General features: G+C 60.7%; 65 protein-coding genes and 2 tRNA genes (2 of these 67 running past the window's edge). 24 read left to right on the top strand and 43 right to left on the bottom strand.

The window, feature by feature from the left end; translation table 11 throughout:
- Positions 1-561: the beginning of an IMP dehydrogenase gene (guaB, locus tag B1781_RS08765; RefSeq protein ID WP_078119298.1), read on the bottom strand. 909 nt of this gene lie to the left of the window's left edge; the window shows 561 of its 1,470 coding nt (coding positions 1-561); its start codon is at positions 559-561; its stop codon lies beyond the left edge, outside the window.
- Positions 562-798: 237 nt separating this feature from the next.
- Between guaB and B1781_RS08760 the strand changes: the two genes are divergently transcribed.
- Together B1781_RS08760 and xseA are read left to right on the top strand one after the other, a co-directional pair.
- The gene (locus B1781_RS08760) at positions 799-1,128 is read left to right on the top strand and encodes a hypothetical protein (RefSeq protein ID WP_078119297.1); all 330 of its coding nucleotides are present in this window, start codon (positions 799-801) and stop codon (positions 1,126-1,128) included.
- 65 nt (positions 1,129-1,193) lie between these two features.
- Complete coding sequence (gene xseA, locus B1781_RS08755; RefSeq protein WP_078119296.1) at positions 1,194-2,585, top strand: exodeoxyribonuclease VII large subunit; 1,392 nt, start codon at positions 1,194-1,196, stop codon at positions 2,583-2,585.
- Positions 2,586-2,603: 18 nt separating this feature from the next.
- Here xseA and der read toward each other — a convergent pair whose 3' ends face one another.
- From der to B1781_RS08650, 21 genes are all read right to left on the bottom strand, one after another.
- Complete coding sequence (gene der, locus B1781_RS08750) at positions 2,604-3,998, bottom strand: ribosome biogenesis GTPase Der (protein ID WP_078119295.1); 1,395 nt, start codon at positions 3,996-3,998, stop codon at positions 2,604-2,606.
- Between the two features lie 9 nt (positions 3,999-4,007).
- Positions 4,008-5,174 (bottom strand): outer membrane protein assembly factor BamB, encoded by a 1,167-nt coding sequence (gene bamB / locus B1781_RS08745; RefSeq protein WP_164513314.1) that lies wholly within the window; start codon positions 5,172-5,174, stop codon positions 4,008-4,010.
- A 10-nt stretch (positions 5,175-5,184) separates the two neighbouring features.
- Positions 5,185-5,820 (bottom strand): YfgM family protein, encoded by a 636-nt coding sequence (locus tag B1781_RS08740; protein ID WP_078119293.1) that lies wholly within the window; start codon positions 5,818-5,820, stop codon positions 5,185-5,187.
- Positions 5,821-5,856: 36 nt separating this feature from the next.
- The gene (hisS, locus tag B1781_RS08735; RefSeq protein WP_078119292.1) at positions 5,857-7,128 is read right to left on the bottom strand and encodes a histidine--tRNA ligase; all 1,272 of its coding nucleotides are present in this window, start codon (positions 7,126-7,128) and stop codon (positions 5,857-5,859) included.
- Between the two features lie 77 nt (positions 7,129-7,205).
- On the bottom strand, positions 7,206-8,204 hold the full coding sequence (locus B1781_RS08730) for a RodZ domain-containing protein (protein WP_078119291.1): 999 nt from the start codon (positions 8,202-8,204) through the stop codon (positions 7,206-7,208).
- Positions 8,205-8,207: 3 nt separating this feature from the next.
- A complete protein-coding gene (pilW, locus tag B1781_RS08725; protein ID WP_164513313.1) occupies positions 8,208-8,996 on the bottom strand; it encodes a type IV pilus biogenesis/stability protein PilW in 789 nt (262 codons plus the stop codon).
- Positions 8,993-10,081, bottom strand: a complete 1,089-nt coding sequence (rlmN, locus tag B1781_RS08720) for a 23S rRNA (adenine(2503)-C(2))-methyltransferase RlmN (RefSeq protein ID WP_078121988.1) — start codon at positions 10,079-10,081, stop codon at positions 8,993-8,995. Before rlmN ends, pilW begins: the two co-directional genes overlap by 4 nt.
- A gap of 10 nt (positions 10,082-10,091) precedes the next feature.
- A complete protein-coding gene (gene ndk / locus B1781_RS08715) occupies positions 10,092-10,520 on the bottom strand; it encodes a nucleoside-diphosphate kinase (RefSeq protein WP_078121987.1) in 429 nt (142 codons plus the stop codon).
- 215 nt (positions 10,521-10,735) lie between these two features.
- The gene (locus B1781_RS08710; RefSeq protein WP_078119289.1) at positions 10,736-12,955 is read right to left on the bottom strand and encodes a RelA/SpoT family protein; all 2,220 of its coding nucleotides are present in this window, start codon (positions 12,953-12,955) and stop codon (positions 10,736-10,738) included.
- Between the two features lie 58 nt (positions 12,956-13,013).
- Complete coding sequence (locus B1781_RS08705) at positions 13,014-14,258, bottom strand: DUF1015 domain-containing protein (protein ID WP_078119288.1); 1,245 nt, start codon at positions 14,256-14,258, stop codon at positions 13,014-13,016.
- 149 nt (positions 14,259-14,407) lie between these two features.
- Positions 14,408-14,602 carry a Fe-S cluster assembly protein IscX gene (iscX, locus tag B1781_RS08700; RefSeq protein WP_408646371.1) on the bottom strand — a complete coding sequence of 65 codons (195 nt, stop codon included), beginning with the start codon at positions 14,600-14,602 and terminating at the stop codon, positions 14,408-14,410.
- Between the two features lie 34 nt (positions 14,603-14,636).
- Positions 14,637-14,975, bottom strand: coding sequence for an ISC system 2Fe-2S type ferredoxin (gene fdx / locus B1781_RS08695; protein WP_078119286.1), 339 nt, complete (start codon positions 14,973-14,975; stop codon positions 14,637-14,639).
- A 4-nt stretch (positions 14,976-14,979) separates the two neighbouring features.
- A complete protein-coding gene (hscA, locus tag B1781_RS08690; RefSeq protein WP_078119285.1) occupies positions 14,980-16,878 on the bottom strand; it encodes a Fe-S protein assembly chaperone HscA in 1,899 nt (632 codons plus the stop codon).
- Positions 16,878-17,420, bottom strand: a complete 543-nt coding sequence (hscB, locus tag B1781_RS08685) for a Fe-S protein assembly co-chaperone HscB (RefSeq protein WP_078119284.1) — start codon at positions 17,418-17,420, stop codon at positions 16,878-16,880. The genes hscA and hscB overlap by 1 nt, the downstream gene beginning before the upstream one ends.
- A 64-nt stretch (positions 17,421-17,484) precedes the next feature.
- A complete protein-coding gene (gene iscA / locus B1781_RS08680; RefSeq protein WP_078119283.1) occupies positions 17,485-17,808 on the bottom strand; it encodes an iron-sulfur cluster assembly protein IscA in 324 nt (107 codons plus the stop codon).
- A gap of 19 nt (positions 17,809-17,827) precedes the next feature.
- Positions 17,828-18,211, bottom strand: coding sequence for a Fe-S cluster assembly scaffold IscU (gene iscU, locus B1781_RS08675; RefSeq protein ID WP_078119282.1), 384 nt, complete (start codon positions 18,209-18,211; stop codon positions 17,828-17,830).
- Positions 18,212-18,277: 66 nt separating this feature from the next.
- Complete coding sequence (locus B1781_RS08670) at positions 18,278-18,547, bottom strand: RNA recognition motif domain-containing protein (RefSeq protein ID WP_078119281.1); 270 nt, start codon at positions 18,545-18,547, stop codon at positions 18,278-18,280.
- A 237-nt stretch (positions 18,548-18,784) separates the two neighbouring features.
- Complete coding sequence (locus tag B1781_RS08665; RefSeq protein WP_078119280.1) at positions 18,785-19,999, bottom strand: IscS subfamily cysteine desulfurase; 1,215 nt, start codon at positions 19,997-19,999, stop codon at positions 18,785-18,787.
- A gap of 45 nt (positions 20,000-20,044) precedes the next feature.
- Positions 20,045-20,536 (bottom strand): Fe-S cluster assembly transcriptional regulator IscR, encoded by a 492-nt coding sequence (iscR, locus tag B1781_RS08660; RefSeq protein ID WP_078119279.1) that lies wholly within the window; start codon positions 20,534-20,536, stop codon positions 20,045-20,047.
- Positions 20,537-20,622: 86 nt separating this feature from the next.
- Positions 20,623-21,426: a serine O-acetyltransferase gene (cysE, locus tag B1781_RS08655; RefSeq protein WP_078119278.1), complete on the bottom strand. Its 804-nt coding sequence runs from the start codon at positions 21,424-21,426 to the stop codon at positions 20,623-20,625.
- Between the two features lie 124 nt (positions 21,427-21,550).
- Positions 21,551-22,285 carry an RNA methyltransferase gene (locus B1781_RS08650; protein WP_078119277.1) on the bottom strand — a complete coding sequence of 245 codons (735 nt, stop codon included), beginning with the start codon at positions 22,283-22,285 and terminating at the stop codon, positions 21,551-21,553.
- Positions 22,286-22,364: 79 nt separating this feature from the next.
- On the opposite strand from B1781_RS08650, the gene B1781_RS08645 reads away from it, so the two are divergent.
- A complete protein-coding gene (locus B1781_RS08645; RefSeq protein ID WP_078119276.1) occupies positions 22,365-23,162 on the top strand; it encodes an inositol monophosphatase family protein in 798 nt (265 codons plus the stop codon).
- Between the two features lie 145 nt (positions 23,163-23,307).
- On the top strand, positions 23,308-23,634 hold the full coding sequence (locus B1781_RS08640; protein WP_125931976.1) for a hypothetical protein: 327 nt from the start codon (positions 23,308-23,310) through the stop codon (positions 23,632-23,634).
- 57 nt (positions 23,635-23,691) lie between these two features.
- On the opposite strand, the gene B1781_RS08635 is transcribed toward B1781_RS08640, so the two are convergent.
- The 7 genes from B1781_RS08635 to B1781_RS08605 form a co-directional block, all read right to left on the bottom strand.
- The gene (locus tag B1781_RS08635; RefSeq protein ID WP_078119274.1) at positions 23,692-25,416 is read right to left on the bottom strand and encodes a bifunctional sulfate adenylyltransferase/adenylylsulfate kinase; all 1,725 of its coding nucleotides are present in this window, start codon (positions 25,414-25,416) and stop codon (positions 23,692-23,694) included.
- Positions 25,417-25,667: 251 nt separating this feature from the next.
- On the bottom strand, positions 25,668-26,060 hold the full coding sequence (locus tag B1781_RS08630) for a DUF302 domain-containing protein (protein WP_078119273.1): 393 nt from the start codon (positions 26,058-26,060) through the stop codon (positions 25,668-25,670).
- A gap of 252 nt (positions 26,061-26,312) precedes the next feature.
- Positions 26,313-27,017 (bottom strand): Ni/Fe-hydrogenase, b-type cytochrome subunit, encoded by a 705-nt coding sequence (gene cybH, locus B1781_RS08625; RefSeq protein WP_078121986.1) that lies wholly within the window; start codon positions 27,015-27,017, stop codon positions 26,313-26,315.
- Positions 27,018-27,029: 12 nt separating this feature from the next.
- On the bottom strand, positions 27,030-27,248 hold the full coding sequence (locus B1781_RS08620) for a HupE/UreJ family protein (protein ID WP_078119272.1): 219 nt from the start codon (positions 27,246-27,248) through the stop codon (positions 27,030-27,032).
- Between the two features lie 16 nt (positions 27,249-27,264).
- Positions 27,265-29,079 (bottom strand): nickel-dependent hydrogenase large subunit, encoded by a 1,815-nt coding sequence (locus B1781_RS08615; protein ID WP_078119271.1) that lies wholly within the window; start codon positions 29,077-29,079, stop codon positions 27,265-27,267.
- Positions 29,076-30,152, bottom strand: a complete 1,077-nt coding sequence (locus B1781_RS08610) for a hydrogenase small subunit (RefSeq protein WP_078121985.1) — start codon at positions 30,150-30,152, stop codon at positions 29,076-29,078. The genes B1781_RS08615 and B1781_RS08610 overlap by 4 nt, the downstream gene beginning before the upstream one ends.
- A 158-nt stretch (positions 30,153-30,310) precedes the next feature.
- Positions 30,311-30,595, bottom strand: coding sequence for a hypothetical protein (locus B1781_RS08605; protein WP_078119270.1), 285 nt, complete (start codon positions 30,593-30,595; stop codon positions 30,311-30,313).
- 53 nt (positions 30,596-30,648) lie between these two features.
- Between B1781_RS08605 and B1781_RS08600 the strand changes: the two genes are divergently transcribed.
- From B1781_RS08600 to hypE, 17 genes are read left to right on the top strand one after another with little or no spacing between them, the layout of a single operon-like run.
- Positions 30,649-31,344 carry a HyaD/HybD family hydrogenase maturation endopeptidase gene (locus tag B1781_RS08600; protein WP_078119269.1) on the top strand — a complete coding sequence of 232 codons (696 nt, stop codon included), beginning with the start codon at positions 30,649-30,651 and terminating at the stop codon, positions 31,342-31,344.
- Positions 31,344-31,655: a HypC/HybG/HupF family hydrogenase formation chaperone gene (locus B1781_RS08595; protein WP_078119268.1), complete on the top strand. Its 312-nt coding sequence runs from the start codon at positions 31,344-31,346 to the stop codon at positions 31,653-31,655. The genes B1781_RS08600 and B1781_RS08595 overlap by 1 nt, the downstream gene beginning before the upstream one ends.
- A 3-nt stretch (positions 31,656-31,658) precedes the next feature.
- Positions 31,659-32,090 (top strand): thioredoxin domain-containing protein, encoded by a 432-nt coding sequence (locus B1781_RS08590; RefSeq protein WP_078119267.1) that lies wholly within the window; start codon positions 31,659-31,661, stop codon positions 32,088-32,090.
- A complete protein-coding gene (locus B1781_RS08585; RefSeq protein ID WP_078119266.1) occupies positions 32,083-32,949 on the top strand; it encodes a hydrogenase expression/formation protein in 867 nt (288 codons plus the stop codon). The genes B1781_RS08590 and B1781_RS08585 overlap by 8 nt, the downstream gene beginning before the upstream one ends.
- Complete coding sequence (locus B1781_RS08580; RefSeq protein WP_334223924.1) at positions 32,946-33,164, top strand: rubredoxin; 219 nt, start codon at positions 32,946-32,948, stop codon at positions 33,162-33,164. Before B1781_RS08585 ends, B1781_RS08580 begins: the two co-directional genes overlap by 4 nt.
- A gap of 1 nt (position 33,165) precedes the next feature.
- The gene (hybE, locus tag B1781_RS08575) at positions 33,166-33,747 is read left to right on the top strand and encodes a [NiFe]-hydrogenase assembly chaperone HybE (protein ID WP_078119265.1); all 582 of its coding nucleotides are present in this window, start codon (positions 33,166-33,168) and stop codon (positions 33,745-33,747) included.
- Positions 33,744-34,898, top strand: coding sequence for a nickel-dependent hydrogenase large subunit (locus tag B1781_RS08570; protein WP_078119264.1), 1,155 nt, complete (start codon positions 33,744-33,746; stop codon positions 34,896-34,898). Before hybE ends, B1781_RS08570 begins: the two co-directional genes overlap by 4 nt.
- Positions 34,898-35,239, top strand: a complete 342-nt coding sequence (gene hypA, locus B1781_RS08565; RefSeq protein ID WP_078119263.1) for a hydrogenase maturation nickel metallochaperone HypA — start codon at positions 34,898-34,900, stop codon at positions 35,237-35,239. Before B1781_RS08570 ends, hypA begins: the two co-directional genes overlap by 1 nt.
- Positions 35,239-36,153, top strand: a complete 915-nt coding sequence (gene hypB / locus B1781_RS08560) for a hydrogenase nickel incorporation protein HypB (RefSeq protein WP_078119262.1) — start codon at positions 35,239-35,241, stop codon at positions 36,151-36,153. The genes hypA and hypB overlap by 1 nt, the downstream gene beginning before the upstream one ends.
- The gene (locus tag B1781_RS08555; protein ID WP_078119261.1) at positions 36,150-37,637 is read left to right on the top strand and encodes a sigma-54-dependent transcriptional regulator; all 1,488 of its coding nucleotides are present in this window, start codon (positions 36,150-36,152) and stop codon (positions 37,635-37,637) included. Before hypB ends, B1781_RS08555 begins: the two co-directional genes overlap by 4 nt.
- The gene (locus B1781_RS08550) at positions 37,634-39,004 is read left to right on the top strand and encodes a sensor histidine kinase (protein ID WP_334223923.1); all 1,371 of its coding nucleotides are present in this window, start codon (positions 37,634-37,636) and stop codon (positions 39,002-39,004) included. Before B1781_RS08555 ends, B1781_RS08550 begins: the two co-directional genes overlap by 4 nt.
- Positions 39,001-40,011, top strand: coding sequence for an NADH-quinone oxidoreductase subunit B family protein (locus B1781_RS08545; RefSeq protein WP_078119260.1), 1,011 nt, complete (start codon positions 39,001-39,003; stop codon positions 40,009-40,011). Before B1781_RS08550 ends, B1781_RS08545 begins: the two co-directional genes overlap by 4 nt.
- Positions 40,011-41,477: a nickel-dependent hydrogenase large subunit gene (locus B1781_RS08540; RefSeq protein WP_078119259.1), complete on the top strand. Its 1,467-nt coding sequence runs from the start codon at positions 40,011-40,013 to the stop codon at positions 41,475-41,477. Before B1781_RS08545 ends, B1781_RS08540 begins: the two co-directional genes overlap by 1 nt.
- 21 nt (positions 41,478-41,498) lie before the next feature.
- Complete coding sequence (locus B1781_RS08535; RefSeq protein ID WP_078119258.1) at positions 41,499-41,786, top strand: HypC/HybG/HupF family hydrogenase formation chaperone; 288 nt, start codon at positions 41,499-41,501, stop codon at positions 41,784-41,786.
- Complete coding sequence (locus B1781_RS08530; RefSeq protein ID WP_078119257.1) at positions 41,783-42,469, top strand: D-sedoheptulose-7-phosphate isomerase; 687 nt, start codon at positions 41,783-41,785, stop codon at positions 42,467-42,469. The genes B1781_RS08535 and B1781_RS08530 overlap by 4 nt, the downstream gene beginning before the upstream one ends.
- Positions 42,466-43,626, top strand: a complete 1,161-nt coding sequence (hypD, locus tag B1781_RS08525) for a hydrogenase formation protein HypD (protein WP_078119256.1) — start codon at positions 42,466-42,468, stop codon at positions 43,624-43,626. The genes B1781_RS08530 and hypD overlap by 4 nt, the downstream gene beginning before the upstream one ends.
- The gene (hypE, locus tag B1781_RS08520; protein WP_078119255.1) at positions 43,623-44,681 is read left to right on the top strand and encodes a hydrogenase expression/formation protein HypE; all 1,059 of its coding nucleotides are present in this window, start codon (positions 43,623-43,625) and stop codon (positions 44,679-44,681) included. The genes hypD and hypE overlap by 4 nt, the downstream gene beginning before the upstream one ends.
- Positions 44,682-44,705: 24 nt before the next feature.
- Here the strand turns inward: hypE and B1781_RS08515 are convergent, their stop codons facing one another.
- Positions 44,706-46,010: a cytochrome-c peroxidase gene (locus tag B1781_RS08515; protein ID WP_078119254.1), complete on the bottom strand. Its 1,305-nt coding sequence runs from the start codon at positions 46,008-46,010 to the stop codon at positions 44,706-44,708.
- Between the two features lie 54 nt (positions 46,011-46,064).
- Positions 46,065-46,244 (bottom strand): hypothetical protein, encoded by a 180-nt coding sequence (locus B1781_RS08510; RefSeq protein WP_164513312.1) that lies wholly within the window; start codon positions 46,242-46,244, stop codon positions 46,065-46,067.
- A gap of 107 nt (positions 46,245-46,351) precedes the next feature.
- Here B1781_RS08510 and B1781_RS08505 point away from each other — a divergent pair, with 107 nt between their 5' ends.
- Entirely contained in the window at positions 46,352-47,338 is a 987-nt protein-coding gene (locus B1781_RS08505; protein ID WP_078119252.1) for a LysR family transcriptional regulator, read from the top strand.
- Positions 47,339-47,486: 148 nt separating this feature from the next.
- Here the strand turns inward: B1781_RS08505 and B1781_RS08500 are convergent, their stop codons facing one another.
- From B1781_RS08500 to B1781_RS23140, 9 genes are all read right to left on the bottom strand, one after another.
- On the bottom strand, positions 47,487-47,843 hold the full coding sequence (locus B1781_RS08500) for a hypothetical protein (RefSeq protein ID WP_078119251.1): 357 nt from the start codon (positions 47,841-47,843) through the stop codon (positions 47,487-47,489).
- The gene (locus B1781_RS23600) at positions 47,840-48,205 is read right to left on the bottom strand and encodes a tlde1 domain-containing protein (protein ID WP_078119250.1); all 366 of its coding nucleotides are present in this window, start codon (positions 48,203-48,205) and stop codon (positions 47,840-47,842) included. The genes B1781_RS08500 and B1781_RS23600 overlap by 4 nt, the downstream gene beginning before the upstream one ends.
- A 113-nt stretch (positions 48,206-48,318) precedes the next feature.
- Positions 48,319-48,534: a hypothetical protein gene (locus tag B1781_RS08490; protein ID WP_078119249.1), complete on the bottom strand. Its 216-nt coding sequence runs from the start codon at positions 48,532-48,534 to the stop codon at positions 48,319-48,321.
- A gap of 41 nt (positions 48,535-48,575) precedes the next feature.
- Complete coding sequence (locus tag B1781_RS08485) at positions 48,576-49,775, bottom strand: RtcB family protein (RefSeq protein WP_078119248.1); 1,200 nt, start codon at positions 49,773-49,775, stop codon at positions 48,576-48,578.
- An 81-nt stretch (positions 49,776-49,856) separates the two neighbouring features.
- Positions 49,857-50,999, bottom strand: a complete 1,143-nt coding sequence (locus B1781_RS08480) for a slipin family protein (protein ID WP_334223922.1) — start codon at positions 50,997-50,999, stop codon at positions 49,857-49,859.
- Between the two features lie 340 nt (positions 51,000-51,339).
- Positions 51,340-51,413: transfer RNA gene (locus B1781_RS08475), tRNA-Val, on the bottom strand.
- A 190-nt stretch (positions 51,414-51,603) separates the two neighbouring features.
- Complete coding sequence (locus tag B1781_RS23595) at positions 51,604-51,798, bottom strand: SEC-C metal-binding domain-containing protein (protein ID WP_078119247.1); 195 nt, start codon at positions 51,796-51,798, stop codon at positions 51,604-51,606.
- Positions 51,799-51,915: 117 nt separating this feature from the next.
- Positions 51,916-51,992: transfer RNA gene (locus B1781_RS08465), tRNA-Arg, on the bottom strand.
- Positions 51,993-52,349: 357 nt separating this feature from the next.
- Entirely contained in the window at positions 52,350-52,502 is a 153-nt protein-coding gene (locus B1781_RS23140; protein WP_164513311.1) for a hypothetical protein, read from the bottom strand.
- Positions 52,503-52,599: 97 nt separating this feature from the next.
- Between B1781_RS23140 and B1781_RS08460 the strand changes: the two genes are divergently transcribed.
- A complete protein-coding gene (locus tag B1781_RS08460; RefSeq protein ID WP_078119246.1) occupies positions 52,600-53,220 on the top strand; it encodes a helix-turn-helix domain-containing protein in 621 nt (206 codons plus the stop codon).
- An 82-nt stretch (positions 53,221-53,302) separates the two neighbouring features.
- Complete coding sequence (locus B1781_RS08455) at positions 53,303-53,764, top strand: hypothetical protein (protein ID WP_078119245.1); 462 nt, start codon at positions 53,303-53,305, stop codon at positions 53,762-53,764.
- Positions 53,765-53,782: 18 nt separating this feature from the next.
- Here the strand turns inward: B1781_RS08455 and B1781_RS08450 are convergent, their stop codons facing one another.
- The 3 genes in view from B1781_RS08450 to B1781_RS08440 are tightly spaced (each overlapping or abutting the next) and all read right to left on the bottom strand, a layout consistent with a single transcriptional unit that may run on beyond the window.
- Positions 53,783-54,694 carry a tetratricopeptide repeat protein gene (locus tag B1781_RS08450; protein ID WP_078119244.1) on the bottom strand — a complete coding sequence of 304 codons (912 nt, stop codon included), beginning with the start codon at positions 54,692-54,694 and terminating at the stop codon, positions 53,783-53,785.
- Positions 54,691-55,746 carry an MlaD family protein gene (locus tag B1781_RS08445; protein ID WP_078119243.1) on the bottom strand — a complete coding sequence of 352 codons (1,056 nt, stop codon included), beginning with the start codon at positions 55,744-55,746 and terminating at the stop codon, positions 54,691-54,693. The genes B1781_RS08450 and B1781_RS08445 overlap by 4 nt, the downstream gene beginning before the upstream one ends.
- On the bottom strand, positions 55,743-55,843 hold the end of the coding sequence (locus B1781_RS08440; protein WP_164513310.1) for a P-loop NTPase family protein. The gene runs 613 nt beyond the window's last position; the window shows 101 of its 714 coding nt (coding positions 614-714); its start codon lies off the right edge, out of view — the gene reads right to left on this strand; its stop codon occupies positions 55,743-55,745. The genes B1781_RS08445 and B1781_RS08440 overlap by 4 nt, the downstream gene beginning before the upstream one ends.

Here is a 55,843-nt window from a genome sequence, read left to right as displayed (position 1 = left end):
GTTGACCACCAAGACCTTTTCGATCCGGTGCTGGTGCAACTTGGCGACCACCTCTTCGCGGCTGGCGCCCTCCGGCACCGTCACCAGGCGATCTTTGGGGGTCATGATCGAACTGACTTTCTCGTCCAGGCGCGTCTCGAAGCGCAGATCGCGACCGGTTACGATGCCGACCAGTTCGCTGCCGTCCACCACCGGCACGCCGGAGATATGGTTGGAACGGGTCAGTTCGAGGACCTCGCCGATACTGGTGTTGGGTGATACGGTGATCGGATCGTGGATCACGCCGCTTTCATAGCGTTTCACCGTCCGCACCTGGGCCGCCTGCTCGGTCGCCGTCATGTTCTTGTGCACCATGCCGATGCCGCCGGCAAGCGCCATCGCAATCGCCAGACGGGCCTCGGTTACGGTGTCCATCGCCGCCGAAACCAGCGGGATGTTCAGTGCGATCTCGCGCGTCAAACGGGTCGCCAGATTGACATCCTTGGGCATCACCTCCGAGCGCGCCGGTACCAGTAGCACATCATCGAATGTCAGGGCTTCTTGGTCTTGGGCGAGGCGCATGCGTGTTTCCAACCTGGGGACTGAAGATAAGCTGAGCATTATAGGATTTGACGCATACTCGGTAAACTGGGTAGTCTCGAAAATGAGCCGCGGACCAGAGGTCCCAACTAGTCGCTTGGTGCCCTCACGCACCCGGTACGGAAACTGCGCGGCCAAAAGTCCGCAAAGGCACATGCCACGGTGTCTCACCGTAGGCGATTCGAACATAACAACAGCGTATTCAGGAGATGGAGTCACATGAAAAAAGTATTACTGGCGGCGGTTGTCGTCACCGTCGCGCTGGGTTTCGCCGGCTGTAAGAAACAAGAAACAAAATCTGCCAGCGGCGACAAAGGAACCTACGAAGCCGCATTGGCATCGGCCAAAGAAGAACAGAAGAAAGCGGCCGCTGCCGGTGGCGAATGGCGCGATACCGGTAAGATCATCCAGTCGGCCGAGAAAGCGGCAGCCGACGGCGACTACGGCAAAGCGACTTCGCTGGCCAGCAAGGCGGCAGATCAGGGCCGCTTGGGTCAGGAGCAGGCCGCCAGCCAGGTCAACTCGGGCAACCCGTCGTATCTTTACTGATCGGCTGCCGGAGCGCGTACACCAAGCCGGGCATTGCCCGGCTTTTTTGTGCATGATTGACGGCCATGAGCGCCGCCGATCCAACGCAACGCGATATCTTCACCATCAGCCGCCTCAACAGCGAGGTGCGCGCCGTCCTCGAAGGCAGCTTCCCGCTGCTATGGGTCGAAGGCGAGATATCCAACCTCGCCACGCCACGATCCGGCCACCTCTACTTCAGTCTCAAGGACGCACACGCGCAGGTGCGCTGCGCACTGTTCAAAGGCAAACGCCAGTTGTTGCGCTTCGAACCGGGCAACGGCGAGCAGGTACTGGCCCGAGCGCGCATCAGCTTCTATGAACCGCGCGGCGATTTTCAGCTGATCATCGAACACCTCGAACCCGCCGGTGCCGGTACGGCGCAACGCGAGTTCGAGGCACTGAAGGCAAAGTTGCAGGCCGAAGGCCTGTTCGACAGCGCACGTAAACGCGAGCTGCCCCTGTTTCCCCGGCGGGTCGGCATTGTCACCTCGCCCTCGGGCGCGGCCATCCGCGATGTGCTGAACGTATTCCGGCGGCGCGCACCGCACCTTCAGATCACCATCTATCCCGCCCAGGTGCAGGGCCAGAGTGCACCCGGCGAGCTGCACGATGCATTGCAACTCGCGCTGAGCCGCGCCGAATGCGATGTGCTGCTCCTCACCCGAGGCGGCGGCTCGATCGAAGACCTGGCCGCCTTCAATGACGAGCGGCTGGCACGCGCGATCGCCGCCGCGCATATTCCGGTCGTCAGTGCTGTCGGACACGAAATCGATTTCACCATCAGCGATTTCGTCGCCGATCGCCGGGCGCCCACACCTTCGGCAGCAGCCGAACTGATCAGCCCCGACACCGATGCGCTGCTGCGGTCGATCGACAAGCAACGCCAACGGATCATCGGGGCATTGCGGCGTTCACTGCAGGCCGAACGCCGGCAATTGGGCACGCTGGTGGGCCGTCTGCAGCGCGCCGCCCCAGCCAGCCGCCTGCGCCAGCAACAACAACGACTCGACAGCCTGGACCTGCGCCTGGCTCGCGGCATGCGTGCGGCACTGGCGCGCAAGCACAAGGACATCGACATGCTGTCGCAGCGCTTGCTCAGCCACTCCCCTGCGCGCCGCCTGCTGCTGCTCCAACAACGCTTCACGCCGTTGGCCGACCGCTTGAACCAGGCATGGCGAAGGGCTCACGAGAGACGCCATGCGCGGCTTTCCGCCAACGCCCGCCAGCTCAATGCGGTGAGCCCGTTGGCCACCATGCAGCGCGGCTTCGCCGTGCTACGGCGCGCCGACAAGAGCGTGGTGACGCACACCAGTCAGGTGGATGTAGGAGAATCCGTCGAAGCTCTGCTGGCCGATGGCCGGCTCGATCTGGAAGTCACACGGGTCAGCGAGCAATCGATTTTCAAGCCATTGGACGATGTGCAGGAGCAGGACTGACCCGCACGGCGAGCGGTATCACTTTTTGCGGCGCACGAACTTCATCATGCGCCCACGTTTCTTCTGTTGCCGATCGGTCAACTTGTTCTTGCGCCCGGCATAGGGGTTGTCGCCGGATTTGAACTCGATACGCAGCGGCGTGCCACGCAGCTTGAACACCGAGCGAAACCGGTTCATCAGGTAACGCTGGTAGGTCGCCGGCACCTCGGCGGTCTGGTTGCCGTGAATCACCACGATCGGCGGGTTCTTGCCGCCCTGGTGCGCATAGCGCAACTTGATACGGCGCCCGTGCACCAACGGCGGCTGGTGTTCGCTGACCGCATCTTCGAGGATGCGGGTCAGCTCCGGTGTCTTCAGATCACAGGTCGCCGCGGCATAGGCGGCGTCGACAGCCTCCAGCAGGTGGCCTACGCCGCTGCCGTGCAGCGCCGAGATGAATCGCCACTCGGCGAAATCCAGGAACGGCAGGCGGCGCTGCATCTCGCTTTTGATTCGCTCACGCTCATCGCCGCTCAGGCCATCCCATTTGTTGATGACGACGACCAGGGCACGGCCGCTGTCGACGATGTGCCCGGCGAGACCGGCGTCCTGGTCGGCGATACCCTGCTGCGCATCCAACACGAACAGTACGACGTTGGCCTGCTCCATCGACTGCAGCGTTTTGATGACGCTGAATTTTTCGATCGTTTCGCTGATGCGCGCGCGGCGCCTGACGCCAGCCGTGTCGATCAGCGTGTAGTGCCGACCGTTGGCTTCGAACGGAATGTGGATGCTGTCGCGCGTCGTGCCGGGCTGATCAAACGCCACCACCCGCTCTTCACCGAGCAGGCGGTTTACCAGGGTAGATTTGCCCACGTTGGGCCGACCCACCACCGCGATCTGGACGCCGGCGTCATGTGGTGCGTCGCCATCATCGCCGGGTTCGGGGAATGTTTCGAGGGCATCATCGATCAGCGAGCGCACGCCACGCCCATGGGCAGCAGCGATCGGCACCGGATCACCCAGGCCCAAGGCGTGAAAATCGCCGCTGATGCTGTCGTAGTCGAGGCTTTCGGTTTTATTGACGACCGCCACGATCGGCTTACCGGTACGCCGCAGACCTTCGGCGATGATCTCGTCGCCGCCGGTGACACCGTCGCGCGCGTCGAGCATAAAGAACACCAGGTCGGCCTCGCCGATGGCCAGTTGCACCTGCTTTTCCATCAGCATGTCGACGCCCTCGCGGTCGCCGCTGATGCCACCCGTGTCGACCACCAGATAAGGTCGGCCGCCCAGCTTGCCGACCCCGTATTTGCGATCCCGCGTCAAGCCCGGCTGATCCGCCACCAGCGCGTCGCGCGTACGGGTGAGCCGGTTGAACAGCGTTGACTTGCCGACGTTCGGCCGACCGACCAAGGCAATCACCGGCAACATGGCGACGTCCTACTGCGCCTCAGGTAAGCGGATCGCAGCCAGCTCGCCGCCGTCACCCTGAACGTACAGCACGTCGTCGACCACCAGCATGCCGCTGGTGATCGCATCGCTGCCGACGCGGGTGCGTGCGACCATCTTGCCGTCTTCGGCGTCGAGCCAGTGCAGATAGCCTTCGAAGTCGCCGACGACGACGTAGTCTTCGAGTACTGCGACATTCGACAGCTTGCGATATTTCAAGGCATCCTGACTCCAGCGGGCGTTGCCCGAGCGCAGGTCGAGTCCCCACACCACGCCGTCGTCGTCGCCGACAAACAGACCGGCGCGACTGGCCGCCATGCGGTTGTGTGACGACAGCTTGCGACGCCAGGCGGTGCGACCACTGGCCTGCTCGATCGCAGCGACTTCGCCTTGGTAGGTACCAACGAACACGCCGCCACCGAGAATGATCGGGTCACCGTCGATATCCGCCAGGCGTTCGAGCTCCGAGCGCCCGCCCGGCACCGTGACATTGATATCCCACACCAGGTTGCCGTTATCGACGCGCAGCGCAATCAGCTTACCGCCGGCCATACCGACGAAGGCTGCGCCACGTGACAGAATCGGCGAACCGGTGCCATGCAGCGTCAGGGTCGGCACCTCGCGCTCGTAGCGCCAGCGCTCGTTACCATTGGTCGCTTCCAGGCCGAACAGCTTGCCGTCGATCGTGTGAACGACCACGACACCTTCTTCGGCCGCGGGCATCGACAAGACCTCGCTGCTGACACGCGCGCGCCACCGCTCTTCGCCGGAGGCCGCATCGAGGGCGATCAACTCGCCGTCGCTGGTGCCGATCAGGACCAGGCCTTCGCCCACACCCGGCCCACCGGATGCCGGTACCTCGAGGTCTACGTCCCAGATCGCCTTGCCCGACGCTCTGTCGAGCGCCTGCACGCGACCTTCGCCATCGGCGACATAGACGCGGTCGCCCAGCACGCGGGGCTCGAGATTCAGGCGCTGTTCGTCAGTGCCGGCACCGACATCACGCGACCAGATCTCCCGCGGCTGAATCTTGTTGCTGAGGTCGACCAACGGCGTCGGCTCGACCACGCTGGAACTGCTGAACCATTCGGTAGGATCGGCGAACGTACCACAGCCGCCGAGCACCAATACCATCGGTATCCAAAACAAACGTCGCATACCGATCTCCTCAGCTCGTGGGCACTTGGCCGCCGACATCGACGAGCTTCATGCGCAACAGGGTCTCGTCGGCGACGCCTTTTTCGAGCGCCTCTTGGTAGGCGCCGCGCGCCGCATCCCGATCACCACGCGCCGCATCGAGATCGCCGCGCAGCACGGCGAACTCACCGGCGAAGGCCGGCAACGGCGTGGCATTCAACACCGACTGCAGGGCGTCGTGGTCGCCCATATCGAGCAACAGCCGGCCCAGGCGCAGACGCGCAACCTCTTTGATCGCCGGATCGCTGCCATGGTCTGCGACCCACTGCAGGTGCTCGCGCGCTGCCGCTTTTTCGCCCTTCTGGTACGACAGCTTGGCCATCTCCATGCCGGCGAAGCTGGCATAAGCGGTACCGGCGTAGTCGCCGACCAATCGCTTGCCGTGTTCCAGCGCAGCATCGACATTGCCGGCGTTGCCGGCCTGCATCATGACATCGAAATAGGCAGACGCGGTTTCGCCCTGATTGCGTTCGTAGAACTTCCATCCCTGCCAGCCACCGATGATCGCGAAGCCCAACACCACGCCGCCGATCACCGATTTACCGTTCTCCTTCCACCATTTCTTTATGGCTTCGACCTGTTCCTCTTCGGTCTGGTAGGCACTCATTTCAACCTTCCCCGTCTGTCTTTCGTTCTCTATTCGTTAAGCAAAGCGCTGCTTGAGCGCCGTGACCACATCGTCGCGTGAAATCTCGATCTGCGCGTCATCGCTGCGCAGCGGCTTGACCACAACGGTACCGTTCTCCAGTTCGCTGTCGCCCAGAACCAGGGCAAAGCGCGCACCACTGCGATCGGCACGTTTGAATTGCGCCTTCATGCCGCCGCCCCCGCAGTTGGCGACGATTTCGAGTTGCGGCAAGGCATCACGCAGTTGCTCAGCCATCACCAGGCCAGAGCGCGTTGCCTCTTCTCCCAGCAGCACCAGGTAGATGTCCGCGTTCACGGTCGCCGCGTCCGGCTGCAGCATCTCGAGTATCGCGATGAGGCGCTCGATGCCCATCGCAAATCCAACTGCCGGCACCGGCTTGCCGCCGAGCTGTTCGACCAGTCCATCGTAGCGGCCACCGGCACACACCGTGCCCTGCGCACCCAGCTGATCGGTAACCCACTCGAACACGGTGCGCGAATAATAATCGAGACCGCGCACCAAGCGGGGATTAATCGTGTACGACACGCCGGCACTGTCGAGGGTTTCGCGAATGAACGCGAAATGCGACTGCGATTCCTCGCCGAGATGACTCATCAGGGTCGGCGCCTTGTCGAGCATATCGCGCATGTCAGGATTTTTGCTGTCCAGAATACGCAGCGGGTTGGTGGTCAGGCGCCGCTGGCTGTCTTCGTCGAGCAGCGCGGCGTTGTCCGAAAAATACGCAACAAGCTCTTCGCGATAGGCCTGGCGCTCGTCCGGCGTGCCGAGCGTATTGAGCTGCAGTTCGAGCTCGGGAATGCCCAGGGCGGCCCAGATACGCGCCGTGATCAGGATGACTTCGGCGTCGATATCCGGTCCGGCCATGCCGTACGTTTCGACGCCGATCTGGTGAAACTGGCGATAGCGCCCTTTCTGCGGTTTTTCGTAGCGGAACATCGGCCCCTGGTACCACAGGCGCTGCGTCTGGTTGTGCAGCAGGCCGTTTTCCATCGCCGCACGCACGCAGCCGGCGGTGCCCTCAGGCCGCATGGTGACGCTCAGGCCATTGCGATCATCGAAGGTGTACATCTCTTTCTCGACGATGTCGGTCACTTCACCGATCGAGCGTTTGAACAGCTCGGTCACCTCGAGGATCGGCATGCGGATCTCGCGGTAGCCGTAGGCCTTGAGCACAGTCGCCACGCGCTGCTCGAGGAACTGCCACAGGGGCGACTGTTGCGGCAGCACGTCGTGCATGCCACGGATTGCCTGAATGCTTTTAGCCATGAAAACGTCTTGTAGAAAAAACCGAAGCCCCGCATAGGCGGGGCATTGAGATCGTTACCGTGAAAGGCGAACGCCGGTCAGGGTTCCAGCGTGAACCTCGCCACATTGCCCTTGGCGTAGGGTGCCAGATCGACCGGCACGCCATTCACGCTGATCGTTACCGCGCGCGCGTTACCGATCACTATTTTATAGGGTGGCTCTCCGCCAAGCACCTTGCGCGTGCCTTTCGGCATCTCGCCGAACAATTTGAACTGCCGATCGCTGTCACGCACATCGACCCAGCACGGCGCATTGAAGGTCATGACCACCTCCGGCGCGGCCGGAGCTACTGGTGCCTGGCTGTCGGCCAACGCGGTGCCCGTCGCCGATTCCGCTGCATCCGTCGCGCTGCTCGGCGGTGCTGCGGGCAGGCTCAATTCGCCGGCGGCTTCATTCGCACTATCGACCGGCTCGGCTGCCGAACTGTCCAGCGGCACCTCGGGCGACGGCGCCGGCAGACGCAGGCTGCCATCGGCCATCGACGGGTCGTCCTGCTGCATCAGGCCGCCTTCCACCGTCCCATCATTCAGCGGCAGTATGCCGTCGGCCGCCGCTTCTTCGGTCGCGGTATCGCCGGTCGATGCCGAGCCGGGCACGATGTCGTCGAGATAGCCGCGCCACCACACCAGGAAAAGTGCGATCAGGGTGATCAGCAACAACCAGGTGACGGCCCCGGCCAGACCGCGACTCGGTCCGCCATCTGCCGGCAGGCGCGGCGAGGCATGCTTGACCATAGCCTGTTTGGCGCTGTCATCCGGCCACTTCTCGTCGAACTGTCGCATGACCGATTCAACCGGCACATCGACGAACCGCGCGTAGTTGCGCAGGTAGCCGCGGACGAAAACGCGCGCACCGACCTCGTCGAATTTGTCGGCCTCGAGGGCTTCGACAACACTGCTCGTGAGGTGCAACTCGCTGGCGATCTTCGCCAGGTCGATTCCTTTCGATAATCGTGCGGCACGCAAGCGCTCACCAGGTCCCGGTGAGTAGAATTCTGTAACGTTGTTATTGGTTTGCTCGGGGATTACAGCGCTCATAGTTCACTCAATCGATTGCAGGAATTTGGCTTCTTCTGAATCCGGATATCTGGCTTTCAGTTTCAGGCTGTAACTTGCCATCTGATCCTTGTCGCCCAACTGATTTTCGGTGCGTACACCTAGCCATAGACTTTCAGGGGTATGCTTAGCCACTTCGCCGTAGCGTTGCAGATAGGCACGCGCTGAAAGGTAGTTCCCTCCCTGAAAACTGAGTTTCGCCATGCCCAGCAGGCTTGGCCCGAAGCGCGGGTTCGTGCGTAAGGCCCCACGATAATCGCTCTCCGCTTTGCCGGTCGCACCGGCAAGTTCGTTACAGTGGCCGGCGTTATGCCATGCGAGCCACGGGGTGCTGTACAGAGGATTGGCCAGCGCCCGGCGGAAGTATTTGTCCGCCTCTTCGTAGTTCTTCTGTTTGCACAGATAAGACCCGTAGGCATTCAACGCCACCGGGTTGCGCGGGCCGACGGATACGGCCTTGCGGAACGACTCGCCGGCGGCTTTCATCTGACCAAGTCGCTGGTACACCAGCGCCAGGACGTAGTGGGCATTGCTCGACCTGGGATCGACGATGACCGCCTTCTTGGCATTCGTCAGGGCTTCACTGAGATTGCCTTCTTGCAGGTAAACGGCAGACAGATCGATATACACATCCGCCGGGCTCGGTCCGACCAACGGCGAACCAAGGTCGCCGGTGGCGCCGGCATCGTCGTCGCGTACCGTGGCCTTATTACAGGCTGACAGCGAGACGCTGATGACTACGAGCAGCAGCAGTCGAACCCAACCCTGCGTCATTGAACATGCTCCTGAACTACCGGAATCCGTTTGAACTGGCGCCGACTGCGGTCGCGCACCTTGCCTACGAGCTGACCACATGCCGCATCGATGTCCTCGCCGCGCGTTTTGCGCGTAGTCGCGATAATGCCGGCACGCTTCAGGCGCTGACGAAACGCTTCAACCCGCTCTTCGGGCGAGGTTCGATAATCACTGCCCGGGAAAGGATTGAACGGGATCAGATTGACCTTTGACGGGACACCCTGAAGCAACCGGATCAGGGCCTTGGCATGGGAAATCGAATCGTTCACACCATCAAGCATGACATATTCCCAGGTGATCTTGCGGCGTTTGTCGCTGCTTATAAAATTTTTACACGCCGGGATGAGCTGCTCTAGCGGGTATTTCCTGTTGATCGGCACCAACTGGTCGCGCAGCTCATTGTCTGGCGCATGCAGCGACACCGCCAGGCTGACATCGCTGAGGTCGCGCAGCCGGTTGAGCGCCGGCACGATGCCCGAGGTACTCAGAGTCACCCTCGCCTTCGAGATCATGTAGGCGAGATCCTCCTGCATCAGATCCATCGCGGGGACGACATTGTCGATGTTGGCCAGCGGCTCACCCATCCCCATCATCACCACGTTGGTCGGAATCCTGCCGAGTTCACGCGTCGCCAACCACACCTGGCCGATGATCTCGTCGGTCGTCAGGTTGCGGTTGAAGCCCTGCTGGGCGGTCGAACAGAAGGAACAATCGAGCGCGCACCCCACCTGCGACGACACGCAGATGGTGTCGCGGTTGTCTTCCGGGATATGCACGGTCTCGATGTGCTGGCCGTCGGCCAGTTCCAGCACCCACTTGGTGGTGCCGTCACGCGCCGGCTGCACCAGCGCAATCTTCGGCACGACGATCTCCGCTTGCTGCTTGAGCTGATCGCGCAGCTTCTGCGGTACATCGGTCATCGCATCGAAATCGATCACGCCGTGCTTGTGGATCCACTTGAGCACATTGCGACCGTGAAAAGCCTTGGCGCCCAGGCCGACGAAATAGGCCTCGATGGCCGACTTCGTCAGTCCGACAAGATTGGTCTTGGGCGCCTCGGTCATCAAGTGTGGCTCAGCGGGTGCGCTCACACACGCCTTCGGGGAAGAAGAAAGCGATCTCGGTGGCGGCGGTGTCGGGACCGTCGGATCCGTGAACCGCGTTTTCGTCGACCGTCTTGGCGTGATCGGCGCGGATCGTGCCCGCGGCGGCTTCCTGCGGGTTGGTTGCACCCATCAGCTCACGGTTCTTGGCAATCGCGCCCTCGCCCTCGAGGACCTGCACCATAACCGGACCGGAAGTCATGAAATCGACCAGGTCGTTGTAGAACGGACGCTCTTTGTGGACAGCGTAGAACTCGCCTGCCTGCTCGCGCGACAGGTGCATCATCTTCGCTGCAATAATGCGCAGACCGCCTTTTTCAAACCGGTTGTAGATATCGCCAATGACATTTTTTGCCACAGCATCCGGTTTGATGATGGAAATGGTACGTTCAACGGCCATCGAAAACTCCAATAAGATCAGATACAAAAAGACGAAATCGAGCAGCCGGCGGCTGCCTGATGAATAGAACCCGAGTGTTGTTTTTCGTTATTTTTCCCGCCAGAGTCGTGTGGTTTTAACGCAACGACTCGAAACTGGTTTAAGAATAACAGAATTTCTCTTTTAAATCGGGGGCTTAGTTTGGTAATTGAAACACAGGCAAGCGGGGTCGGCAATTAGGATAATTGCCGACGCACGTCGAGCACGTCGGGAATCTGGGACAGGCGTTCCATGACCCGGCTGAGTTGAGTCATGTCGCTGACCTCGGCGGTGAAACGCATATTCGCCCGCTCGTTGCGCCGATCGGACTGGGTGTTGACGCCCAGCACATCGATCTCGGCATTGGCGAACACCGACGAAATGTCCCGCAACAGACCTTTGCGGTCGGCCGCGAACACGTGGATGTCGACCAGGAAACGCGAGTCGCGCTGTGTATCCGCCCACGAGACGTCCACCAGGCGCGCCCGGTGTTCGGGGTTCATCTTGCGCACTACGGCGCAGTCTGCGCGATGGACCGTCACGCCGCGCCCCTTGGTGATATATCCAACGATATCGTCGTAAGGCACCGGTTTGCAGCATTTGGCCATCTGCGTCATCAGGTCGCCGATGCCCTCGACGACGATCTGCCCCGCACCGCCTGCAGACTTCGAGGGCGCCCGTTGACGAACCTTCTCCGGAATCTCCTTATCGGCGATGTGCGCGGGATCGCGACGCGCCCGCTCGATCTGGGTATTCGCAAGCTGGATCGCCGAGAGTTCACCGCGTCCGATCGCGGCGAGCAGATCGTCGGGCGTCTTGAAGTTGAAACGTGCGGCGAGCTTGTCGAGATCGGGCTTGGGTACGCTCAAGCGCGCGACTTCGCGTTCGAGACTGTTGCGACCGATCGCCACATGCTCGTCGAAGTCCTGCTGCTTGAACCACTGGCGAACGCGGTTGCGGGCACGACTCGTCGTCAGATAACCCGAGTGCGGATTCACCCAGTCGCGACTCGGCCCGCCTTCCTTGACGGTCAGAATCTCGACCTTTTCACCGCTTTTTAACGGTTGGGCCAACGGCGCGATATGTCCATCGACCTTGGCGCCGCGGCAACGATGACCGACCGAGGTGTGGATCGCATAGGCAAAATCCAGCGCCGTGGCGCCATTGGGCAGCTCGATCACCTCGCCCTTGGGTGACAGCACGTAGATGCGACGCGCTTCGAACTCGGCATCTTCCTCACCCGGCTCGAACTGTTGACTGTCATCGTCCTGCGTCTCCAACCAGCGCCGCATCCACTCGATACGCCGTTCGAGTTCATCGTCCTTCTGGCTGGCCTCTTTGTAGCGCCAGTGCGCCGCCACACCGCGTTCGGCATGCTCGTGCATCTCGCGGGTACGCACCTGGATCTCGAGCGGCTTGCCGTCATCGCCGACCACCGCCGTGTGCAACGACCGATAGCCGTTCGGCTTGGGATGCGCGATGTAGTCGTCGAACTCTCCGGGCACCGGTCGCCAGATGCTGTGCGCGATACCCAGCACCTCGTAGCACTGCGGCACGGTGTCGACCAGCGCTCGCACTGCGCGCACGTCGAACACCTGGTCGAAATCCACGCGCTTGCGCTTCATCTTCTTCCAGATGCTGTAAATGTGTTTCGGCCGCCCGGTGAGTTCGACCGGGATCCCCGACGCGGCACAGGACCCGCCGAGGCGCTCGATCACCGATGTGACGAAGGCCTCGCGCTCGCGACGCTTGCCGTCGAGCTGTTTGGCCAACGTGATGTATTGCTCGGGCTCGAGGTAACGCAGGCAGAGATCTTCGAGTTCCCACTTCAACTGCCAAACGCCGAGGCGGTTCGCCAGTGGTGCATGCACCAGCTGCGTCTCGCGCGCCACGCGACGTTGCACGTCGGGTGGCATGCGCTTGAGGCGGCGCATCAACTGCAGACGCTTTGCAAGCACGACCAGGATGGCGCGCACGTCGTTGGCGATACCAAGCAGCATGCGCCGCAGGTTCTCGACCGCTTTCTCGTCGGTGTGTTCGGACCCGCTGGCCGACAGCCCGCGTATCCGCGAGACCTGCTCCACCATGGCGGTGACCGCCGGGCCGAAACGCTTGGTGATGTCGGCTGCGTTGTAGGCCGGATGCCCGGGCAGCTCCGACAGCATCGCGGCGATCAGCGGTTCGCGATCGAGCTTGAGGCTGTCGAGGGTATCGACCGTGTGCAGCAGCGACAGGAAGCGATCAAAACCGTCGGGCGCTTTTTCACCCGCATGCGTAGTGCGCGCGATGTGCGCGGCGGCACGCAGCGCCTGCACATCTTCCGGCGAGCGCCGCTCGGCCAGTTCCGTCAGCCAATCTTCGACTTGCTGCTCGGATGCAGTGCCCTCTTTCGGCAGGTTGGTTACAAGCGAGACCATCGTGCTGCTTGCCGGCTCCTTCGGGAATGGCGCGGTGGACCATCAACCGCGCATTACGTCAATCAAGTACGTGGCTTACCAGGCCGTCGGCAAGCTTCGGCTCGAACCAGGTCGATTTCGGTGGCATGACCTCACCGGCATCGGCAACCGCCATCAGGGCCTCCATCGTGGTCGGATACAACGAAAAGGCCACTGCCCAATTGCCGCTGTCGACGCGCTTGGCCAAGCCCTCCAACCCGCGAATACCGCCAACGAAATCGATACGTTCGTCGCGCCGCGGGTCGGCGATACCCAAGATGGGTTCGATCAGGTTGTTTTGCAACAAGCTGACATCCAGCCGCGCCACTGGGTCGTCCTGTGGAATGGTTTCGTCATGGATGTTCAAGCGATACCACTGCCCATCCAGGTACATGCCGTATTCGCCGCTGGCCGCCGGCTTGATCGGCTCATTGCTGAGTTCGAGATCGAATGCTCCGCCGACGGCGGCGAGGAAATCGTCCTTGCTCATTCCGTACAGATCGCGAACCACGCGGTTGTAATCGAGGATCTGCATCTGGTCGTGCGGGAAGACGACGCTGAGGAAATAGTTGTAGCCCTCGTCGCCAGTGTGCTGCGGATTGGCCTCACGGCGCGCATTGCCGACGCGTGATCCGGCCGCCGAGCGATGGTGCCCGTCGGCCACATAGATCGCCGGCATTGCATCGAAAGCGGTGGTCAATTGCGCGATCCGGCGCGCGTCGTCGATGCGCCACAGCTCGTGGCGAACGCCATCGCGCTCTGCCGTGACGTCAACGTCCGCTGGCGTTGCGCTTACCTCGTGCAGGATGCCGTCGACCACGGCGTCGGCCTTGTAGACTAAGAACACCGGGCCGGTCTGTGCATTCAACGTATCGATCTGGCGCACCCGGTCATCTTCTTTCACCGGCCGGGTGAACTCGTGCTTCTTGATGCGATCCTGGTCGTAGGCCTCGACCGACGCGGTCGCGACCAAGCCGGTCTGCACATGCGCCCCCATCGTCAGACGGTAGGCGTAATAGGCGGGTTCCGGGTCGCGCACGAGTACCTGCTCGGTCAGCATCCGGTCGAGGTTCTCGCGACCCTTGGCATACACGGCCGGATCGTACGGATCGACGTCATCGGCCAGATCGATTTCCGGTCGCGAGATATGCAGGAAGCTCCAGGGTCGATGCGCTGCGAGCGCCTTGGCCTCGCCACGATCAACGACGTCGTAAGGCGGTGCCACCACATCGTCGGCACGGCCGTCGTTCGGGCGAAGACCACGAAAGGGTTTGATCAGCGACATGTGTCCTCCTGCGGGTGCACGCATGGATGGCGAGCGGCTTATGGGAGCAAGCGCCGGATTTTAACAAGTGTCGCGCGTGAATGCCGAACACCTTTCGCCACCCATTGCCAGCGGCGGTGGTCGGCGGTCACCGAAAGTGCGGGTGTCGTCTAGTCGCTTTCTTCGATCCACGCGGCCTGGATGGCTTCGAGGACCTTCTCGCCACAATGCGCAGGATCGTCATCGAATTCCGGCAGTTGGCGCACCCAGTTCATCAGGTCGACGAAATTGACGGTCGCCGGATCGACATCCGGGTGTTCTTCGTCGAGCTGGATGGCAATCTCAATGACATCGGTCCACTTCAGGCCCATGTGCAGGTCCTCGCAGCCGGGATTCGGCTCAGTGATTTTCTTTGGCGTGATTGATCGTGTACTTGGGGATCTCGACCACCAGGTCGGCATCGCCGATCACGGCCTGGCAGCTGAGTCGTGATTCCGGCTCGAGACCCCATGCCTTATCGAGCAGATCGTCTTCTTCTTCGCTCGATTCGTTCAGCGAATCGAATCCTTCACGCACGATGACGTGACAGGTGGTGCAGGCGCACGATTTTTCGCAGGCATGCTCGATCTCGATGTCGTGGGCCAACGCGGCATCACAGATGGTCTGACCCGGCTTGGCGTCGAACGCCGCGCCTTCGGGACAGATCTCTTCATGGGGCAGAATAATAATTTGTGGCATAGCTTCAGTTGTTTTCGTCGTCGCCCGGGGACGCAAAGTCGTCGACCCGGTGGCCCGCCATGGCCTTGCGAATATTGCTGTTCATGCGTCGTTCCACGTAGAACTCGCAATCTTTTTCGAGCTGCTTGATCGCCGCCTGCACTGCGGCGGCATCGGTCGACGACTCGGCGGTCTGGGCCAACCGGGACAGCGATTGGCGCACACCTTCCAGCTCATCAGACGAGAGCAGCTCTTCGGCATCGGCCGCCAGCGCGGCATTCAGTGCCTCGATAACCCGCTGCGCCTCGACCTTCTCTTCGACCAGGCGCCGCGTATCCATATCGTCACGCGCATGGTCGATCGAGGCCTGCAACATGCCGGTGATCTCGTCGTCGGTCAGGCCGTAGGAAGGTTTGACCTCAACGCTCGCAGTCACGCCCGAGGTCTGCTCCTTGGCCTCGACCTGCAACAATCCATCGGCATCCACCGAGAAGGTCACACGGATGCGTGCCGCACCGGCGACCATCGGCGGGATACCGCGCAGCTCGAAACGCGCCAGCGAGCGACAATCGGCGACCAGTTCGCGTTCGCCCTGCACCACGTGGATCGCCATCGCGGTCTGGCCGTCTTTGAAGGTCGTGAACTCCTGCGCACGCGCCACGGGGATCGTCGTGTTGCGCGGAATGATCTTTTCGGTCAAGCCGCCCATCGTCTCGATACCCAACGACAGCGGGTTGACGTCGAGCAGCAGCATCTCATCGTCCGGCTTGTTGCCGGCGAGTACGTCGGCCTGAATCGCTGCGCCAATCGCGACCACGCGGTCGGGATCGATGTCGACCAGCGGTTCACGGCCGAAGAACTCGCCCACCATCTCGCGCACGCGCAAGGTGCGGGTAGAGCCGCCGACCATGACGACATCCTTGATCTCGTCGGCCGACACACCGGCGTCGCGCAGCACGCGGCGACTGGTGTTGATGGTTTTGCGAATCAGCGGATCGATCAACTCGGCAAGTTGTGCTCGCGACAGCGAGCCCTGCCAACACGCTCCACCCGGCAGATCGATGTTCACCGATGCCTCGGTTGCGCCGGCCAGTGTCTCTTTGGCACTGCGGGCCTGATCGAGCACATGACGCAAGGTGCCGCGATCGGCATCCGCAGTCAGGCCTGCCTGCGCCAACAGCCAGGTGGCGATGACCGCATCGAAATCGTCGCCGCCGAGCGCCGAGTCGCCGCCGGTCGCCATGACTTCGAACACACCCTTGTTCAGGCGCAGGATCGAGACATCGAATGTACCGCCGCCGAGATCGTAGATCGCATGCACACCGTCGGCGCCACGGTCGAGCCCGTAGGCAACCGCAGCCGCGGTCGGTTCGTTCAACAGGCGGTAGACATGCAGGCCCGCCAGTCGCGCCGCGTCTTTGGTTGCCTGGCGTTGTGCGTCGTCGAAATAGGCCGGCACGGTGATCACCACGCCGCCGAGTTCGCCGCCGAGCGTATCTTCGGCGCGCGCACGCAGCGCCTTGAGCACCTCGGCCGACACCTCGATCGGAGTGACGTCGCCGGCGACGGTGTGAATCCGCGGCACCGCGCTGTCACCGGTAACGAACTCGTAGGGCAGTTCGCTACCGATCGTTTTGACATCGCCGACGCCGCGCCCGATCAGGCGCTTGGCCGACGAGATCGTGTTGAGCGGATCGGAGGCGGCCGCTTTGCGCGCCGCTTCGCCGACCTCGACGCCATCTGCCGTGTAACGCACAACGGAAGGCAACAGGTGTTGCCCGTTCGCATCCGGCAGCGTCTCAGCCTGGGCGCTGCGTACCGTCGCGACCAGGGAGTTGGTTGTACCCAGGTCGATACCCGCCGCCAGGCGGTGCTGGTGCGGGGCATCCGATTGACCGGGCTCGGCAATCTGTAACAAAGCCATCAGTATGTCTCTTCCAGGTCTGCTTCGACCGCTTCGGCTTCGGCATGCAGCTTGTTCAGAAACTGCATCTTCTGCACCGTCTTCGCCGCCGCATCGAGACTCTCGCTGCTGGCCTCTTCGAATTGCACGGCCAATTGCGCCACCTGGGTCTTGATCAACTGGACAATCTCGCGCATCAGCTTGTCGATGGCCGCATACGGGTCACTGCTCGACGGTATGTCTTCGAGGGTTTCGCGCAGCTCCATCTGCTGCATCAAGAACGCCGGATCGTCGAGGGTCTGCTGTTTGTCGTTGTCGTAACCGTTCAGCGCCAACAGATATTGAGCACGCTTCAGCGGATCCTTGAGCGTTTCATAGGCCTCGTTGACCATGGTCGCGCTCTGCAACGAAAGGCGCTGGCTCTGCTCGCCCGCTGCCGCGAAGCGATCGGGATGTACCACTTTCTGCAGTTCACGATAGCGGTTGGCCAACTCGGCGGTATCGACAACAAACCCGACCGGCGTGCCGAACAGCTCAAAATAGTTCTTGGAGAAATCGAACATCGGGGTATGCAATCAACGACGCCCGCATGACGCGGGCGTTTCGGCTTCTACGACAACCGGCAGCTCAGACCTTGAAACTCTCGCCGCAACCGCATTGATCGGTAACGTTGGGATTGTTGAACTTGAAGCCTTCATTCAAACCTTCTTTACCATAGTCCAGCTCGGTGCCGTCCAGATAGAGGAGGCTCTTCTTGTCGATGATCACCTTGACGCCGCGGTCTTCAAAGACCTGATCGTCTTCATCAAGGTCGTCGACGAACTCGAGTACATAGGCAAGCCCTGAACAACCCGAGGTCTTGACGCCCAGGCGCACGCCCAGGCCATGGCCGCGGTTGGTCAAAAAACTCTGCACGCGATCTGCCGCGGCTTCGGTCAACGTGATGGACATATCCTCAACCCCGCCGCGATCAACCGCCCTGCTTGGACTGGAAATCGGCAATCGCCGCCTTGATGGCGTCTTCGGCCAGGACCGAGCAATGCACCTTGACCGGCGGCAGGGCAAGCTCTTCAGCGATCTCCGAATTTTTGATCTGGCGCGCCTCGTCCAGCGTCTTGCCCTTGACCCATTCGGTCAACAGCGAGCTGGAGGCAATCGCCGAACCACAGCCGTAAGTCTTGAACTTGGCATCCTGAATGACGCCGTCGTCGCCGACCTGAATCTGCAACCGCATCACGTCACCACATGCCGGCGCACCCACCATACCTGTTCCCACGTTGGTGGCGTCTTTATCCAGCACCCCGACATTGCGCGGGTTTTCGTAGTGATCGATGACTTTGTCGCTGTAAGCCATGGTAAATAAACCTCTCGTTTTTCAGGTCACCCGACATTGCGCCGGGTGACCAGCTGCTACATCAGATCAGTACCGCGGACGGCGCGGGCGATCTTCTCGCGGCTTGGCTTCGTTTACACGAATGTTGCGACCACTCAACGGTTTCTCGTTGAGCCCGTTGATCGCTGCTTCGGCCTGCGAGTTATCTGGCATTTCTACGAAACCGAATCCCTTTGAACGACCCGTGTCGCGATCCATGATCACGTTCGCACGTGATACCTCACCGAACGCTGAAAAAGCGTCACGCAGATCGTCGTCGGTGACTGCGTAAGCCAGATTACCTACATATATATTCATCACAGAATGCTCTCAAGCGTGTGGTCCGTAGCACAAAATCCACCGGTAACCGAACCACATATCACCAGCGGACTGCGGATAAACCCGCGCAATACTCTTTCGAGACGGATATTCTCCTATCCGCATCGCGAGGCTACACCTAACCCGCGAATTACACAAAGCCTGAAGTTAAATGTGACAGGATGGTGCAACTATTTTTTGCGCTGGCGCAGATGAGAGCACTTTTAATAGGTAGGCTCAATGCGCTACCCATTCGACATTTTTAAGATCGATGCCCTCTTTGTACATATCCCACAGGGGGCTCAACTCGCGTAGCCGCTCCACCTGTCCGCGCACCTGGGAAAGTACATGGTCGATCTCTTCCTCGGTCGTAAAACGGCCGAGCGTGAATCGCAACGAGCTGTGTGCCAGTTCGTCTTCCCGCCCCAGCGCGCGCAGCACATAACTGGGCTCGAGGCTCGCCGAGGTACATGCCGAACCCGATGAAACCGCCATGTCTTTCAGCGCCATCATCAGGCTCTCGCCCTCGACGAAATTGAAACTGATGTTCAGGTTACCGGCGATGCGCTGGTCCATGTCGCCATTGACGTAGACCTCTTCCATATCCTTCAGGCCGGCGTAGAGACGATCACGCAATGCGCGGATACGCTCGTTCTCGGTCGCCATCTCTTCTTTGGCGATGCGAAACGCCTCGCCCATCCCAACGATCTGGTGCGTCGCAAGCGTACCCGAGCGCAGCCCGCGTTCGTGCCCGCCGCCGTGCATCTGCGCTTCGAGGCGGATGCGCGGCTTGCGCTGCACGTACAGCGCGCCGATGCCCTTCGGACCATAGATCTTGTGCGCGCTGAAGCTCATCAGATCGACCGGCAGCTCCGCCAGGTTGATCGGTACCTTGCCGGCACTCTGTGCGCCGTCGACATGGAAGATCACCTTGCGCTCGCGGCAGATTGCGCCGAGCGCGGCGATGTCCTGGATCACGCCGATTTCGTTGTTCACGTGCATTACCGAGGCAACGATGGTGTCGGGCCTTATCGCCGCTTCGAACGCCTTGAGGTCGACCAGCCCACTCGGCAAAACATCGAGATAGGTGACTTCAAAGCCTTCTCGCTCGAGCTGACGGCAGGTATCGAGTACGGCCTTGTGCTCGGTCTTGACCGTGATGATGTGCTTGCCCTGCTTCTGATAGAAATGGGCCGCCCCTTTGATCGCCAGGTTGTCGGACTCGGTCGCGCCCGAGGTCCAGATAATCTCTTTCGGATCGGCGCCGACCAGCGCGGCGACATTGGCGCGCGCCTCGTCGGCCAGTTTCTCCGCCTGCCAGCCGAAGGCGTGCGAACGCGATGCCGGGTTACCAAAGGCACCGTCCGGTGTCAGACAGGCGCACATCTTCTCTGCCACGCGCGGATCGACCGGCGTCGTTGCGGAATAATCGAGGTAGATCGGGAATTTCATGAAGCGCTCCGAGCCTGCTTGCTTCTCATCTTTGTTGTTATGGAATCAGGCGCCTGCGGATTCGGGCTGCAGATCAGCCAACCCGACCGAAGCCACCTCGTCACCCTGCTCCTGGCGCTCGGCCACCTCCTGAACGCCCTGCCGGTTCATCAGATCCTGCAGACTGATCCGGTTGAGGTAGTCGAAGATGCGATTGCTCAGGTCTTGCCACAGGTCGTGCGTCAGGCACTGATGGTTGTCCTGGCAATTGTGGGCACCCCCACACTTCGTCGTATCGACGTTTTCGTCGACTGCCGAGATCACCTGTGCGACGTAGATATTGGATGCCTCACGGCCCAGCGTGTACCCGCCACCCGGTCCGCGCACGCTCGAAACGAGGTTGCGCTTGCGCAGTCGCGAAAACAGCTGTTCCAGGTAAGAAAGCGAGATGCCCTGACGCTGTGCGATGTCGGCCAGTGTAATCGGACCCTGCCCATGGTGAAGAGCCAGATCCAGCATCGCGGTGACCGCGTAACGGCCTTTGGTTGTGAGCCTCACCAGTATATACTCCGCCGCTGAGAATGCAGCGGACTATACATTACCGAGTAAATTAGTCAACTATTACTCGCGCGCATTTCTCGCGGTTATTTGCCGTCCTTGTCACCCTCTTCCAACTGCATTTTGCGTAGCTCGTCGGCCGTCGAGATGATCTCGCAACTCTCCAGGCCCGGCAGGTCTTCCTCACCAGGCTCGAAGCCCATCTCACGCATCGCCTCGCACATGCGCTGCATCTTGGTTTCCATGACATGCACATGATCGAGCATGCAGTTGATCGCGTGGGCGACCGGGTCGGGCGCATCGGCGGTCGCGCCGTAGGCATCGAACCCCATCTTCGTCGCCATCTTCTCGCGATGTTCGGTGTCGACGTTTTTGTCTTTGCGCTCGATCAGTCGGCCGGGTACGCCGACCACCGTGCTGTTGGCCGGCACATCACGCACGACGACGGCATTCGAGCCGATACGCGCGCCCGAGCCGATCTCGATCGGACCGAGCACCTTGGCCCCTGCCCCGACCACCACGTCGTTGGCCAGGGTTGGATGGCGCTTGCCTTTCTGCCAGCTGGTGCCGCCGAGGGTCACGCCGTGATACAGGGTGCAGTCATCGCCGATCACCGCGGTCTCGCCGATAACCACCCCCATGCCGTGATCGATAAAGAAGCGGCGGCCGATCACCGCACCGGGATGAATTTCGATGCCGGTCAGCCAGCGGGCGATATGCGACACCATCCGCGCCAGCCAGTGCAGACCCACACCCCACAACCAGTGCGACAGTCGATGAAACAGCAGCGCGTGCAGCCCGGGATAGGCGGTCAGGATCTCCAGCGTACTGCGGGCCGCCGGGTCGCGATCGAAGACGATACGCACATCTTCGCGAAGGTTGTCGAACATGGATCTCCGACTTGGATCTACGGATGAAAACACAACACTTTACAGGAAAGCTCCCGCAGCAAACCAGCGGGGGCCAACTTGCTCCGGCCACCCTATGACCGTTGCGCGGCGAAGTTTTTTTCAGTCAGTCGCCGGCGTCGCGACGCATCGACTTGCGCCCCTGCGCCGCGCTCAATATGCCGCGCAGGATATTGATCTCGTCGCTGGCCGGCGTGGCGCGATGGAACAGTCGACGTAAACGGCGCATCAATTTGGCCGAGCGCCGCTCGTCGGTGAAACCGATTTCATCCAGGGCCTGCTCGAGGTGGCCGAAGAAACCCTCCATCTCGGCGTTGCTCGCTACGTCTTCCATCGACTCGGTCGGCGTGGTCGCGTCGATATCGGCCACCATCAGTTCATAAGCCAGCACCTGCACGGCCATCGCCACGTTCAGCGAACTGTATTCAGGGTTGGTCGGAATGTGGACCAAATGCGTGCACAGATCGAGCTCGTCGTTGCTCAACCCCGAACTCTCGCGACCGAACACGATCGACACCGGCGCAGTCGGCGCTTCAGCCAGGGCCAACGCCGCCGCCTCGCGAGGCGTGACCAACGGCCAGGAGACGGAACGCAGGCGTGCGCTGGCACCGATCACGATGCGGCAATCGGCTATTGCATCGGCGAGTGAACCGACCACACGCGCGCTCGCCAGGAGATCGTCCGCCCCCGAGGCGCGCACCGTGGCCTCGTCGCAGGGAAAGCGCTTCGGATCGACCAGCACCAACTCCGACAGGCACATGTTTTTCATCGCGCGTGCAGCAGCGCCGATGTTGCCGGGATGCGATGTCTGCACCATGACAATGCGTACGTTATTCGTCATGGCGCGAGAGCTTATCAAATGCACAGACAGCGGCGCTTCGCCTTTCCGCGCCACTGGATTTCCCGTATGCTCGCGCGCCATGAATCCCACGACCAATATTGCAGTACGCGCCGCGCGCCAGGCCGGCAGCGTCATCATGCGTTCGTTCAGTCGGCTCGACAGTCTGACCGTGATCGAAAAGCAGTCGAACGACTACGTGAGCGAAGTCGATCGCAACGCCGAGCAGGCGATCATCGACACGATCCGCAAGGCCTACCCAGGCCACGCGATCCTCGCCGAAGAGAGCGGCGCCCAGGGTAAGGACGATTTCCAGTGGATCATCGATCCGCTCGACGGCACTACCAATTACCTGCACGGCTTTCCGCAGTTCGCCGTGTCGATTGCACTGCTGCACCGCGGCCGCCTCGAGAGCGGCGTGGTCTACGATCCGCTGCGCGACGAGATGTTCACGGCCGATCGCGGCGCAGGTGCCTTGCTCAACGATCGCCGCATCCGTGTCAACGATGTCAAAGGTCTGCACGGCGCCCTGCTCGGCACCGGCATCCCGTTCCGTGACCAGCGTTATATGGATGAATACCTGGGCATGATGAAAGACCTGGCCAAGCCGGCTGCCGGCATCCGCCGCCCGGGCTCGGCCGCGCTCGATTTCGCCTATGTCGCCTGCGGCCGGCTCGACGGCTTCTGGGAGCTCGGCCTGTCGGTCTGGGATTTCGCAGCCGGTGCGTTGCTGGTTCAGGAAGCCGGCGGCGTGGTGACCGACATCCGCGGCGGCAGCCGCCACCTTGAGACCGGCAACGTGGTCACCGGCAGCATCAAGCTGCACCGCGAAATGATCTCCACGATCCGGCCACATGTGCCCGAATCGATGCCCGCCTGACGCCAAAACCGTTCGTGAAACGACAAATATCCGAGTGACACTGTGTGAATTAGGTGTTGCCCAGGTGTAACGCCCGTGTTACTAATCAATCGTCATTATTGAGAAGCTTCTCGGGAGCGGATGGCGAATGGGGATGAAGCGATACATGACGTCGGCAGTTGTACCGCCGGTTGGTGCATGCCGTTACGGTTGCGGAACAAATTGCGCCGCGCCGGTCACTGTATTCTGGCTATTCGGCGTCGTCAGCGTCGTCTACGGCTTTCTCGGCGGCCCGACGGGCGAAGCCGGCATCAGCTGGTACACCGTCGCACTGGGTTTTGCCATGTGGGGCATCGCCGCTGTCTGGACCATGCTGACCCTGCAAGGGGTTGAGGCCGACCGCTGCCACGGCATGTGGAGCCCGCGCGACCACCATGTCGAACCGTCCGATGCGGAAAACGATCCGTTCGACGAGATCAAAAAAGCTCACTGACAGCAAACAGCAAAAAGCCCGCTCACGCGGGCTTTTTTCATTGATCGACAGCCTCGATCAGGAATCGATGTAGCCTTCCTTGACCAGGTACAGGTAGATCTCCTGCGCCGCCTCCATCGGCGAAACATTCGCCGTATCGATCTTGATCTCGGCCCGTTCGGGCAGTTCGTAGGGATCGCTGATCCCGGTGAATTCCGGAATGATGCCCTTGCGCGCCTTGGCGTACAGCCCCTTGCGGTCGCGCGCCTCACAGACTTCCAACGGCGTTGCCACGTGCACCTCGATAAAGGCGCCGCGGTCTTCGATCATCTCGCGCACCGCACGCCGCGTTTCGGTGTACGGCGCGATCGGCGCGCAGATCGCAATCCCGCCGTTCTTGGTGATCTCACTGGCGACGTAGCCGATACGCCGGATGTTCAGGTCGCGGTGATGCTTGGAGAAACCCAGCTCACTCGACAGGTTCTGACGCACAATGTCGCCATCGAGCAGCGTCGCCGGGCGGCGCCCGCCTTCGACCAGCTTGCCGTAGATGATCTTGGCCAGCGTCGATTTGCCCGAACCCGACAGGCCGGTGAAGAACAGCGTGAAACCCTGACGGCTGCGCGGTGGGTAGACGTTGCGCAACTCGGCGACGACCTCGGGATAGCTGAACCATTCCGGCGGCTGCTCACCCATTGCCAGATCCTGCTTGAGCTGGGCATCGGTGTACTCGATACCCTCCAGACCCTTGGCCGCAATCTCGGAAACGCCCATGAAGCGTTGCTTCTCCGGCACATACTGATGCGGCTCGACATGCACGATCTCGATGCCCAGGCGACCGGCATGCTCTTCGATCAACGCCTTCGAGCTTTCGGTGTCGTAGAACGGCGCGTCGTTGCCATCGACCGGTGGCGGGCCGGCATGCTTGGGGCCGACGATCATGTGCGAGCAACCATAATTCTGATGCACGATCGCATGCCACAGCGCTTCGCGCGGGCCGGCCATGCGCATCGCCAGCGGCAGCAGCGAAAGCATCGCCAGGTTGTGCGGAAAATATTTGCGAATGGCCTGGTAGCAGTGCACACGGGCGTAGTACTGCAGATCGCCCGGCTTGGTCACACCGACGGTTGGGTGCAACAACACATGCGCCTGCAACTCCTTGGCGACCCTTAGCGTGATCTCGCGCTGCAGGCGATGCATCGGCTTGCTGGTCTGAAAACCCACCACGCGCCGCCAGCCGAGCTTGGCGAACATCGCACGCATCTCTTCCGGGGTGTCCCACAGATTCTCGAAATCGTGGTGAACCGGCGCCTGCACACCTTCGATCGAACCGCCGATGTAATGCGAATTGACCGAGTTCATCAGGTAGCGCACACCCGGATGCTCGATGTCGCTGGTACCGTAGACCTGCTGCGCCTCGTGCTGTTTGTCCGGCTGCCAGACGTCGGACACCGTCAACACGGCCGGCATGAAGCCTTCGTTGTCACGCAGCGCAACCTTGTCGCCCGGCTTGAGCTTTTCGGCTATCTGCTCGGGCACATCGAACACGATCGGGATCGGCCACAGGGTGCCGTCGGGCAGGCTCAAGTTGTCGACCACGGCATTGTAGGCGGCCTGGTCCATGAAGCCGGTCAGCGGCGTGAACGCGCCGTTCATCAGCAGTTCCAGATCGCACATCTGGCGCTGACTCAGGGTGACCGACGGATACACGCCGGACTCGTTCTTGAGCACCTCGGCAGCTTCAGGATCCGCCAGCAGGTTAACCAGGTCCTCACTGCCGTGCGGCAGTATTTTCGTCGTCATCGATGCGAGCTCACTTCATAAATAATCAATGGATGTAGCGGAACGAGCCGATAGCCTCATTTAAAGGAGTCTAAGAGGAATCAAACAGCCAAAAGATGAGATATGCGCATAATAAACATCTAACGGCTGCTCCAAACCGGTCTCTGGAGATAGCTGGCCCGCGTCGCCGACGTAAAAGCTTGATCGATTATAACAACGCCGGGTGACAACGCGCGGACACCGGTCACGCGCGCCGTTCCCTTACTGGACGTTCAACCGCCGAGCTTGGCGACCACGCGCTGCAGGATCTCGCGGGCTTCGCTGGCGACCGCTTTCGGCTCATCCGTAGCGGTCAGCGCGAGCACCGGCACCGGATCCATGAAACTCACCACGGTGCTGCCGCCGTCGACCTCGCGCAGCACGAAATTGCACGGCAGCAACACGCCGGCATTCGGCTCGCTGCCGATCACACGATCGGCCAACTTGGGATTGCACGCCCCCAGGATGTGGTAAGGCGGAATGTCTTTGTCCATCTTGTTCTTGAAGATGGCCTGTACGTCGACATCGCTGACGATGCCGAGGTGCTCCGACATCAGGGTTTCGCGCACTTTCTCGAGGGCGGCGGCAAACGGCATGGAAAGGGTAACGTTGAACTCGTAGCTCATGATTTCCTCACTGACTGAAACGACAAAACGCAGCACTCTAGGCAGGCCGACAGGCAGGTGCAACGTCAGAAATCAATTTGACCCACGACGAAATGGTGGCACTATGCGGTCGGACACAAAGATACAAAAAAAAAGGGCGGGAACGACAAGAGGAAATCGGCCGCCCATCGGCCAACCGCGCAGCCGAAAAGCCAACGGGCCACGCGTACGGGGGGGTACGCGGGACCCGTCGGGAGGGTGCTCAGGTGCGGACTATTCGAGACGATCCATATCGCGATTGTCCTTGAACATGCGCCAGCCGCTGATCATCGTGCTGATCAGCGATTGACGCGACATGATGTCTTCGCGAATCGCGACATACACGTGAATGATCACGAAGCACACCAGGGCCCACATCACCAGGTGGTGCCAGGTATGCACGTCCTGACTCTGGCCGAACAACGGGATCACCCACGAGCTGAACAGCTCGAACTGCCACGACCCCATGCCGGTGCCCTCGCCGTACAGCGCGAAGCCGGTCACGATCATGAAGATCAGCATCCATACGAACAGCACGTGCATCACGACCACCGCCAAGGGGTTATGCCCGGTGTACTTGCGTGGCTCTTTGACCATGAAGGCATACCACTTGATCTCATGCCACACGCCACTCCAGAACTTGCCACTGAACAACGGTGGCGCGAACAACTGGCGTGCATGATGGTTGCCGACAAACGCCCAGTAGATGCGGAACAGGAATCCGATCGCCAGTATGTAGCCTGCGGCGAAATGCACGAAGCGGATGTAACCCATCAGGAAATTGTCACTGGCCTCGCCCGGCACGCTCGGCAGCGGGCTGCCGATGAAGTAGCCGGTCAAGGCCAAGGTCACGATGCACAAGGCATTGACCCAGTGCCAGATCCGTAGCGGCGCCTCGTAGACGTAGACCGCCGGCTCCGAATGGGTTTTGGTTGCCATGGTGGTCATAGGCTACTCCTGACGGTCGTTGTGTCGGCCCGACACCTTGCTGCGCCGCGCCAGATACCAGCCCACACCGCCGAGAATCGCCAGCAGGGCGATATGCTCGATGCCGAACATCGGGTGCCAGCCATCATTCACCGAGTGCAGGCCGTGCCCAGGATGAGCGATCGCCCACCCGCTAATGGTCGCCAAGGCCCCGAACAGCATTGCCGTTTTTCGTTTCATCATCGTCGTTCTCCTCGCCTTAGCGGACCTTGACGCTGGTGAGTTCCTCACCTTCTTCAGACATGACATGCGTCGAGCACGCCAAGCAGGGATCGAAGCTGTGCAGACTGCGCAGGATCTCTACCGGCTCATCCGGACGCTCCATCGGCGTGTTCATCAGGCAGGCCTCGAACGCACCGATGTTGCCGGCCGGGTCACGCGGCGAGCCGTTCCAGGTGGTCGGCACCACGCACTGGTAGTTCTCGATACGGCCGTCCTTGATCTTGATCCAATGACCAAGCCCACCGCGCGGTGCGGCGACGGTGCCCACACCCTTGGCCTCTTTCGGCCAAGTCGACGGATCCCACTTTTCCATGTTGGCAGTCGCGGTATCGCCGGCCTTGATGTTGGCCATCAATTCATTCCAATCGTCGACCATCATGTCGGCGCAATACTGTGATTCCAGCGCGCGCGCCAAGGTCCGGCCGATGGTCGACTGCAGGACGGTCTTGGCATCGGCATTGGTGCCGGCCAGTTGGTTGAACGCCGCGACACTGCGGTGTACCTGCTCTTGCACGTATTCGACGTTCTGCGCGTACGCCAGGGTGTAACGCGACAGCGGACCGACTTCGACCGCATGGCCGCGCCAGCGCGGCGACTTGATCCACGAGTACTTGGCGCTCTCGTCGAGTTCCTCGATGTTGGTCCGGCTGCCCTTGGTGCCGCGACCCAGTTCGAAGTTCGGCTCGGTGATACCGTCCCATGGGTGCAGCCCCTTCTTCTCGTCGGGGTAGCTGTACCAGGAATGCGCAACGTACTCCTGCACCTGCTCCGGATCGCGCGGATCGATGGGAAGCACCTCGTTCCAATTGCCGTTGAGGATGACACCACCCGGCAATTGATCGGTCGACTTGTCGTAGTTGACCTTCGGATAGGCACCGTAATCCATAACGTTCTTCGCGCCATGGCCGCCACCGTACAACCAATTCTTGTAGAAGCTGGCGATCGCGATAACGTCGGGAATGTAGACGTTGTCGTTGAACGCCTTCATCTCGTCGATGCGCGCCTTGACGAAGTTGAGGCGCTCCATGTTGAGCGGTGCGCCGGCGGACAGATCGCCATCCATATTGATCGCACACGGCACGCCACCGACCAGGTAGTTCGGGTGCGGGTTCTTGCCACCGAACACCGTATGCACCTTGACGAACTCCTTCTGCATGTCGAGCGCTTCGAGATAGTGCGCGACCGCCATCAGGTCGACCTCCGGCGGCAGCTTGTACGCCGGGTTGTCCCAGTAGCCGTTCTTGAACGGGCCAAGTTGCCCCGACTCGATGAACTTGCGGATGCGGGTCTGGATATCGCGGAAGTAACCCGGGCTCGACATCGGATGATGCGGCGACACCAACTGCTGGATCTTCGAGGTCTCTTTCGGATCCGCTTTCAGCGCGTTGACCGGGTTGACCCAATCGAGCGCGTGCAGGTGATAGAAGTGCACGACATGGTCATGCACCTGCAACGTCTTGGCCATCATCTCGCGGATCAGGTGGGCATTCTTCGGAATCTCGATGCCCAGTGCATCTTCGACCGCACGTACCGAGGTCAGCGCGTGACAACCGGTACACACACCGCAGATACGCTCGACGAAGGCCCAGGCATCACGCGGATCGCGACCTTTCAGAATCACTTCGAGACCACGCCACATGGTGCCGGACGACACCGCATTGCGGATCACGTTGTTTTCGTCGACGTTGACCTCGCAGCGCATGTGGCCCTCGATCCGGGTAACCGGATCGACCACGACCCGCCGACCGCCGGTATCCAGGCTGTAACCGTTAGGCGTCTGTTTAACACTCATTCTTTGTCTCCTTTCTGCTGGGCGCGCTTGACGGCACTAACGGCGAGATGTGCGGCGGTGGCTGCACCGACGACGCCGGCGGCAGTCATACCGACCTTGTCGGCATTGCTTTCGACACCGAACTGCTTGATGTCGGTAAGGCGGGCATACCAAGAGCCCTTGTCCCAGAAGCCGTCTTCAGAACAACCGATACAGCCGTGTCCGGCCTGGATCGGAAACGAGGTGCCCTCGTTCCAGCGGATGGTCGAACAGGCGTTGTAGGTGGTCGGACCCTTGCAGCCCATCTTGTACAGGCAGTAGGCCTTGCGGGCGTTCTCATCGTCCCAGCTCTCGACGAACTGACCGGCATCGAAATGCGGACGGCGGTAGCACTTGTCGTGGATACGCTGGCTGTAGAACATCTTCGGCCGACCCTGGCGGTCGAGCTCGGGAATGCGGTCGAAGGTCAGCATATAGGTCACAACGGCGGTCATGACCTCGGCGATGGGCGGGCAGCCCGGCACCTTGATGATCGGCTTGTCGTGAATGACTTTATGAACCGGCGTGGCGCGCGTCGGGTTCGGCTTGGCCGCCTGCACGCAACCGTACGAGGCGCATGAACCCCAGGAGATGATCGCCTTGCAGTGTGCCGCAGCATGCTGCAGCTGTTCGACGAACGGCTTGCCGGCGATGATGCACGACATGCCATCCTGGTTGAGCGGCGGGTTGCCCTCGACCGCGAGGATGAAGTTGCCGTCGTATTTCTGGATGGTCTCTTCGATGATGGCCTCGGCCTGGTGACCGGCCGACGCCATGATGGTGTCGTCGTAGTCGAGTGAGACCATCGACAAAACCACGTCCTTGGCCAACGGGTGTGCCGAGCGGATAAAGGATTCCGAACAGCAGGTACATTCCAGGCCGTGCAGCCACAGGATCGGGATGCGGGGCTTGGTTTCCATCGCATGCGCGATCTTCGGAACGAACGCTGGACCCAGCCCCAGCGCGGCAGCGGTCAGGCTGCAATATTTCAGGAAGCTGCGGCGGGTAATCCCCTGCTTCCGCATCACCTCGTAAAAGGTCTCTGTCATGCTTATCTCCCGTGGCAATAGCGCAACTCGGCCGGTGCGCTTTGTGTAAGCAGGAATAGCAAAGACTCTGCCAAGTTTTTTAGGCTTTTAAAAACAAAGGGTTATGCTGTTTTCTCGATTTCAATCCTAAGCATTGCCGAAAAGCGTTAAACGGTTCTTTGCACTCAGCTGGAAGGAACGCTTTCACCTCCGCCGGCAGCGGTCAGCCGCTTTTTGAATGAAAATTCATGCATGAACGCCAAGTGGCAAGTGTTCAGCCGGAACTCGACGCCAGGCGCCACCAAGTAACCGCCTTCCCCAAGCAAAATCGTCAAGTATTCTGTAAAGTTCTTTGCCGGATTGCCGACATCACTGAAAGGATTGTTTCCGAATTCTGCTGCACCGACCGGATAAGCATTCAAGAACACGTTGAAAATCCGGTACTTGAGCGATGGCCCTACGAGCGGCATGCAACTTGCCACTTGGCTTGCAAATCGTTTAACACGCAACCTGCGGAGCAGACATGACGACACCCAGTGTCACCCTACTCGGCATCGGCAACGTGCTATGGGCAGATGAGGGGTTCGGCGTACGCGCCATCGAGGAACTCAACCGGCGGTATCAATTCGGCGGCAACGTCTCGTTGATCGACGGCGGTACCCAGGGCATCTATCTATTGGAGCATGTGCAAACCGCCGAGATCCTCGTGGTGTTCGACGCGGTCGACTACGGCCTTGCACCGGGCACCTTGAAGCTGGTCGAAGGCGACGACGTGCCGAGCTTCATGGGCGCAAAGAAAATGAGCCTCCACCAGACCGGTTTCCAGGAAGTGCTGGCGATGGCCGAACTTACCGGATCCTACCCACGTGCACTGCTGCTGGTCGGTGTGCAACCAGAGCATCTCGAAGACTACGGCGGCAGCCTGCGCCCGGTGGTGCGCGCGCAGATCGAGCCGGCGATCACAGCGGCTTTGAATTGGCTGGCGCAGCGCGGGGCGAATGCCGAACAGCGCGCCGAGCCGCTCCCCGACAACGATTCCCTGAACCCCGAGGCATTGAACCTCAGCGCCTATGAAACCGGACGCCCGGATGAGCGCCTCGCCTATCGAGGTGGTGACGAGCGGGTGTTGCGGGACGAGAACATGCAGTTCGACCCCAAGCCGGTGCAGTTCGAAGGCGACAAACTCAGCGTGAATGTCGACCACCGGGTGAAAGACTGATGTGTATCGGCATCCCCATGCAGGTCGTCGATGTCGGCGAGTTTCAGGCGGGCTGTGACGACAACGGCCAACGACACATCGTGGATATCAGCCTGGTCGGCACACCCTCGCCGGGTGACTGGCTGCTCGTGTTCCTCGGGGCCGCCCGCGAAATACTCGATGAGCGGACCGCACTGGAGATGCGGGATGCCGTCAACGCCATTCAACACGTGATGTCGGGCGACCACCAGGTCGATCACCTGTTCGCTGATCTGATCGATCGCGAGCCACAGCTACCCGACCACCTGAAAAACAACATAAAGGAGGCGTAAGCCGTGCCATCTCCCTTGATCGCCCAACTGGTTGCCGAACATGGTTACCCCGTACTGGATGCGCAGAACCTGGCGTCCACCCTGGAGAGCGACAGCACTGTCGTGCTGTTCTTCACCGAAGACCCCAAGCGTTACCCCGAGAGCAACGACGTCGCCGTGGTGCTGCCCGAACTGGCACGCGCCTTTCCCGATCGCTTCATCCCGATGGTCGTCGACCGCCAACTCGAGGATCAATTGAAGCTGGTTTACGACATCACGGTCTGGCCGAGTCTGGTGTTCCTTCGTCGGGGTCGATTTCTCGGCAAGATCAGCAAGATTCGCGATTGGTCGGAATACATGGAACGCATTCCCGAAATCCTCGACAACGCACCGTCTCACAACCCCGGTGTCGGTATCCCGGTGATCGACGCCTCGAAGGAGCAACGCCATGCCTAAGCTTCCCGACATCCCCGTCATCGGTATCGGTATCGGCCCAGGCAGTCAGCCGGACGAAGACGGCGAGCTGAACTATATGCAGATGCCTGGCGACATGCAGACCTATCATCAACCGATATTGCCGGAGCCCGACGAAGTCGAGGCCGACCTGTCGGTTAGCAAACGCATTCTCGAGCAGGCGCTGAGCGCGCTGCGCAGCTACCAATGCGGCGACCCGTCGACGGCCATCACGCTCGAGCAACTCGATGCGGCCAACCTCGACTTCATCAACCAGTTGCTGGGTGAAGGCGAAGTCAGCGCGACGATGGAGGGGCTGTCGCCGAGCAAGGCGCAGGAATCGGTACTGGCAGGTGTCTGGCGCGTGCAGCACTTCGACAGCTTCGGCCAGATGCGCCACGATACGATCGAGGTCGGCGATGTGCCGTCGTTGGTCAGCGATATCTCGCAGACCATCCCGCCTGCCCCGTTGGACACGCAGTTCGACGCGACCGACCCAGGCATTCAGAACGCGCCCGCGATTCTCGTGGAACTGGCCGACCACATGGCGAACTTTCGCCCGGGCGACGCGGAGCACACGGTGAACCTGACCCTGCTGCCGTTGACCGAAGGCGACGTGATGCTGCTGGGCGAACGCCTCGGCGTAGGCCCGGTCACGGTACTTTCGCGCGGCTACGGCAACTGCCGCATCGGCAGCACCGCCTTCCCCAACGTGTGGTGGATCAAGTACTTCAACTCGCAGGACGCGCTGATCCTGAATACCATCGAGGTCGTCGACGTGCCGTCGGTCGCGCTGGCCGCGCCCGAAGACATCCTCGACAGCGCAGAGCGATTGAACGAGATACTGGAGATGTACCGGTGAAGACGTTCGAGGGGTCATACGCCGGCGACGATGCTCGTCTGCCCGATGACGCCCATATGGAGTGCAAGATCTGCTGGCATGTCTACGACCCTGCCGAGGGTGACGACTACTGGCAGATCCCGCCCGGCACACCGTTCTCGCAGCTGCCCGACCACTGGCGCTGTCCCGAATGCGACGGCGCCAAGGCGCAGTTCATGGTCATCCTGGAGGACTGACGTGGATCTGCAGTTACAGGCACTGGCGGGAGGACTGCGGCGGCATTTTCAGCATGTGCAGAACACGCGCATGCAGGACGTTCCGATCCTGAACCCGGCGCTGTCGGTTGAACCGGTCGGCTTTCGGCGCACGCCGCAGGGCTGCCTGGGCATTCTGATCACCCCCTGGTTCATCAATCTGATGTTGTTGCCTTGCGAGGGCGACGATTGGCATGACCTGCCGGTGGGCAGCTACCAGACCCATGTGTTCGCCTCCGGTCCCTACGATTTCGTGATCGGGCACGAAGAAGGCATCGGTCGCTTCCAGTCCTGCTCCCTGCTGTCACCGGTCGGCGAGATCGCAGACCAGGAAACCGCGGTGGCGTTTGCGCTCGCCGCCCTGGAAGCCATCGATGATGCCGAATGCCGTGACACCGAGTCGTCGACTTTCGCCGATGAGATCGTCAAGCGTTGGCACGGCGAGGAGCAGACAGGCAACGACGACACCGTTGAAGACGTCGCAGCGACGGCGCAACCTACCAAACTGAGCCGGCGCGATTTTCTGCGTGGCCGCCTGCACAAGGATGGAGAAGAATCACCGTGAGCCCCGGTCGGTCGGCCATCGAAGGACGCCTGGATATCCGCGTAGCGCCGAAACGCGCCGCGGTCAGCGTGCTTTCGACGCGCCCGACCCTGGCTTCGCGCCTGTTCGAGGGGCGCACGATCGACGAGACGCTGAAGCTCATGCCACTGGTGTTCAACGTCTGCGGCCAGGCGCAATCGGTCGCTGCCGTGCGCGCCATCGAGTCGGCGATCGGCGAAACCCCGAACGGCGATGTTCAGCACGCGCGGGTCATCCTGCAGCGGCTCGAAACACTGCGTGAACACCTGTGGCGCGTGCTGTTCGAATGGCCTGAGTTCTGCGGCGGCGAACGCGCCAATGCGTCGCTCGGACGAATCACCCAGGATGTGCAGGCGCTCAAGCAGCTGATCGACCCTGAACAGATGGTATGTCGCTGGCCCGGTCTGCAACGTTTCGCATTGAACCTCGATGAACTGCGCCCGTTGGCCGAACACCTTCGCCAGTCCGTCGCCTCGCAGGTGTTCGGCGGCGACATCGCAACCTGGCTGCATCACGACCAGGACGCCTTTCTCGCCTGGGCCGATACAAGCCCTTCGCCGGCTGCCCAGTTGCTCAAGTTCGTCCGCCGGCGCGCCTGGGAAAGCCTCGGCAATGCCAAGATGGCCACCCTGCCCAAGAGTGTCGAGCGCGAACTGACGGCGATCTTGTCCGCCGAAGGTGCCGACGTCTTCGTCGCACAACCGACCTGGAAGAACCAGACACGCGAAACCGGCCCGTCGGCGCGCCAGGCTGCGCATCCTTTGATGAAGGCGATCGGCCGTCGCTTCGGCAACGGCCTGCTGTGGCGTCTGACGGCGCGGCTGATCGAGATCGCCGAGCTGTCGTCGGTGTTGTTGGATACGGAGAAACCCCCACGCGGGCAAACCGGCTTTGCGCAACTCGAGGCGGCGCGCGGCCGGCTGTGTCACTACGTCGAACTCGAGGGCGAAAAAGTCTCACGCTACCGCATCCTGGCGCCGACCGAATGGAACTTCCATCCGAGCGGCGTCGCTGTACGCACGCTGACGTCGGTCCGTGCAGCCGATGAATCGACCGCGCAGCTACAGGCGCGCCTGTTGGTGCACTCGATCGATCCCTGTGTCGGCTACGACCTACACATCGAGGAAAGCTGATGCACGAGATGTCATTGTGTGAAGGCATTTTGCAGGTACTCGAAGACCAAGCCGAGGCGCAGCAATTCAAGCGGGTCAAAACGGTATGGCTCGAGATCGGCGCGCTGGCGGGTGTCGAGCCGTCGGCCATGCTGTTCAGTTTCGATGTCGTCTGTCGCGGCACGCTGGCCGATGGCTGCAAGCTGGAGATCGTCGATCAACCGGCGATCGCCTGGTGCATGGCGTGCGGCGACAACGTCGAAATCAATCAACGCTACGACGCCTGCCCGCGTTGTGGCGGCTATCAATTGCAGGTCACCCACGGTGACCAGATGCGGATCAAAGAACTGGAGGTGGAATAATGTGTACCGTCTGCGGCTGCGGCGAAGGTGAATCGCGTATCGAAGGTGTCACCGACGATCACGATCACTCGCATTCTCACGACCATCCTCACCACCATCATGATGATCACGAGCATGAACACTCGCATGCGCATGGCCATGGCGACGATCATCACTACGGTCATGGGCCGGCGCGCGCACATGCCCCCGGCATGTCGCAATCACGCATGGTGCAGATCGAACAGGACATCCTGAGCAAAAACGATCAATACGCCAATGCAAACCGCCAGATGCTGGCAGACCAGGGCATCCTCGCGCTCAACCTGGTGTCTTCACCGGGTTCGGGCAAAACCACCCTGCTGACCCGCACCCTGACCGATCTGAAAGACGAACTGTCGCTGGCGGTTATCGAAGGCGACCAGGAAACCAGCAACGATGCCGAACGCATTCGCGAGACCGGCGCACACGCGATTCAGATCAACACCGGCAAGGGCTGCCATCTCGATGCGCATCAGGTCGGGCACGCCATCGAGCACCTCAAGCCGCAGACCGGCTCGGTGTTGTTCATCGAGAATGTCGGCAACCTGGTGTGCCCCGCCGCGTTCGATCTGGGCGAGGCACACAAGGTCGCGATCCTGTCGATTACCGAAGGCGAAGACAAGCCGATCAAGTACCCGGACATGTTCCATGCGGCCGACCTGATGCTGCTGAACAAGATCGACCTGCTGCCGCATCTGAATTTTGATGTCGACAAATGCATCGCCTACGCGCGCCGGGTGAACCCCAAGCTACAGGTCCTCAAGGTGTCTGCAACCACCGGCGAAGGCATGAGCGACTGGTATGCCTGGATTCGTGGGTCGCGCCAATTGCGCCTGATCGGTCATCCCCTGTCCGAACCGCTGAACATCGCCGAGTCGGTCAAGAATCACGTATGAGTAGCAACCTGCCCACCGTTCTGGTCATCGACGACGAGCCGCGCTCGCTCGAAACCCTGCGGCGTACGCTCGAAGAGGAATTCGAGGTACTGACGGCCGAGAACGCCGCCGAGGCCGAGGGCATCCTCGAACGCGAGTGGGTGCAGGCCATCCTGTGCGACCAGCGCATGCCCGGTGAGACCGGTGTCGAATTCCTCAGCCGGGTGCGCGATCGCTGGCCGGAGGTCATCCGCATCATCATCTCGGGTTACACCGACGCCGGCGACCTGGTCGAGGCGATCAACCGGGCCGGCATCTATCAGTACATCAGCAAGCCGTGGCATCCCGACAAGCTGTTGCTGAAGCTGCGCAACGCGGTCGATCTGTTTCACCTGCAACGCCAGAATGCGCTGCTGTCGACCGAGCTGAAGCTGCGCCCGGAGACTGTCGCCGAAGATCTCGAAGGCAAACGCCGTCTGCTGCAGCAGCGTTTCGACTGGGACCAGGGCATCGTGCGCGGCCCGGAAAGCTGTATGAACGGCGTGTGCGACCTGGTGCGCCGGGTTGCGCCATATGACGTCAGCGTACTGGTCAGCGGCGAGTCCGGTACCGGCAAGGAACTGTGCGCACGCGCCCTGCACTACAACAGCCTGCGGCGCGACGGCCCGTTCGTCGCCGAGAACTGCGGCGCCTTGCCCGATGAGCTACTCGAAAGCGAGTTGTTCGGTCACAAACGCGGCGCCTTTACCGGCGCCAGCGAAGAACGCGTCGGCCTGTTCGAACTGGCCGACGGCGGCACCGTGTTTCTCGACGAGATCGGCGAGATATCGCCGGCGTTTCAGGTCAAGCTGCTGCGCGTGTTGCAGGAGGGCGAGATCCGCCCGCTCGGCAGCAACCAGCGGCGCATGGTCGACGTGCGCGTGGTCGCCGCCACCAACCGCGATCTCGAGGCCGAGGTGCGTGCCGGTCGCTTCCGTGAAGACCTTTACTACCGTATCGCCACGTTCACGATCAATCTGCCGCCGCTGCGCGACCGCCCCAAGGACATCGCCGTACTCGCCCACAGCCTGCTCGATGATCTGCAGCGCCAGCTGGGCAAACGCGTCGACGGCATCAGCCGCGAAACGCTCGCCTGCCTGGAGGCCTATCACTGGCCGGGCAACGTGCGTGAACTGCAGAACGAATTGAAGCGCATGCTGGTACTCGCCCAGGACGCGATCCTCGGCGCCGAACTGTTGTCGCCGCGCATCCTGCAAGGCGCGGACGAAGAAGGCACCGACGATCTGGCGATCGTCAGCCAGACCGAAGGCAGCCTCAAGGAGCGCATCGAATCGCTTGAGGCGCGGATTCTGAAAGAAACCCTGATACGGCATCGCTGGAACAAGACGCGCGCCGCGGAGGAACTCGGCCTGTCGCGCGTCGGTCTGCGCAGTAAGCTCGAACGCTACGACCTCGAGAAGGTGGACGGCATGGAAGAACTGAAAAGCACGGGTCGCGCACAGTGACGTCGCCCGGCGACAAGGCGGCAAACGACGACATCGGCGGCCTGATGGCGCGTGTCGGCAACATCGAGCACGGTATGGTCGATGAATCGGCATGGATCGAGGTGATCCAGCGCATGGATACCATCTATGCGGACATCGTGCGTTACCAGGTCGAACTCGAAGAAAAGAATGCCGGCTTGGAGGATGCGCACCGCTTCATCCAGAGCGTGATCTCGTCGATGACCGATGTGCTGATCGTCGCCGACACCCGCGGTCGCATCCAGCAGGTCAACCGCGCACTCGAAGAACTCACCGGTCGCACTGCCAGCGACCTGACCGGCGTCGCGCTCGGCACCTTGTTCACCGAGGAATACGCCGAACAGGTCGAAGACTTCGCCGAGCATATCCGCACTGACGTGATCACCGATTGCGAGGTCGAACTGCGCGGCCCCGACGGCGAAGGCGCGCCGATCGCGATCAACTGCACACCGCGCTTCGATCACGACGGTCGCCTGTCGGGGCTGGTGATCACCGGTCGGCCGCTGGGCGAACTGCGCCGCGCCTACCAGGATCTGCGCGAGACGCACGATCAATTGAAGACCGCGCAGCAACAATTGGTGCAATCGGAAAAGATGGCATCGCTCGGCCAGCTGGTGGCCGGCGTCGCGCACGAATTGAACAACCCGATCAGCTTCGTGTTCGGCAACATGCACGCGTTGAAACGCTACGAGAAACGCCTCGCCGAATACCTCGGTGCGATTCACCGTTCGGCGAGCGACAAAGAGCGCGAACAACTGCGCAGCGATCTGAAGATCGACCGCCTGCTGCAGGATATCGGCCCGCTGATCGACGGCTCGCTCGAAGGCGCCGAACGCGTCGGCGAGATCGTCGAAGACCTGCGTCGTTTCTCGACGCCGAACCAACAACAGTGCAGCCGCTTCGATCTCAGCCGGGTCATCAACACGGCGGCCGAATGGGTGATCAAGGCACGCCGCGAACGGCCCGAAGTGGTCATCGACATCCCGCCATCGCTCGAACTGTACGGCTACGAAGGCTACGTCCACCAGATTCTGGTCAACCTGATCCAGAATGCCGCCGACGCAATCGAAGACTATAAGGATGGACGCATTGCGATACGCGCCGGCACCCAGAATTCAACGGTGACCGTCGAGGTCTCAGACAACGGCACCGGCATCGCACCAGACCAGTTGCTGCGCGTGTTCGACCCCTTCTTCACCACCAAACCGGTCGGCAAAGGGACCGGCCTCGGCCTGTACATCAGCTATTCGCTGGCCACCGATCAGTGCCAGGGCAAACTGGAAGGAGCCAATCGCGACGAAGGTGGCGCTGTATTTACCTTGACCGTGCCGTTGGAGTTGAGTGAATGACGACAGCGTTGCGTACCTTGTGGCTTCAATCCGGCAGCTGTGGCGGTTGCAGCATGTCGCTGCTGAATGCCGAATCGCCGGATCTTTACGCAACACTGGAATACGCCGGCATCGAACTGCTCTGGCATCCGTCGCTCAGCGAGGCATCCAACGGCGAATTCATCGATCTGCTCAACCGCATCATGAGCGGCGAGCAGGCATTGGACATCCTCTGTCTCGAAGGCTCGGTGATGCGCGGCCCCAATGATACCGGGCGCTTTCATATGCTCGCCGGCACCGGTCGGCCGATGATGCAATGGATAGCCGACCTGTCGCGCAAGGCACGCTACACAATCGCCATCGGTTCGTGTGCTGCATTCGGTGGCGTGACGATGGCCGGCGGCAACCCGACCGAGGCGTGTGGACTGCAATACGAGGGCAATCAGCCCGGCGGACTGCTCGGCGAAGACTGGCACAGCCCGGAAGGACTGCGCGTAATCAACGTGGCCGGCTGCCCGGTGCATCCCGGCTGGGTCACCGATACCCTGGCGCAGGTGGCGATGGGCGATATGGACGAGACGCAATTGGACGAATGGAACCGTCCACGCAGCTATACCAATCACCTGGTACATCACGGTTGTACGCGCAACGAGTTCTACGAATTCAAGGCCAGCGCCGAGGCGCCATCCGATCAGGGCTGCATGATGGAGCACATGGGCTGCCTGGGCACCCAGGCGCATGCCGACTGCAACCGCCGCCCGTGGAACGGCGAAGGCTCGTGTATTCGCGGCGGCTATGCCTGCATCAACTGCACCGCACCGGTGTTCGAAGAACCCGGGCATCCGTTCACCGAAACACCGAAGATTGCCGGCATACCGATCGGCCTGCCCACGGATATGCCGAAGGCATGGTTCGTTGCGCTGGCTTCCCTGTCGAAAGCCGCGACACCCAAGCGCCTGCGCGAAAATGCAGTTGCCGACCACATCGTGGTGCCGCCGGGCAGCGACAAGAAACGGGGTGAACGCTGATGGCGGGCAACTCCACACGTCGCATCCTCGGACCATTCAATCGCGTCGAAGGTGATCTCGAAGTTCAGGTCGAGATCGACGAGGGAAGAATCGAGTCGGCCTGGGTGAACTCACCTCTTTACCGTGGATTCGAACAGATCCTGGTCGGCAAGGACCCGCGCGATGCGCTCGTGATCACGCCGCGTATCTGCGGCATCTGCTCGGTCTCGCAGTCGGTCGCCGCCGCACGCGCCCTCGCCGATGCACAGGGGATCGAGCAGACGCCCAACGGCCTGTTGGCGACCAACCTGATCCTTGCCTGTGAGAACGTCGCCGACCATCTGTCGCACTTCTACCTGTTCTTCATGCCCGACTTCGCGCGCAGCGACTATGCCGAACATGCCTGGCATCGCGATGCCGCCGAGCGCTTCGTTGCACAGAAAGGCAGCGCATCGCGCGACATGTTGCCGGCACGCAGCGAATGGATGCACATCACCGGCCTGCTCGCCGGCAAATGGCCTCACTCGCTGGCCCTGCAGCCGGGCGGTACGACGCGCGCGATCGAGCCGCGTGAAAAACTGCGCCTTCAATCCATCGTTGCAGGTTTTCGGCGCTTTCTCGAAACCACACTGTTTGCCGACAAGCTGGAGAACGTCGCTGCAATCGCTACCGAAGATGAGCTGATGGCATGGGCCGGACAGCATGCCGGTGGCGACTTCGCGCATTTCGTCCGCATCGCGGCTTCGGCCGGCTTGGCCAAACTCGGACGCGCCACCGACCACTTCATGAGCTACGGTGCCTATGCCACCGGTCACCCCAACGAGACCCACCGTTTCGAATCCGGCATCTGGTTCGACGGTCGCCGCGAGTCGTTCGAGCAGCGCGCCATCACCGAAGACATCAGTCACGCCTGGATGCACGCGCAACGCACGCCGAAACACCCCTTCGACGGCAGTACCCTGCCCGACGCCGATATCGCCGATGCCTACAGCTGGTGCAAGGCGCCGCGCTACAACGGCCGGGTCTTCGAGGTGGGCGCCGTCGCACGCCAGTTGATCGACGGCCACCCCTTGATCGCCGAACTGGTGACGAACGGCGGCGGCAATGTGTTCAGCCGAGTGGTTGCGCGCCTGCTCGAACTGGCGCGCGTGGTTCCCATGATGGAAGGCTGGATCAAAGCCATCGCCATCGGTGAAACCTTCTGTAACCAAGGCAAGTTGCCCAAAGACGGTGAAGGGGTCGGTCTCGTCGAAGCGGCACGCGGCAGCCTGGGCCACTGGCTGCAGATTAAGCACGGGCGGATTCTGAACTACCAGATCGTCGCCCCGACCACCTGGAATTTCTCTCCGCGCGACCAGGACGATGTACCGGGCGCGCTGGAACAGGCGCTGATCGGCACCGAGGTCGGCGACAACGGCAAACAGACCGTTTCCATACAGCACATCGTGCGCTCGTTCGACCCCTGCATGGTCTGTACGGTGCACTGAGCAAGGTAAGAGGTAAGCACTATGTGTCTTGGCATCCCCGGACAGATCGTCGAGATCACCGACGCCGACAACTTCATGGCGAAGGTGGACGTCGCCGGTGTACGGCGCGCTGTGAACATCGCCTGCGTGGTCACCGAAACAAGGCCCGCCGCGGACTGCATCGGCGACTGGGTACTGGTGCATGTCGGATTTGCGATGAGTCGTATCGACGAAGACGAGGCACAGAAGACATTGGCGATCCTGCAGGAACTGGGCGAGATGCAGGACGAACTGAACGCGATGCAACAAACGGCGGCAGAGCAAACGTGAGCGACAGCGACGACCGTCTTCAAGCGCTGTACCCCTTCCTGCACGGCAAGACCAAAGATGCCGCGCAGGAACACCAGGCGCTGCTGAATTCAATAGAACGCAAGGCAGCTGACAGCGTTGCCGTGAAACAGCAGTTTTTTACCCAGCACGGCGAAGCGCTGATCGAGGCCGCAACGGCGGTCGCGGATGTCTATCGCCGCCAGGGTCGGATGTTCAGCATGGGCAACGGCGGTTCGAGCTGCGATGCCGCGCACTTCGCCGTCGAGTTCCAACACCCGGTGACTGCCGGCCGCCCCGCCCTGCCGGCGATGAATTTGTGCGTCGACACCGCGATGTTGACGGCCGTCGGCAACGATGTCGGCATGGCGCATGTATTCGTCCGCCAACTCGAGGCGCATGCGCGCGCCGGTGACGGCGTGATGGGCTTTTCGACCAGCGGCAATTCCGACAACCTGATCAATGCCTATCGCAAGGCCAAGCAACTCGGCCTGGTCACACTCGGCCTGGCCGGTGGCGATGGCGGCGAGATGCGATCCAGCGGGCTGGTGGATCACTGCCTTGTCGTCGAAACCGATTCCATTCACCGCGTGCAGGAGGTGCATGTCGCCTGTTACCACATCCTGTGGGACCTGGTGCACACCCTGCTCGCCGATCATCGCGGCCAACTCGGAGCAGCGACATGAAATACGTAGACGAATTCCGCGACCCCAAGGCGGCACGACGCCTGATCGATGAGATCGCCGTACTGCTCGACCGCATCCCGGCCGCCAAACAACGTCCGTTGCAGATCATGGAGTTCTGCGGCGGCCATACGCACACGATCTTCCGTTACGGTATCGAACAGATGCTGCCGGGACGGATCGAACTGGTGCATGGCCCGGGCTGTCCGGTCTGCGTGCTGCCGATGGGCCGGGTCGATGACTGCGTTGCCTTGGCCGAACGACCCGACGTGATCTTCGCGACCTTCGGCGATGCGATGCGCGTGCCCGGTTCAAAGAAAAGCCTGCTGCAGGCCAAGGCCGATGGCGCCGATATCCGCATGGTGTATTCGCCGCTCGACGCGCTCGAGTTGGCGCGCCGCAACCCGGACCGCCAAGTGATCTTCTTCGGCCTGGGATTCGAGACGACGATGCCGAGCACGGCGCTGACCGTCTTGCAGGCGCAGCGCGAGAACCGCGACAACTTCTCACTGTTCTGCAACCACATCACCACGGTGCCGACGATCAAGGCCATTCTCGATTCGCCCGACATGCAGCTCGACGGATTCCTCGCGCCGGGCCATGTCAGCATGGTGGTCGGCGAAGGCCCTTTCGAGTTCGTCGCCGACACCTACAAGAAACCGATCGTCATCACCGGCTTCGAACCGCTGGATATCGTGCAGTCACTGTGGATGGTGATCAGGCAACTCGCCGAAGGGCGCTGCGAGGTAGAAAACCAGTATGCGCGGGTGGTGCCCAAGCAGGGCAACCCGGCCGGGCTCGACGCGATCCACCAGGTCTTCGAACTGCGCGAGTTCTTCGAATGGCGCGGCCTGGGTTCGATCGACCATTCCGGCGTGAAAATGCGCGATGCGTTCGCCCGTTTCGATGCCGAGCGCAAGTTCGCCGTGCCCAACCTGAAGATTGCCGACCCGAAGTCCTGCCAGTGCGGCGAAGTACTCAAGGGCGTGATACGCCCATGGGAGTGCAAGGTGTTCGGCGGCACCTGCACGCCCGAGACGCCGCTGGGTGCGTTGATGGTGTCATCCGAAGGGGCGTGCGCCGCCTACTATAACTTCGGCAACCTGCCCGAACTGCTCGCCAAGCGTAACGACAAGCAACGCCACGAGGCCTCCGCATGAGTGCATCCAACACCGCAGCCAAACCGCGCCTGAAAGGCAAAACGATCACGCTGGCGCACGGCGCCGGCGGCAAGGCGATGCGCGACCTGATCAACGATGTGTTCGTCGACGGCTTTGCCAACGAAACCCTGGCAGCCCTCGAAGACCAGGCACGCATCAGCCTTGATTCGCTCAACGCCCTCGGCGGCACGCTGGCCATGACGACCGATTCCTATGTCGTCGATCCGTTGTTCTTTCCCGGAGGCGATATCGGCAAGCTGGCGGTGGCCGGCACGGTCAATGATCTTGCCGTCGGCGGCGCGGTGCCGCTGTACCTGACCTGCGGCATGATTATCGAAGAGGGCTTCGCGGTCGACGACCTGCGGCGTATCGTCGCATCGATGAAGGCGACGGCGGATGCCGCCGGCGTGAAGATCGTCACCGGCGATACCAAGGTGGTACACAAGGGCGCTGCCGACAAGCTGTTTATCAATACCGCCGGCGTCGGCGTGATACCTCACGGCATCGACATCCGCACGCAACGCGCACGTGCCGGCGATGTCGTTATCATCAACGGCTACGTCGGCGACCACGGTGCCGCGATTGCCGACGCGCGCGGCGATATGGCGCTCGAAAGCCATATCGAAACCGATTGCTGCGCGCTGAACGGCCTGATCGCAGCGATGCTCGATGTCTGCCCGGACATCCATTGCCTGCGCGACGCAACGCGCGGAGGCATAGCGACCGTGCTCAACGAATTCGCCGACGCCAGCGACACCTGCATCCGCATCCGCGAGGAAGCGCTGCCCGTACGTGCCGAGGTACGCGGACTCAGCGAGTTGCTCGGGCTTGACCCGCTCTACCTGGCGAACGAGGGCAAACTCGTTGCGATCGTGCCGGCCGATGCCTCTGCCAAGGTGCTCTCTGCGATGCAGGCACACCCGGCGGGTGAGCACAGCGCGATCATCGGTCATGTGGTCGAGGCGCCGCATGGTAGCGTGATTCTCGAAACCGGTTTCGGCGGCGAACGCATTGTCGACATGCTTGTGGGCGAACAGTTGCCGCGCATCTGTTGAACCCCGCGGTTCCTACGACAAACCTCAGAACACCGGCAATTCACCGTTCAATGCCTCGAGAAAGGCGACGATATCGTCGACTTCATCATCGCTGAGCGCTTCTCCGTCATGCACGTGAAGCCGACGCGTGTCTTGGTGCCACCGGATTGATCGATCGTCGTTGCGATCGTTGCTCAGTCGCTTGTTCAACTGCACGCGCGACATGATACGTACCGCCTCGGCGAGACTATCCACAGAACCATTGTGAAAGTACGGTGCGGTACGCGCCACGTTGCGCAACGACGGTACTCGCCAGACCCCACGGCCCGCATTTTTGTCCGCATCGGCCAGGCCGGTGTCTTCGTCGAGTCGGTATCGCTTCGCATACTCGGTGCCCGGCACTGCGGGAAACATCCGGTAGGCGTCTCCCCGCCCTGCCTCCGCGGCTGCGCTGAATGCCGGGCCGCGATGACACGCAACACAGCCGGTCGACTCAAACAAGGCCATGCCTCGCAACTGTCGGTCGCTCAACGCGGTCGCGTCACCTCGCACGAACCGGTCATACGCAGCGTTGGGCGTTACCAGGGTGCGTTCGAAAGCCGCTATGGCCTTGGCGATGGCGTCGATATCGATCGCCGCTCCCTCACCGAAGGCCGCTGCAAACATCGGCGGATAGCTTGGGATCGCTCGAACGCGGTCGACGACAGCGTCCAGCGACGGCATCGCCATCTCCACTTCGTTGAGCAGGGGGCCACGCACCTGCTCTTCCAGTGAACCCGCACGCCCGTCCCAGAACAATGCCGTAAAGAACGCGGCGTTCAGCACCGTTGGGGCGTTGCGTTGCCCCGAACGTCCGCCGACACCGGTTGACGTTGCATCGCCGTCCGCCCCGCCCTTGTCGTTCGAGATCTCATGACAACCGGCACATGCCACCGATCCGTCCAGCGACAAGCGCTTATCCAAAAACAATGCACGACCCAGGCGGACCTTTTCGGGCGAAGGTGGATTGTCGGGCGGAAACGGGGCTGTTTCGGGCAATGCCTGCCATTGATAGGCGGCATCGCCCGTCCCTACCTCGATAAATGCCGGCAATTCACCAGCCGATGACGGCCGACCGGGCGATGCCTTGTCGGGCAACAGGGCAAGAATGTCTTCCGCGTAAAAGCTGAAGATGACGGCAAATGCGACCTTCAGCGTAAACACGATCACGCCCGAACCAATGGCCAAGCCCAACAACCAACGCCGTCGCGTGCGCGGCGCCAGTTCCGCCACCAAGCGGTTTACGAAAAGCAAACCCGCCGTCACGACAATGACGGAGAACAGAAAAGACTCGAAGCCGAAATTGTTCATGGCCCACGTGCCCTGCACCACCGAACGGACATCGACCGCCGGTCGTGCGATCGACTACTTGAAGCCGATCTTCTTGTACAGCATCAGCCCCGGGCAGATGCCGGAGATCCCGGCGAATACCAGCATCGCCGGCACCACATACAGAAACCAGTGGACTTCACGCCATCCGGTCAAACCTATGCCGGTCAACAGCAGCGCTGCCACGGTAAAGAACAACATGCGTTGTGCACTCATGAGTATTTCCTCGTCAGATGTTTCGACGAAGAGCATAAGTACCGCTAGAATAATTTAGAAATTCTATTTCTGAATTTGATTTATATGATTTTCGAATAAATCTGATTATGAACCTAAAACAACTGCAGTTTGCCCTGCTGGTCGCTCAAACCGGGTCGTTCAGTCGTGCCGCGGAACTCGCTTTCGCCACCCAACCCACGCTGTCGAACGCGATCTCGCAGCTCGAAGAAGAACTCGGCGGGCGGTTGTTCACCCGTACGACACGCAAAGTCGAAATCACTCCCTTCGGCCAGACCCTGCTGCCGTACATGCAGCGCGTCGCACAAAGCCGCGACGACTTGCTGGAAGCAGCGGAGCAGTATCTGAACCCGACGCACAAAATGTTGCGCATCGGGTTTTCGCCGCTGGTCGACATGCAACGCTTGAACCAGGCAATACAACCGTTCAGACAACGGCATCCGGATGTTCATGTGTATTTCAAAGAGTGTTTTGTCGACGAATTGTCGTCCCGTCTACATGCCACGCAAATCGATATACAAGTTGTTGTTGCACGCGAACTCGCCGCCGAAGAAAACTCTATGGCGTTCTATAGAGACGAGCTCCGCTATCTACCGGCAGCAGACGAGAGTGACCAACAAGCCGGCCCACTGCCTATCTCTGAATTGCCTACAGCGCCGATCATCTTGACTGGTGGCGGCTGCGGGTTGAACGACGCGGTCGAGCGAATGTTTGCCAGCGAGCGTTGTAAGTTCTCACCCTATCCAGGACAAGCACTCACCTATAAGGTCATTGAAGAATGGACGTCGATCGGTATCGGTGCAGGCATATTGCCGACGAGCAAATTGTCAGCCAACAATACGAGCGCGCGTCCCTTGCTCCTTTCCAACAATGAACCTGCAGTGTTCGCCTATGAGTGGATCTGGAAGCGAGGTAAAACTCTGTCTGATACGATGATCGAGTTCCTTACGCACATAGAGAAAGCTGTGCCCGCCTTGGTTGCCGGGCAAGCGAGGACCGGCAAGGCGGTGCAGCAAGGCGGATCGCACGCGGCCGCCTCGACGAAACGGAGGTCCTCGGCTAGAGCCAAGAATTAGGTGAATTTACGATGAGATCGACTGAATCGACGCCTTGGGCGTCTGACATATTCTGCGCAAAGGCGTAGTCATTGTAGGCCGCGCTTGGCGACTTCACCTCTGGCATCGGGTATCCGGCTCAAGACCTAGATCCCATGACGATAAGACTTTATGAGCTGAAGTCGCCTAGCATCTTCTCGATGACATAAACGTCGACGCCCGACATGGAACACTCTTCATTCGACGCATCATTGACGGTAATTGCTTCGAGTTTTGCTCCAGACTTTCTCACAAACGACACTCTGTGAATCTGGCGATAGAGGTCGTCACCCACTCTTTCCGATGCCAATCGGGTTACGGTCGTTTTATCGAAATCCAAGTTGTAGTTGGTCACCAACCCCGCGTTCTTCAGATGCGTGAACGCCATACCGGCCGGCCAAGCATCGGGGCTAGTACAATCCGGGTCGGCGACCGCTGGACTAGAAAACAGTGTCAGCACCACGATCGCTATAGACAAACGGGTCATCTCACAATCTCCAAAACTGCATCACCGCTGTTGGCAATACGTTCTCGGATATCACGCCGAAGAATAATACAACCTTGAGAAGCATTGCCGGGATTCCGGATACTGTCTCCGTGAATGAGAAAATGCATTCGACCATGCGCTGAGTGATTGACGGGATTTAACGCCATAGTAACGGGCCCTTTCGACTGATGCGAATATTGAGCCCCAATTCGATACTGACCTCGCGGTATCGGACCCACGTCAGTCAGTCGCTCGGCATCTGGATTGTTTCGCCCAACGCCAGCTGCTCCCGAATAGCCGGTTCCGACTACGCGCCCATCCCTTGTGAGTACTCCAGTACTCTGACTGTATTGCCATGGCATGCTGCATCTCCATTGCTAGTCATTGGCGCGAAACGGTACCACGACTCCATCAGCAGCAACAATATCGAGTCTAACTGATTGAGCAACGATCGCCTGAACAGAACTAACCCCAATTAACAATGAACCATGTCAATGCGTGCACGGTCTTCTCCGAATACAGCCGACATGGCTGCACTCGGAGAAAACCACGCCTTGCGCAGCGCCATTTTCTCCTTTTTACGTTGTGCCTTGTTCGATTTCTGATGCACGCCACCCTTCTTCATCATCGGGTGGTTGTGCAACAGGTTTCTTGCCTTGTTGGTCTTGTTCGCCATTGCTTTTGCTTCCATTACTGGTTTCGTAAAAAGAGTGGGCCGAAGCCCCGGCCCACTCAGCCTTTCACACACAGCACCTGTTTCAGTGTGTGTACCACTTCAACCAGGTCGGTCTGGTTCGCCATTACCACGTCGATGTCTTTATAGGCACCGGGGATCTCGTCGATCACCCCGCTGTCTTTGCGACATTCAACACCCTCGGTCTGGTGTTCCAGGTCCGTCTGGCTGAACTGCTTCTTCGCCTTGCTACGCGACATGCGTCGGCCCGCGCCGTGCGAACACGAGCAGAACGACTCGGCATTGCCTTTACCGCGCACGATGTACGACTTGGCGCCCATCGAGCCCGGGATGATGCCCAGCTCACCTTCGCCGGCCCGGATCGCACCTTTGCGCGTTACGTACACGTCGGCACCGAAGTGGGTTTCACGTGCCACATAGTTATGGTGGCAGTTGATCGCCTCTTTGGTGATCGTGAACGGCGGCAGATACTTCTCCAGTGCCGAGATGATCGAGCGCATCATTTCCCGACGGTTGACCATCGCGTAGTCCTGCGCCCAATGCACCGCCTCGACATAGTCCTCGAAGTGCTTCGCACCCTCGGTGAAGTACGCCAGATCTTTGTCGGGCAGTCGGCCCAGCTGGTCACCCATATCGTGTCGCGCCAGGTTGATGAAGTAGCGCCCGATGATGTTGCCGATTCCACGTGAACCGGAGTGCAACATGATCCAGACATCACCCACCTCGTCCAGGCACAGCTCGATAAAGTGGTTGCCGCCGCCGAGTGTCGCCAGTTGACGCACCCAGACATCGTACGGACGCTTCTTCTGCATACGCGCAAGCGCCGGATGCTTGTCGATGATCACGTCCAGGCCTTTGGCCATCGGCGTGATGGTCGATCGCTTCACCGGATCGTTCTTATGCATATCAAAGCCGACCGGGATTGCCGCCTCGACCGCGTTTCGCACGCGACGCAGGCTCTCCGGCAGGTCTTCGGCCTTCAGCGAGGTACGCAGCGCGTTCATGCCGCAGCCGATATCCACACCAACGGCCGCCGGCACGATCGCGCCTTTGGTCGGGATCACCGAACCGACGGTTGCACCGATACCCGCATGCACATCCGGCATCGCCGCCACGTGGTGATGCACGAACGGCAGCTGCGCGATGTTCGCCAACTGCGTCATCGCCTGCGACTCGGCATCCTCGGTCCAGATATGTACCGGCACCTTGCCCTTGTTCAGGGTATGTTTAACAGGCATCGTTCTTCTCCCTCGTCCTGTTGTCTTCCATTGAGTTTGTGCCCGGCGTGTGGCGAACCACAACGACCGGGCGGGTTAACGTTAAACATTGATCTTGACCGTGTCTTTCAACACGCCGTCGAGACCACCAAACACGGTCAGGCGATCGACCTTCTCGGTCACCTTCTCGAGCGTTTCCAACTCTTTCAGGCGCAGCAAGGTCGGGTTCTCGTCCATCAGCTTTGCCGTGTTCAACAGCGAACGGGTCGCTGCCGTTTCTTCACGTCGCTTGATGACGTTCGCCTGAGCGGCTTTTTCGGCCTGCACGACCTGGTTCAGGATATCCTTCATGTCACCCGGCAGGATGACGTCGCGGATACCCACGCTACGCAGATCGAAACCGTGCTCTGCAGCCGTGGCCACCACCTTCTCGAACACTTCGTGGTCGACACGTTCCTTGTCTTCCAACAGTTTGTCGAGATCGCGCGAACCCACCGCCTGGCGCAACGCAAACTGCAGTTCACGGTACAGCCATTCGATCGGCTGTTGCAGATCAGCGCGTGCCTTCACCGCATCGGCCACACGGTACTGTGCACCGAGGTTCACCCGCAGCGACACCTTGTCGCGGGTCAGGATCTCCTGGCCCTGCACTTCCATGGCCTGGATACGGGTATCGTACGGCTCAACCACCACACGGCGTTTGACCGCCCAGTACACGTAATAACCCGGCTTCAATGCCTGTGCCATCTCACCGTCGACAAACAACAGGCCAACCTGGTTGTCCGCCACTTCGGCGCTGTAGACGAACGGCATCAATGCACGCGACACGACGCCACCTTTGGTACGCACAATCGCATCGACCAATTGCTTGGCCACCTGCAGCTCGGTGTCGACCGCAACGCGTTCAACACGCAACTGGTGCGGCAACTTCCAGAACACCTTGCGCTCGCCCGGCGCCAATGCCGTAACGAAGGTGTCGTCGCGGTACACCAGGCCGACCTCGTGATCACCCATCAAGACCTGCATCAGGTAACCGTCGAGCAAGTCGCCCGAGGTCTTCATCAACAGGTCCGCGTTGGCATCCGCGAATTCGGTCTGCGACAGGTCGAACACAGTTGCCGAAATCCGACCGGTCGGGTCGAAGTAGCGGTGTACGCCCGGTGCAAGCACGGCGACCAACTGACGGTCACGGTACAGCAAGGCGCGTTCGTGCTGAGCGACCACAAAATGCTTGAACATCATCATTTTCTTCTCCTTGTTATCGTTAGTGCATTCCTCGTGAACTTCCGTTCGCCTTTGCGAAGCGCACCCGAAGATGCGCTTCGAAAAGGCTCGGCCCCACATGCACGGTGCGGGTGACATCGATCGATAGCAGCGGGTGCGCTTCCGGTCGTTTTGTCTGGCTGACCGTCCCTGGTCTGACCATCCATCGCGATGGGAAGCGCACTGGCCGTTACCGGCTCGGCGTCACGCAGGCATCCAGCATGCTGTGAGACGACATCCGCGATACACGATCGCGGAACTCACCGGGGCCTTGCCTCGGGTGTAAGCGGAATCGAACCGCGGGGCTCTCGCCCTTTCCAGGTCTAGATAAGAGGATTCGAACCTCTGACTGATCGCGTGTAAGGCGATTGCTCTACCCAACTGAGCTATATCCAGTGGAGTCTCCATCGACCATTGCGTGCGGTACACCGGACTGCAGTGCAGGCGGCGCCGGCGGGCGTTCTGAAGCCCAACCACGGTCACGCAACGTCCTGATGAGGACCTTGTTCCCCCGAGCGGAGTCGAACCGCTTCGAGGGAGTTCATTTGAAGGACAGCAGCGCCAATACGACCCGCCCTTCAATCTCTTACGTAATCCTTGCGATCACTGCTGTCGAAAGGACTTCCTTTCGAGGCAGCACTGCTTGAAACCTACGGCCCGAGCCGCACGGGCACGGATCGTTCCGACCCAATTTTTCCAGCAGTTCCTTGTCTTTGTTTACGATGCGTTCTCCGCGCTTCACGTTTGTTTCCGACGGATAACCCTTACTCCGCTTCGACATCTTTTCGAAAGCTATTGGCCCGGTCTTCCCAACGTTCGTCGTCCCATTTGATGCGTGGCATGGCACACCTCCTTTCTCACGTTGAACAAGCAGTCCGCCTCTGCAGACTGCGCGACTTGGCGCGCTCACCAGGACTCGAACCCGGAATCTCCCAGTTCGCAACCGGGTGCCTTCATCCATTTGGCCATGAGCGCAGTCTGGTAGGTCGCACAGGATTCGAACCTGTACCTTTCGGCTTGAGGAAAGCGTTGGCAATTCGTGGTCAGTTGCCAAGCGCTCGAAACAAACCGACTAAGCGTTACGAATCTTCGCAATAGCTCGCTATTACGCGCGATTCGCGCCTTGATTCAGTCTGTTTCGAACACTTCTCAATCTGCCCAGAATCACCAACGCTTTCCTGACCGGCCGATGTGCTAACCGTTACACCAGCGACCTGTTGTTCAATTCCCAACCACCGGGCACAAAAAAACCCCGGGGTTCATCACCTACCGGGGTTCTTTCCGGAAGGCGTCAATCCATCTCGACGCCTCCGATCCTTCAATCGCAGTGCGTCAATTCATACCAATCTTCAGTTGCTTGTCGCCAAGCGTGCCAACAAACCCGTCGACACCCCGGACCGCAAACGAGCACAGACTGCCCGCGACGGTCAGTACTGACCGCACATCGCGTTCGGCTTGTGTTCTTGGCTCGTTCAGAAAACGCACGTTCAACTCCAGTAAAAAAAGTTATCGCGGGCATACCCCGCTGGAATGGCGCAAAGTATAATTGGCAAAACTTACTTTGCAAGAACTTTTTTTGCATATGACAAAAATTCATTCATCCCCTTCGCGCACCAAAGATCCTCTTGCCATAAAGATCGGCAAACGTATCGCGCAGGCACGCAAGATGGCCGGCTTCAAATCGGCGAAGGAGTTCAAACGCAAGTTGCCGAAATGGCCGGAGAACAGGCTGTCGTGGTACGAGGCAGGTTACTCCATGCCCCACCCCAACGATGTCACAACAATCGCCAAGCTCACCGGCACCTCTGTTTGCTGGATCATGTTTGGCCTCGGGCCGATTCGATCCGGCGAACGCGACCTGCAGGCAGTGCGTCATCAAAATCTCGTCTATCTGTACCAGATGGCCGCCGACACCTCGCAGGACGCCACCGCGGCCTTCATCGCCGATCTGCATCTCAAACCGTCGACGGTCATCGAGCACATCGATAACCCCTTCAAGCATATCGGCGATCGCCTGGCGCGCAAGATAGAGAAAGCCGGCGACAAACCGCGAACGTGGCTGGACGAACAACATATCGAGTCGGATGGCCTGTGCGCCTCGTTTCCCGACGAACTGCGCGAACTGATGACGATCTATTCGGACATGGACGACAAGCAGCGCCGCCAATTGGTCGGCATTGCACGCACCTTGATTTCACACTAGCGAGGCAGTCCGGCATTGGTTAGGCTGCCGATCGATCCAAGCTTACCGGCCACCCCTACAACTTCGACAACGGGTCGACGGCATGAATAACAAGAAAATTGCATTCACCTGGCCGGCAAGGCTGATCGACCTCATTCTGATGGCAGGCTTTGCCGGACTGCTGGGGTTCGTATTCAGCTTCTTCGATCTGAACGCCACCACGTTTGTCACTGGTGCAGTTATCGCTATGGTGGTGTCAGGCTTTGTATTCCAGGTCGCAAAAGTCTGGCTCTTGCCCGGGTTGGACCTGGGGCCAGACACGTTGAAGATTCGCGAGCCCTTGGGATCGCCAACGGCACAGATACCCTATTCGAAGATCACGGCCGTCGAACTGGCTACCGACTCGAGTAAGCCACGGATTATGATCACCAGCGAACCGGTGCGTGTGCTTCTTGGAGAACGCAGCCAATTCACGATAGTGCCCGAATGGTACGCAGTCGCGACCGATGAATTGATCGCAGATATTCAACATCGGATGAAAACATCGGATGCGGGCCGCCGGTAGCTCGACCGATCGGCCTGTTCAGCGGCTCGTCGCCGCCTTGTCTTCCAAGCCATTCAACAGTTCGCGGGCCTCACGCGCCGTTTCAGTATCGCCCGCCCGCGAAGCCAGCTGTTCAGCACGCTCCAGCCAGCCACGTGTTTCCGGCTCGCGGCGTTGCGCGGCGCTGCGCCCGGCTCGTAGCAGATAACGCCCCGCCGACTGAATACGTTGCGCATGCTCGGCCACGTCGCCGGCTTTCGCCAGCACGCGCACCATCCCCCTGTAATCGCGCTCGTCCCGACGCAAACGCGCAACCTGTTCGAGCTGGGCCAGGGCCTGATCGGCCTCGCCCTGCAAGGCGCTGAGCAATGCCGTAAGTTCCAACCGGTCGGTCGCCGACGCCTGCACGGCGTCCGCGCCGATGGCGTTGAGATGCGTGCTCAAGTCCTTGATATCGCCCTGATCCGCGGCGATCAATCCGAGCACGAAGTGCGCCTTTGTCGCCGTCGCGGCGCTACCGTTGTCACCGACCAACAGCGTCTGTAGCACCAAGCGCGCCTTATCGAGTTGACCGCTTCGGTAATGGATCGTGCCACGCAGCAGCTCGATACTGCCTTCACCGACAACACCGCGACGCAGCCTTTCCGCCTCAGCCTGTTCGAGTTGATCGAGCGCCTCGGCGTATTGCCCCTGGTAGGTTTGACAAAGTGCGAGGTTGAAGCGGGCATCGACGATTGCCTGCGGTGCGTCTTCCTTCAATGCGGCGAGCAACGCCGCTTCGTACAGGCTTGCGGCCTGATCGTACCTACCCTGCGCAAAGGCCAGGCGCGCAGAACGGTCGAGCGACTGTTGCTCGGTCGGCGGTGTCTCGGGTTTCTCGGCAGAGCCGCCGCATGCGGCCAGTAAGGTTGCGCACACCGCGGCGCCGATCACCATGCGGACAACATTCATGGCCGCACCTCGCTCGGAGGCAAGCGACCACCCTCCGGAGGCGGCGCGCCACTTCCACCGATCAGCCAGCTGTTGCGCAGTTGACGCAGCAAGCCTTCCAGTTCCGACAAGGTCTGCTGGGTCATACCAAGCAGTACCGGGATGTTCGCCGTGGACGCGCTGATGTCACGCGTGATCTTAGGTAGCTCCGGCGAGGTCTTTTTCAGGTCGGCCATAACGACATCGAGCGATGCCATGACCGACTTCACGCTGGCACTGATCTCCGGCAGATCCTTGCTCTGCGCATTGATCGAACGCGACAAGGACGTGACCTGTTGCGCGGTTTTCTGTAGCTCCTCGAGGATCGGACCGAGTTGGTCGACCGCCTTGTTGGCGCTGAGCAACAGTGCCTCGAGTTCTTTGGCGGTGCCCTCGTCGCTCAACAGGCTGCCCAAGGTGCCCTCACCGCGCTCGATGCGTCCGGTGACTGCGTTGATGTCGGCCAGCACCCCCTGTAGATCGCCTTCTGGATCGGCAAGTCGCTCCGTCAGATCGGCCAACGCCGTCATGGTGCGCTCGGTCTGCTCCAGAATTGGGATGACCCTGCTACGCACGTCTTCCATGATCTCGCCGATACTGTCGGTCGGCGCCCGGTCCGGCCTCGCCGTCAATACGGCGTATTCCCAATCCATCGGCTCGCCGGTGCCGCGGGTAATCTCGACATAACTGTCGCCAGCGACACCGAAGGTCTTGCGGATGATGGCTTCAGAATCTCCCCGAACGAATGGCACCATCGAAGCGCTCAAGCGCGCCATCGCATGAATCTTCTGGTCCGGCTCGATCACGATGCGTTGGATCTTGCCCGCCTCGGTTCCCAGCACCTCGATCTTCGCCCCTTCGGTCAGGCCGTAAAGCCCCTCATCAGGCAGCACCAGGCGCAGCGGTTCGCCGGGGTCGAACAACTCGCGCAGCGCATCGGCCTTGATCAAGGTGAACAGGAACAGCACCAGCGCTATCAGCACTGTCGCGCCCAGGAAGGTACGCTCCCGACGATAGCGTTTGATATCGGTCACTCGCTTCGCTCCAGGTCAAGTAGATGCCCGCCGACGATGTGATAGCGACGATCGGCGGGGATGCTGCGCTGTTCAAGCACGGCCCGATTGCGCGTGA

Origin of the sequence: Thiosocius teredinicola (genome assembly GCF_002009425.1) — a bacterium.
Lineage (GTDB): Bacteria > Pseudomonadota > Gammaproteobacteria > Chromatiales > Chromatiaceae > Thiosocius > Thiosocius teredinicola.
The sequence above is the reverse complement of the archived record's forward strand: the minus strand, read 5'-3'. Positions and strand labels throughout refer to the sequence as shown.

Coding starts and splice junctions, on each gene's coding strand:
- B1781_RS08760 (WP_078119297.1), top strand. CDS start 799: ATGAAAAAAGTATTACTGGCGGCGGTTGTCGTCACCGTCGCGCTGGGT.
- xseA (WP_078119296.1), top strand. CDS start 1,194: ATGAGCGCCGCCGATCCAACGCAACGCGATATCTTCACCATCAGCCGC.
- der (WP_078119295.1), bottom strand. CDS start 3,998: ATGTTGCCGGTGATTGCCTTGGTCGGTCGGCCGAACGTCGGCAAGTCA.
- bamB (WP_164513314.1), bottom strand. CDS start 5,174: ATGCGACGTTTGTTTTGGATACCGATGGTATTGGTGCTCGGCGGCTGT.
- B1781_RS08740 (WP_078119293.1), bottom strand. CDS start 5,820: ATGAGTGCCTACCAGACCGAAGAGGAACAGGTCGAAGCCATAAAGAAA.
- hisS (WP_078119292.1), bottom strand. CDS start 7,128: ATGGCTAAAAGCATTCAGGCAATCCGTGGCATGCACGACGTGCTGCCG.
- B1781_RS08730 (WP_078119291.1), bottom strand. CDS start 8,204: ATGAGCGCTGTAATCCCCGAGCAAACCAATAACAACGTTACAGAATTC.
- pilW (WP_164513313.1), bottom strand. CDS start 8,996: ATGACGCAGGGTTGGGTTCGACTGCTGCTGCTCGTAGTCATCAGCGTC.
- rlmN (WP_078121988.1), bottom strand. CDS start 10,081: ATGACCGAGGCGCCCAAGACCAATCTTGTCGGACTGACGAAGTCGGCC.
- ndk (WP_078121987.1), bottom strand. CDS start 10,520: ATGGCCGTTGAACGTACCATTTCCATCATCAAACCGGATGCTGTGGCA.
- B1781_RS08710 (WP_078119289.1), bottom strand. CDS start 12,955: ATGGTCTCGCTTGTAACCAACCTGCCGAAAGAGGGCACTGCATCCGAG.
- B1781_RS08705 (WP_078119288.1), bottom strand. CDS start 14,258: ATGTCGCTGATCAAACCCTTTCGTGGTCTTCGCCCGAACGACGGCCGT.
- fdx (WP_078119286.1), bottom strand. CDS start 14,975: ATGCCACAAATTATTATTCTGCCCCATGAAGAGATCTGTCCCGAAGGC.
- hscA (WP_078119285.1), bottom strand. CDS start 16,878: ATGGCTTTGTTACAGATTGCCGAGCCCGGTCAATCGGATGCCCCGCAC.
- hscB (WP_078119284.1), bottom strand. CDS start 17,420: ATGTTCGATTTCTCCAAGAACTATTTTGAGCTGTTCGGCACGCCGGTC.
- iscA (WP_078119283.1), bottom strand. CDS start 17,808: ATGTCCATCACGTTGACCGAAGCCGCGGCAGATCGCGTGCAGAGTTTT.
- iscU (WP_078119282.1), bottom strand. CDS start 18,211: ATGGCTTACAGCGACAAAGTCATCGATCACTACGAAAACCCGCGCAAT.
- B1781_RS08670 (WP_078119281.1), bottom strand. CDS start 18,547: ATGAATATATATGTAGGTAATCTGGCTTACGCAGTCACCGACGACGAT.
- B1781_RS08665 (WP_078119280.1), bottom strand. CDS start 19,999: ATGAAATTCCCGATCTACCTCGATTATTCCGCAACGACGCCGGTCGAT.
- cysE (WP_078119278.1), bottom strand. CDS start 21,426: ATGTTCGACAACCTTCGCGAAGATGTGCGTATCGTCTTCGATCGCGAC.
- B1781_RS08650 (WP_078119277.1), bottom strand. CDS start 22,285: ATGACGAATAACGTACGCATTGTCATGGTGCAGACATCGCATCCCGGC.
- B1781_RS08645 (WP_078119276.1), top strand. CDS start 22,365: ATGAATCCCACGACCAATATTGCAGTACGCGCCGCGCGCCAGGCCGGC.
- B1781_RS08640 (WP_125931976.1), top strand. CDS start 23,308: ATGACGTCGGCAGTTGTACCGCCGGTTGGTGCATGCCGTTACGGTTGC.
- B1781_RS08635 (WP_078119274.1), bottom strand. CDS start 25,416: ATGACGACGAAAATACTGCCGCACGGCAGTGAGGACCTGGTTAACCTG.
- B1781_RS08630 (WP_078119273.1), bottom strand. CDS start 26,060: ATGAGCTACGAGTTCAACGTTACCCTTTCCATGCCGTTTGCCGCCGCC.
- cybH (WP_078121986.1), bottom strand. CDS start 27,017: ATGGCAACCAAAACCCATTCGGAGCCGGCGGTCTACGTCTACGAGGCG.
- B1781_RS08620 (WP_078119272.1), bottom strand. CDS start 27,248: ATGATGAAACGAAAAACGGCAATGCTGTTCGGGGCCTTGGCGACCATT.
- B1781_RS08615 (WP_078119271.1), bottom strand. CDS start 29,079: ATGAGTGTTAAACAGACGCCTAACGGTTACAGCCTGGATACCGGCGGT.
- B1781_RS08605 (WP_078119270.1), bottom strand. CDS start 30,595: ATGCCGCTCGTAGGGCCATCGCTCAAGTACCGGATTTTCAACGTGTTC.
- B1781_RS08600 (WP_078119269.1), top strand. CDS start 30,649: ATGACGACACCCAGTGTCACCCTACTCGGCATCGGCAACGTGCTATGG.
- B1781_RS08595 (WP_078119268.1), top strand. CDS start 31,344: ATGTGTATCGGCATCCCCATGCAGGTCGTCGATGTCGGCGAGTTTCAG.
- B1781_RS08585 (WP_078119266.1), top strand. CDS start 32,083: ATGCCTAAGCTTCCCGACATCCCCGTCATCGGTATCGGTATCGGCCCA.
- hypA (WP_078119263.1), top strand. CDS start 34,898: ATGCACGAGATGTCATTGTGTGAAGGCATTTTGCAGGTACTCGAAGAC.
- hypB (WP_078119262.1), top strand. CDS start 35,239: ATGTGTACCGTCTGCGGCTGCGGCGAAGGTGAATCGCGTATCGAAGGT.
- B1781_RS08555 (WP_078119261.1), top strand. CDS start 36,150: ATGAGTAGCAACCTGCCCACCGTTCTGGTCATCGACGACGAGCCGCGC.
- B1781_RS08545 (WP_078119260.1), top strand. CDS start 39,001: ATGACGACAGCGTTGCGTACCTTGTGGCTTCAATCCGGCAGCTGTGGC.
- B1781_RS08540 (WP_078119259.1), top strand. CDS start 40,011: ATGGCGGGCAACTCCACACGTCGCATCCTCGGACCATTCAATCGCGTC.
- B1781_RS08535 (WP_078119258.1), top strand. CDS start 41,499: ATGTGTCTTGGCATCCCCGGACAGATCGTCGAGATCACCGACGCCGAC.
- hypD (WP_078119256.1), top strand. CDS start 42,466: ATGAAATACGTAGACGAATTCCGCGACCCCAAGGCGGCACGACGCCTG.
- hypE (WP_078119255.1), top strand. CDS start 43,623: ATGAGTGCATCCAACACCGCAGCCAAACCGCGCCTGAAAGGCAAAACG.
- B1781_RS08515 (WP_078119254.1), bottom strand. CDS start 46,010: ATGAACAATTTCGGCTTCGAGTCTTTTCTGTTCTCCGTCATTGTCGTG.
- B1781_RS08510 (WP_164513312.1), bottom strand. CDS start 46,244: ATGAGTGCACAACGCATGTTGTTCTTTACCGTGGCAGCGCTGCTGTTG.
- B1781_RS08505 (WP_078119252.1), top strand. CDS start 46,352: ATGAACCTAAAACAACTGCAGTTTGCCCTGCTGGTCGCTCAAACCGGG.
- B1781_RS08500 (WP_078119251.1), bottom strand. CDS start 47,843: ATGACCCGTTTGTCTATAGCGATCGTGGTGCTGACACTGTTTTCTAGT.
- B1781_RS23600 (WP_078119250.1), bottom strand. CDS start 48,205: ATGCCATGGCAATACAGTCAGAGTACTGGAGTACTCACAAGGGATGGG.
- B1781_RS08490 (WP_078119249.1), bottom strand. CDS start 48,534: ATGGAAGCAAAAGCAATGGCGAACAAGACCAACAAGGCAAGAAACCTG.
- B1781_RS08485 (WP_078119248.1), bottom strand. CDS start 49,775: ATGCCTGTTAAACATACCCTGAACAAGGGCAAGGTGCCGGTACATATC.
- B1781_RS08480 (WP_334223922.1), bottom strand. CDS start 50,999: ATGATGATGTTCAAGCATTTTGTGGTCGCTCAGCACGAACGCGCCTTG.
- B1781_RS23595 (WP_078119247.1), bottom strand. CDS start 51,798: ATGTCGAAGCGGAGTAAGGGTTATCCGTCGGAAACAAACGTGAAGCGC.
- B1781_RS08460 (WP_078119246.1), top strand. CDS start 52,600: ATGACAAAAATTCATTCATCCCCTTCGCGCACCAAAGATCCTCTTGCC.
- B1781_RS08455 (WP_078119245.1), top strand. CDS start 53,303: ATGAATAACAAGAAAATTGCATTCACCTGGCCGGCAAGGCTGATCGAC.
- B1781_RS08450 (WP_078119244.1), bottom strand. CDS start 54,694: ATGAATGTTGTCCGCATGGTGATCGGCGCCGCGGTGTGCGCAACCTTA.